Origin of the sequence: Pseudomonas sp. BW7P1 (assembly GCF_024981055.1) — a bacterium.
GTDB lineage: Bacteria > Pseudomonadota > Gammaproteobacteria > Pseudomonadales > Pseudomonadaceae > Aquipseudomonas > Aquipseudomonas bananamidigenes.
In genome coordinates, this window is the sequence record NZ_CP103374.1 from 5,287,023 (window position 1) to 5,332,500 (window position 45,478).

39 protein-coding genes, 2 tRNA genes, 2 rRNA genes and 1 pseudogene (2 of these 44 only partly in view) are annotated in these 45,478 nt (G+C 59.9%); 29 read left to right on the forward strand and 15 right to left on the reverse strand.

Annotation, left to right across the window (positions count from 1 at the left end; genetic code table 11):
* The 8 genes from NWV16_RS23780 to ychF all read left to right on the forward strand — a co-directional run.
* Positions 1 to 1,620, forward strand: the 3' portion of a protein-coding gene (locus tag NWV16_RS23780; RefSeq protein WP_260520990.1) for a tetratricopeptide repeat protein. Its footprint begins 105 nt before the window's first position; 1,620 of the gene's 1,725 nt are visible here — the last part of the coding sequence; its start codon lies beyond the left edge, outside the window; it ends in the stop codon at positions 1,618 to 1,620.
* Positions 1,621 to 1,623: 3 nt separating this feature from the next.
* Entirely contained in the window at positions 1,624 to 2,241 is a 618-nt protein-coding gene (gene lolB / locus NWV16_RS23785; protein WP_260520991.1) for a lipoprotein insertase outer membrane protein LolB, read from the forward strand.
* Between the two features lie 2 nt (positions 2,242 to 2,243).
* Positions 2,244 to 3,095, forward strand: a complete 852-nt coding sequence (ispE, locus tag NWV16_RS23790; protein ID WP_260520992.1) for a 4-(cytidine 5'-diphospho)-2-C-methyl-D-erythritol kinase — start codon at positions 2,244 to 2,246, stop codon at positions 3,093 to 3,095.
* A 37-nt stretch (positions 3,096 to 3,132) separates the two neighbouring features.
* Positions 3,133 to 3,207, forward strand: a tRNA-Gln gene (locus tag NWV16_RS23795).
* 47 nt (positions 3,208 to 3,254) lie between these two features.
* On the forward strand, positions 3,255 to 4,196 hold the full coding sequence (locus tag NWV16_RS23800; RefSeq protein ID WP_003171603.1) for a ribose-phosphate pyrophosphokinase: 942 nt from the start codon (positions 3,255 to 3,257) through the stop codon (positions 4,194 to 4,196).
* Positions 4,197 to 4,336: 140 nt separating this feature from the next.
* Entirely contained in the window at positions 4,337 to 4,933 is a 597-nt protein-coding gene (locus tag NWV16_RS23805) for a 50S ribosomal protein L25/general stress protein Ctc (RefSeq protein ID WP_260520993.1), read from the forward strand.
* 171 nt (positions 4,934 to 5,104) lie between these two features.
* Entirely contained in the window at positions 5,105 to 5,689 is a 585-nt protein-coding gene (gene pth / locus NWV16_RS23810) for an aminoacyl-tRNA hydrolase (protein ID WP_007951726.1), read from the forward strand.
* A 22-nt stretch (positions 5,690 to 5,711) separates the two neighbouring features.
* The gene (gene ychF / locus NWV16_RS23815) at positions 5,712 to 6,812 is read left to right on the forward strand and encodes a redox-regulated ATPase YchF (RefSeq protein WP_085584701.1); all 1,101 of its coding nucleotides are present in this window, start codon (positions 5,712 to 5,714) and stop codon (positions 6,810 to 6,812) included.
* Positions 6,813 to 6,875: 63 nt separating this feature from the next.
* Here the strand turns inward: ychF and NWV16_RS23820 are convergent, their stop codons facing one another.
* Positions 6,876 to 8,087, reverse strand: coding sequence for an MFS transporter (locus NWV16_RS23820; RefSeq protein ID WP_260520994.1), 1,212 nt, complete (start codon positions 8,085 to 8,087; stop codon positions 6,876 to 6,878).
* 333 nt (positions 8,088 to 8,420) lie between these two features.
* On the opposite strand from NWV16_RS23820, the gene NWV16_RS23825 reads away from it, so the two are divergent.
* Positions 8,421 to 10,478 (forward strand): methyl-accepting chemotaxis protein, encoded by a 2,058-nt coding sequence (locus NWV16_RS23825; RefSeq protein ID WP_260520995.1) that lies wholly within the window; start codon positions 8,421 to 8,423, stop codon positions 10,476 to 10,478.
* On the opposite strand, the gene NWV16_RS23830 is transcribed toward NWV16_RS23825, so the two are convergent.
* Entirely contained in the window at positions 10,471 to 11,373 is a 903-nt protein-coding gene (locus tag NWV16_RS23830; protein WP_260520996.1) for a LysR substrate-binding domain-containing protein, read from the reverse strand. The genes NWV16_RS23825 and NWV16_RS23830 overlap by 8 nt on opposite strands.
* A gap of 226 nt (positions 11,374 to 11,599) precedes the next feature.
* Here NWV16_RS23830 and NWV16_RS23835 point away from each other — a divergent pair, with 226 nt between their 5' ends.
* The 9 genes from NWV16_RS23835 (at position 11,600) to NWV16_RS23875 (ending at position 19,588) form a co-directional block, all read left to right on the forward strand.
* A complete protein-coding gene (locus tag NWV16_RS23835; RefSeq protein WP_260520997.1) occupies positions 11,600 to 12,718 on the forward strand; it encodes an ABC transporter ATP-binding protein in 1,119 nt (372 codons plus the stop codon).
* Between the two features lie 15 nt (positions 12,719 to 12,733).
* A complete protein-coding gene (locus NWV16_RS23840) occupies positions 12,734 to 13,654 on the forward strand; it encodes an ABC transporter permease (protein WP_065261191.1) in 921 nt (306 codons plus the stop codon).
* Positions 13,654 to 14,460 carry an ABC transporter permease gene (locus NWV16_RS23845; protein ID WP_065261190.1) on the forward strand — a complete coding sequence of 269 codons (807 nt, stop codon included), beginning with the start codon at positions 13,654 to 13,656 and terminating at the stop codon, positions 14,458 to 14,460. Before NWV16_RS23840 ends, NWV16_RS23845 begins: the two co-directional genes overlap by 1 nt.
* A gap of 27 nt (positions 14,461 to 14,487) precedes the next feature.
* On the forward strand, positions 14,488 to 15,534 hold the full coding sequence (locus NWV16_RS23850) for an extracellular solute-binding protein (protein ID WP_260520998.1): 1,047 nt from the start codon (positions 14,488 to 14,490) through the stop codon (positions 15,532 to 15,534).
* A gap of 61 nt (positions 15,535 to 15,595) precedes the next feature.
* Positions 15,596 to 17,050 carry an amidase gene (locus NWV16_RS23855; RefSeq protein WP_260520999.1) on the forward strand — a complete coding sequence of 485 codons (1,455 nt, stop codon included), beginning with the start codon at positions 15,596 to 15,598 and terminating at the stop codon, positions 17,048 to 17,050.
* A gap of 86 nt (positions 17,051 to 17,136) precedes the next feature.
* Positions 17,137 to 17,213: transfer RNA gene (locus NWV16_RS23860), tRNA-Met, on the forward strand.
* 532 nt (positions 17,214 to 17,745) lie between these two features.
* Positions 17,746 to 18,672 carry an S-type pyocin domain-containing protein gene (locus NWV16_RS23865; RefSeq protein WP_260521000.1) on the forward strand — a complete coding sequence of 309 codons (927 nt, stop codon included), beginning with the start codon at positions 17,746 to 17,748 and terminating at the stop codon, positions 18,670 to 18,672.
* Positions 18,673 to 18,679: 7 nt separating this feature from the next.
* Complete coding sequence (locus tag NWV16_RS23870) at positions 18,680 to 18,955, forward strand: bacteriocin immunity protein (RefSeq protein ID WP_260521001.1); 276 nt, start codon at positions 18,680 to 18,682, stop codon at positions 18,953 to 18,955.
* Positions 18,956 to 19,318: 363 nt separating this feature from the next.
* Positions 19,319 to 19,588 carry a bacteriocin immunity protein gene (locus tag NWV16_RS23875; RefSeq protein ID WP_260521002.1) on the forward strand — a complete coding sequence of 90 codons (270 nt, stop codon included), beginning with the start codon at positions 19,319 to 19,321 and terminating at the stop codon, positions 19,586 to 19,588.
* A gap of 77 nt (positions 19,589 to 19,665) precedes the next feature.
* Here the strand turns inward: NWV16_RS23875 and NWV16_RS23880 are convergent, their stop codons facing one another.
* Positions 19,666 to 20,772, reverse strand: coding sequence for a M14 family metallopeptidase (locus NWV16_RS23880; RefSeq protein WP_260521003.1), 1,107 nt, complete (start codon positions 20,770 to 20,772; stop codon positions 19,666 to 19,668).
* A 155-nt stretch (positions 20,773 to 20,927) separates the two neighbouring features.
* Here NWV16_RS23880 and ggt point away from each other — a divergent pair, with 155 nt between their 5' ends.
* The 3 genes from ggt (at position 20,928) to NWV16_RS23895 (ending at position 23,702) form a co-directional block, all read left to right on the forward strand.
* Positions 20,928 to 22,760, forward strand: coding sequence for a gamma-glutamyltransferase (ggt, locus tag NWV16_RS23885; protein WP_260521004.1), 1,833 nt, complete (start codon positions 20,928 to 20,930; stop codon positions 22,758 to 22,760).
* 264 nt (positions 22,761 to 23,024) lie between these two features.
* A complete protein-coding gene (locus NWV16_RS23890) occupies positions 23,025 to 23,327 on the forward strand; it encodes a type II toxin-antitoxin system HigB family toxin (protein WP_260521005.1) in 303 nt (100 codons plus the stop codon).
* Positions 23,328 to 23,330: 3 nt separating this feature from the next.
* On the forward strand, positions 23,331 to 23,702 hold the full coding sequence (locus NWV16_RS23895) for a type II toxin-antitoxin system HigA family antitoxin (protein ID WP_260521006.1): 372 nt from the start codon (positions 23,331 to 23,333) through the stop codon (positions 23,700 to 23,702).
* 176 nt (positions 23,703 to 23,878) lie between these two features.
* Here the strand turns inward: NWV16_RS23895 and NWV16_RS23900 are convergent, their stop codons facing one another.
* The 4 genes and pseudogenes from NWV16_RS23900 to NWV16_RS23915 all read right to left on the reverse strand — a co-directional run bounded on the left by NWV16_RS23900 (position 23,879) and on the right by NWV16_RS23915 (position 27,311).
* Positions 23,879 to 24,478, reverse strand: coding sequence for a flavin reductase family protein (locus tag NWV16_RS23900; RefSeq protein WP_260521007.1), 600 nt, complete (start codon positions 24,476 to 24,478; stop codon positions 23,879 to 23,881).
* Positions 24,479 to 24,564: 86 nt separating this feature from the next.
* Entirely contained in the window at positions 24,565 to 24,996 is a 432-nt protein-coding gene (locus tag NWV16_RS27925; protein WP_372238665.1) for a methyl-accepting chemotaxis protein, read from the reverse strand.
* 108 nt (positions 24,997 to 25,104) lie between these two features.
* Positions 25,105 to 25,881, reverse strand: a pseudogene (locus NWV16_RS27930) (PAS domain-containing protein); the annotation flags it as partial.
* Positions 25,882 to 25,997: 116 nt separating this feature from the next.
* Positions 25,998 to 27,311, reverse strand: a complete 1,314-nt coding sequence (locus NWV16_RS23915) for an MFS transporter (RefSeq protein ID WP_260521008.1) — start codon at positions 27,309 to 27,311, stop codon at positions 25,998 to 26,000.
* 199 nt (positions 27,312 to 27,510) lie between these two features.
* On the opposite strand from NWV16_RS23915, the gene NWV16_RS23920 reads away from it, so the two are divergent.
* The 4 genes from NWV16_RS23920 (at position 27,511) to NWV16_RS23935 (ending at position 32,778) form a co-directional block, all read left to right on the forward strand.
* The gene (locus tag NWV16_RS23920; RefSeq protein WP_065261181.1) at positions 27,511 to 28,929 is read left to right on the forward strand and encodes a short-chain fatty acid transporter; all 1,419 of its coding nucleotides are present in this window, start codon (positions 27,511 to 27,513) and stop codon (positions 28,927 to 28,929) included.
* A 152-nt stretch (positions 28,930 to 29,081) separates the two neighbouring features.
* Positions 29,082 to 30,782, forward strand: coding sequence for an acid phosphatase (gene acpA, locus NWV16_RS23925; RefSeq protein ID WP_260521009.1), 1,701 nt, complete (start codon positions 29,082 to 29,084; stop codon positions 30,780 to 30,782).
* A gap of 120 nt (positions 30,783 to 30,902) precedes the next feature.
* Positions 30,903 to 32,075 (forward strand): hypothetical protein, encoded by a 1,173-nt coding sequence (locus NWV16_RS23930; RefSeq protein ID WP_260521010.1) that lies wholly within the window; start codon positions 30,903 to 30,905, stop codon positions 32,073 to 32,075.
* Between the two features lie 178 nt (positions 32,076 to 32,253).
* Positions 32,254 to 32,778: an SET domain-containing protein-lysine N-methyltransferase gene (locus tag NWV16_RS23935; protein WP_260521011.1), complete on the forward strand. Its 525-nt coding sequence runs from the start codon at positions 32,254 to 32,256 to the stop codon at positions 32,776 to 32,778.
* 8 nt (positions 32,779 to 32,786) lie between these two features.
* On the opposite strand, the gene can is transcribed toward NWV16_RS23935, so the two are convergent.
* Positions 32,787 to 33,431: a carbonate dehydratase gene (gene can / locus NWV16_RS23940; RefSeq protein WP_065261176.1), complete on the reverse strand. Its 645-nt coding sequence runs from the start codon at positions 33,429 to 33,431 to the stop codon at positions 32,787 to 32,789.
* A 141-nt stretch (positions 33,432 to 33,572) separates the two neighbouring features.
* On the opposite strand from can, the gene NWV16_RS23945 reads away from it, so the two are divergent.
* Positions 33,573 to 33,977, forward strand: a complete 405-nt coding sequence (locus NWV16_RS23945) for a serine kinase/phosphatase (RefSeq protein WP_260521012.1) — start codon at positions 33,573 to 33,575, stop codon at positions 33,975 to 33,977.
* A gap of 45 nt (positions 33,978 to 34,022) precedes the next feature.
* Here NWV16_RS23945 and rimI read toward each other — a convergent pair whose 3' ends face one another.
* Both rimI and NWV16_RS23955 read right to left on the reverse strand, forming a co-directional pair.
* Positions 34,023 to 34,475 carry a ribosomal protein S18-alanine N-acetyltransferase gene (gene rimI, locus NWV16_RS23950; protein WP_065261174.1) on the reverse strand — a complete coding sequence of 151 codons (453 nt, stop codon included), beginning with the start codon at positions 34,473 to 34,475 and terminating at the stop codon, positions 34,023 to 34,025.
* Positions 34,468 to 35,220 (reverse strand): energy transducer TonB, encoded by a 753-nt coding sequence (locus NWV16_RS23955; RefSeq protein ID WP_260523580.1) that lies wholly within the window; start codon positions 35,218 to 35,220, stop codon positions 34,468 to 34,470. The genes rimI and NWV16_RS23955 overlap by 8 nt, the downstream gene beginning before the upstream one ends.
* Positions 35,221 to 35,452: 232 nt before the next feature.
* Here NWV16_RS23955 and mksB point away from each other — a divergent pair, with 232 nt between their 5' ends.
* Genes mksB through mksF form a run of 3 tightly spaced genes read left to right on the forward strand, consistent with a single transcriptional unit; the run spans position 35,453 to position 40,261 of the window.
* Positions 35,453 to 36,733, forward strand: a complete 1,281-nt coding sequence (mksB, locus tag NWV16_RS23960; protein WP_260521013.1) for an Mks condensin complex protein MksB — start codon at positions 35,453 to 35,455, stop codon at positions 36,731 to 36,733.
* Complete coding sequence (mksE, locus tag NWV16_RS23965; RefSeq protein ID WP_260521014.1) at positions 36,723 to 37,424, forward strand: Mks condensin complex protein MksE; 702 nt, start codon at positions 36,723 to 36,725, stop codon at positions 37,422 to 37,424. Before mksB ends, mksE begins: the two co-directional genes overlap by 11 nt.
* On the forward strand, positions 37,421 to 40,261 hold the full coding sequence (mksF, locus tag NWV16_RS23970; RefSeq protein WP_260521015.1) for an Mks condensin complex protein MksF: 2,841 nt from the start codon (positions 37,421 to 37,423) through the stop codon (positions 40,259 to 40,261). The genes mksE and mksF overlap by 4 nt, the downstream gene beginning before the upstream one ends.
* 62 nt (positions 40,262 to 40,323) lie before the next feature.
* Here mksF and NWV16_RS23975 read toward each other — a convergent pair whose 3' ends face one another.
* The 5 genes from NWV16_RS23975 to NWV16_RS23995 all read right to left on the reverse strand — a co-directional run.
* On the reverse strand, positions 40,324 to 42,627 hold the full coding sequence (locus tag NWV16_RS23975) for a PqiB family protein (RefSeq protein WP_260521016.1): 2,304 nt from the start codon (positions 42,625 to 42,627) through the stop codon (positions 40,324 to 40,326).
* A complete protein-coding gene (locus NWV16_RS23980; RefSeq protein ID WP_260521017.1) occupies positions 42,620 to 43,243 on the reverse strand; it encodes a paraquat-inducible protein A in 624 nt (207 codons plus the stop codon). Before NWV16_RS23980 ends, NWV16_RS23975 begins: the two co-directional genes overlap by 8 nt.
* A complete protein-coding gene (locus NWV16_RS23985) occupies positions 43,230 to 43,889 on the reverse strand; it encodes a paraquat-inducible protein A (RefSeq protein WP_260521018.1) in 660 nt (219 codons plus the stop codon). The genes NWV16_RS23980 and NWV16_RS23985 overlap by 14 nt, the downstream gene beginning before the upstream one ends.
* A gap of 149 nt (positions 43,890 to 44,038) precedes the next feature.
* A 5S ribosomal RNA gene (gene rrf / locus NWV16_RS23990) occupies positions 44,039 to 44,154 on the reverse strand.
* Between the two features lie 150 nt (positions 44,155 to 44,304).
* Positions 44,305 to 45,478, reverse strand: a 23S ribosomal RNA gene (locus NWV16_RS23995); it runs 1,717 nt beyond the window's last position.

Sequence of the window (45,478 nt, forward strand, 5' to 3'; positions counted from 1 at the left end):
CCAGCCCCTGAAAAGCCCAAGGTTTACAGCTCGTTCAGCGAGGAAACCGTGTTCAGCCTGCTGAGTGCCGAACTCGCCGGCCAGCGCAATCGTTTCGACATCGCCCTGGACAACTACGTGACCCAGGCCATCAACACCCAGGATCCGGGCGTTTCCGAACGTGCATTCCGTATCGCCGAATACCTGGGCGCAGACCAACCGGCCCTCGATACCGCGCTGATCTGGGCGAAAAACGCCCCCGACGACCTCGAAGCGCAACGCGCCGCCGCCGTGCAACTGGCCCGTGCCGGGCGCTATGACGACTCGATGATCTACATGGAGAAGGTCCTGCAAGGCAAGGGTGACACCCATTTCGACTTCCTCGCCCTGTCGGCCGCCGACACCGATCAGGACACCCGCAACGGCCTGATGAAAAGCTTCGACCGCTTGTTGCAGCGTCACCCGCACAACAATCAGCTGATTTTCGGCAAGGCCCTGTTGATGCAACAGGATGGCGATCTCAAAGGTGCGTTGACCCTGCTTGAGGACAATCCGCCGGACGACGGCGAAATTGCCCCGATCCTGCTGCGCGCGCGCCTGTTGCAAGGGTTGAACCGCGGCGGCGAAGCCCTGCCGCTGCTGCAAAAGAACATCAGGAAGTATCCGGAAGACAAACGCCTGCGCCTGACTTACGCGCGGATGCTGGTGGAACAGGACCGGATGGATGACGCCAAGGTCGAGTTCTCCACTCTGGTCCAGCAATACCCGGAAGACGACGAACTGCGTTACTCGCTGGCGCTGGTCTGCCTGGAAGCCAAGGCCTGGGACGAGGCCAAGGGTTACCTGGAAGACCTGATCGCCCGGGAAAGCCACGTCGACTCGGCCCACTTGAACCTGGGTCGCATCGCCGAAGAACGCAACGACCCGCAGGGTGCACTGATCGAGTACGCCCAGGTCGGCCCCGGCAACGACTATCTGCCGGCGCAACTGCGTCAGGCCGACATCCTGATGAACAACGGCAAGACCGCCGAAGCCCAGAGCAAGCTGGCTGCCGAACGCGATGCGCAACCGGACTACGCCATCCAGTTGTACCTGATCGAAGCCGAGACCCTGTCCGCCAACAATCAGGGCGACAAAGCCTGGAAAACCCTGCAACAGGCGTTGCTGCAGTATCCGGACGACCTGAATCTGCTCTACACCCGAGCCATGCAGGCGGAAAAACGCAATGACCTGGCGCAGATGGAAAAAGACCTGCGCCAGATCATCAAGCGCGATCCGGACAATGCCATGGCGCTCAATGCCCTCGGCTACACGCTGTCGGATCGCACCACCCGCTACGCCGAAGCCAAGGCGCTGATCGAGCAGGCACACCAGATCAACCCGGAAGATCCCGCGGTACTCGACAGCCTTGGCTGGGTGAATTTCCGCATGGGCAACCTGGATGACGCCGAGAAATACCTGCGCCAGGCCCTGGAGCGTTTCCCCGATCACGAAGTCGCCGCTCACCTGGGCGAAGTCCTGTGGGCCAAGGGCAATCAACGCGAAGCGAAACAAATCTGGGGCAAGTTCCTCAAGGATCAGCCCGACAGCACCATCCTGCGCAGCACCATCAAGCGCCTGACCGGATCCGAGACTCTTTAACTCATGTTTTTGCGCCACGTCATCGTTTTCAGCCTCATCGCCCTGCTCGCCGGTTGCGCGGGCTTCGGCGCCCGCGAGTCCGTCGAGGGTCATGGCAGCCCTGTACAATGGGCCGCGAACAAACAGCAACTGAGCGGCCTCGACGGCTGGCAGATCGACGGCAAGATCGGCATCCGCGCCCCGAAAGATTCGGGTAGTGGCACACTGTTCTGGCTGCAACGCCAGGATTACTACGACATTCGCCTGTCCGGCCCGCTGGGTCGGGGCGCGGCGCGGTTGACTGGTCGCCCGGGCAAGGTTTCGCTGGAAGTCGCCAATCAGGGCCGCTATGACGCGCAGTCTCCGGAAGCGCTGCTTGAAGAACAGCTCGGCTGGAAACTGCCGGTATCGAATCTGTCCTGGTGGGTTCGCGGCCTGCCGGCTCCGGCCAGCAAAAGCCGTCTGACGCTCGATGCCGACAGTCGCCTGGCCAGCCTGGATCAGGACGGCTGGCAGGTTGAATATCTCAGTTATGCACAGCAGGACGGCTATTGGCTGCCCGAGCGTATCAAGCTGCACGGCACCGACCTGGACGTGACCCTGGTCATCAAGACCTGGCAACCACGCAAGCTGGGGCAATAAGCATGACCGCTCCACGCCTGACACTGCCTTCACCCGCCAAACTCAACCTGATGCTGCACATTCTGGGTCGCCGTGCAGACGGCTATCACGAATTGCAGACGATTTTTCAGTTTCTTGATTACGGCGACGAAATCACCTTCGCCGTTCGCGACGATGGCGTGATCCGCCTGCACACCGAATTCGACGGCGTCCCCCACGACAGCAACCTGATCGTGCGCGCGGCGAAAAAACTGCAGGAACAATCCGGCTGCGCCCTCGGCATCGACATCTGGATCGACAAGATCCTGCCGATGGGCGGCGGCATCGGCGGCGGCAGCTCGAATGCGGCGACCACCCTCCTCGGCCTCAATCATTTGTGGCAACTGGGCTGGGACGACGATCGGCTGGCAACGCTGGGCCTGAGCCTGGGTGCGGATGTCCCGGTCTTCGTGCGTGGGCACGCCGCTTTCGCCGAAGGTGTCGGCGAGAAACTGACTCCGGTCGAACCCGCCGAACCGTGGTATGTCGTGCTCGTGCCGCAAGTCTCTGTTAGTACGGCAGAAATTTTTTCAGATCCATTGTTGACACGTAACACGCCGCCCATTAAAGTGCGCCCCGTTCCCGAGGGAAACAGTCGAAATGACTGCTTGCCGGTGGTCTCAAGGCGTTATCCAGAAGTACGTAACGCATTGAATTTGCTAGGTAATTTTACCGAAGCAAAACTTACCGGAACTGGAAGTTGTGTGTTTGGGGGCTTCCCAAGCAAAGCTGAAGCTGATAAAGTCTCGGCCCTTCTGACAGAGACCCTTACAGGGTTTGTAGCAAAAGGAAGCAACGTTTCGATGTTGCATCGCAAGCTGCAAAGTCTGCTCTAACGGAATCAAGTGCGCGGCACTTGAAAGCAACAGATACAGGGGCGTCGCCAAGCGGTAAGGCAGCAGGTTTTGATCCTGCCATGCGTTGGTTCGAATCCAGCCGCCCCTGCCATTTTCCTATACTCATCCAGGTATACCCTCAGCCTTCAGGTACTGCGCGTGTCCAAGATGATGGTCTTTACGGGGAATGCTAACCCCGATCTGGCTCGGCGTGTCGTACGTCAGCTGCATATCCCTCTCGGTGACATTTCTGTCGGTAAATTCTCCGACGGCGAAATTACTGCCGAGATCAATGAAAACGTTCGTGGTAAAGACGTCTTCATTATTCAGCCGACTTGCGCTCCGACCAACGATAACCTGATGGAACTGGTAGTGATGGCTGACGCCTTCCGCCGCTCCTCGGCTACTCGTATCACTGCTGTTATTCCTTATTTTGGTTATGCCCGTCAGGATCGCCGTCCGCGTTCCGCACGTGTGGCCATCAGCGCGAAAGTCGTCGCTGACATGCTCACCGTAGTCGGCATCGACCGTGTTCTCACGGTTGATCTGCATGCTGACCAGATTCAGGGCTTCTTCGATATTCCGGTAGATAACATCTACGGCTCCCCGGTTCTGGTGGATGACATCGAAGATCAGCGCTTCGAGAACCTGATGATCGTATCTCCGGACATTGGCGGCGTCGTGCGTGCACGTGCCGTTGCCAAGTCTCTGGGCGTGGATCTCGGTATCATCGACAAACGCCGTGAGAAAGCCAATCACTCTGAAGTGATGCATATCATCGGTGATGTCGAAGGGCGTACCTGCATCCTGGTCGATGACATGGTCGATACCGCCGGCACCCTGTGCCACGCGGCCAAGGCCCTGAAAGAGCATGGCGCAGCCAAGGTCTTCGCCTACTGCACACACCCTGTGCTGTCGGGCCGGGCCATCGAGAATATCGAAAATTCCGTGCTGGACGAGCTGGTGGTCACCAACACCATCCCGCTGTCCGCCGCAGCACAAGCCTGTGCACGTATCCGTCAACTGGATATCGCACCGGTTGTTGCCGAAGCGGTTCGCCGCATCAGCAATGAAGAATCGATCAGCGCGATGTTCCGTTAAGGGCCCTGCCCTTCTCGAAATGTCTCGTTGACGAAAAGCGCCCCGCCCCAACACACATGTTGGGGCGGGGCTTTTTTGCCCGTGCCGCTTTGACGTCGGTCGCAGACGTCACCCGGACACGGCTATTTTGGAGATACAAAATGACTGATTTCATCCTGAACGCCCAAGCGCGTACTGACCTGGGGAAAGGTGCGAGCCGCCGCCTGCGTCACGCCGCCAGCATCCCTGCCGTTGTTTACGGTGGTGACAAGCCTGCTCAATCCCTGACCATCGTGGCCAAGGAAATCGCCAAGCTGTTCGAAAACGAAGCTGCCTTCAGCCACGTTATCGAACTGAACGTCGACGGCACCAAGCAAAACGTCATTGTCAAAGCCATGCAACGCCACCCGGCCAAGCAGTTCATCATGCACGCCGACTTCGTACGCGTTGTTGCCGGCAAGAAACTGACCGCTACCGTACCGGTTCACTTCATCAACGAAGAAGCTCCGGTCAAGAAAGGCGGCGAAATCTCTCACGTCGTGAACGAGATCGAAGTTTCCTGCGAAGCCAAGGATCTGCCTGAGTTCATCGAAGTCGACCTGGCCAAGGCCGAAGTCGGTTCGATCATTCACCTGTCGGACCTGAAAGCGCCTAAAGGCGTTGAATTCGTTGCTCTGGCACACGGCGATGACAAGGCTGTTGCCAACGTCCACGCTCCACGTGTTGCTCCAGAAGCTGCCGAAGGCGCTGCAGAGTAATTCACTCTGTGAAGCCGGAGTGAGCAGGTAACATCGCGGACTGGTACGTAGCGAGAAAGCGGGCGGGAACGCGGAGTTTACATCCATGGTAAATGAGCTTTTTTCGTCCGTTTTCGCCGCACTTCCTGATTGCGGCGATGTTATCCACCACTCCAAGGAAGGGCCCCTATCGTGACTGCCATCAAACTGATCGTTGGCCTGGGAAATCCAGGCGCCGAATACGAACAGACCCGGCATAACGCAGGGGCCCTTTTTGTTGAGCGCATCGCCCACGCACAGAACGTGAATCTCGTGGCCGATCGCAAGTATTTCGGCCTGACCGGGCGTTTTTCGCATCAGGGTCAGGATGTTCGTCTGCTGATTCCCACCACCTACATGAACCGCAGCGGCCAGGCCGTGGCGGCACTCGCCGGTTTCTTCCGCATCAAGCCCGAAGAAATCCTGGTGGCACACGACGAACTCGATCTGCCTCCCGGCGTCGCCAAACTCAAGGTGGGCGGCGGCCATGGCGGTCACAACGGGTTGCGCGACATCATTGCGCAATTGGGCAATCAGAATACGTTCCATCGCCTGCGGCTCGGCATCGGCCACCCGGGCGTCGCCAGTATGGTTTCAAATTTCGTCCTGGGTCGTGCGCCACGCGCCGAACAGGAAAAACTCGATGCCAGCATCGACTTTGCCCTCGGCGTGCTGCCGGATATCCTCGCCGGTGAATGGAACCGCGCGATGAAAAACCTGCACAGCCAGAAGGCCTGACTCCAATCCAAGGGGAAACACCATGGGATTCAATTGCGGCATCGTCGGCCTGCCTAACGTCGGCAAGTCCACCCTGTTCAACGCCTTGACCAAATCCGGTATCGCGGCCGAGAACTTCCCCTTCTGCACCATCGAACCGAACAGCGGTATCGTGCCGATGCCGGATCCGCGCCTGAACGCCCTGGCGGAAATCGTCAATCCGAAGCGCATCCTGCCGACCACCATGGAATTCGTCGACATCGCGGGCCTGGTGGCCGGCGCGTCGAAAGGTGAAGGCCTGGGCAACAAGTTCCTGGCCAACATCCGCGAAACCGACGCCATCGCTCACGTTGTGCGCTGCTTCGAAGACGAGAACGTGATCCACGTTTCCAACAGCGTCGACCCGAAGCGCGACATCGAAATCATCGACCTGGAACTGATCTTCGCCGACCTCGACAGCTGCGAGAAGCAACTGCAGAAAGTCGCACGCAACGCCAAGGGCGGCGACAAGGACGCGGTGGCCCAGAAGGCCCTGCTGGAACAATTGATCCCGCACTTCACCGAAGGCAAGCCTGCACGCAGCCTGATGAAGAACATGAGCGCCGAAGAAAAGGCGATCATCAAGGGCTTCCACCTGCTGACCACCAAACCGGTCATGTATATCGCCAACGTTGCCGAAGACGGTTTCGAGAACAACCCGCACCTGGACGTGGTCAAGGCCATCGCCGAAGAAGAAGGCGCCGTGGTGGTTCCGGTGTGCAACAAGATCGAAGCGGAAATCGCCGAGCTGGACGACGGTGAAGAGAAGGACATGTTCCTCGAGGCCCTGGGGCTGGAAGAGCCTGGACTGAACCGTGTGATCCGCGCCGGCTACGAAATGCTGCACCTGCAGACCTACTTCACCGCCGGTGTCGAAGAAGTCCGCGCCTGGACCGTCCGCGTCGGTGCCACCGCACCACAGGCCGCCGGCGTGATCCACACCGACTTCGAAAAAGGCTTCATCCGCGCCGAAGTGATCGCCTACAACGACTTCATCCAGTACAAGGGCGAAGCGGGCACCAAGGAAGCCGGTAAATGGCGCCTGGAAGGCAAGGACTACATCGTCAAGGACGGCGACGTGATGCACTTCCGCTTCAACGTGTAAAAGCTGCAGCCAGAAAAAAGCCGCGTTCGATACGCGGCTTTTTCATGTCTGAAATTCAGCCCGTCAGGCCTTTTTGGTGCTTGGCAGGAAGATCGCCAACACCCCGAACAACGGCAGGAACGAGCACAGCAAGTACACGTACTCGATACCGTAAATGTCCGCGAAATGCCCCAGCAACGCCGCGCCAATCCCGCCAAAGCCGAACATCAGCCCGAAGAACACCCCGGCAATCATCCCGACATTGCCCGGCACCAGTTCCTGCGCGTACACCACGATCGCCGAAAACGCCGAGGCCAGGATGAAACCGATCACCACGCTCAGAACACTGGTCCAGAACAGGTCGACATGGGGCATCAGCAGCGTGAACGGTGCCACGCCAAGGATCGAGAACCAGATCACCGCCTTGCGGCCGATCTTGTCCCCAATCGGCCCGCCGAAGAACGTGCCCGCCGCCACCGCACCGAGGAACAGGAACAGATGCAACTGGGAGCTTGCCACCGACAGGTCGAACTTCTCGATCAGGTAGAACGTGAAGTAGCTGGTCAGGCTGGCCATGTAGAAATACTTGGAGAACACCAGCAAGCCAAGCACCACCAGCGCACTGACCACCCTGCCCTTTGACAACCCGTGAGTGGCCGCCTGACCGGCCTTGAGCTTGAACAGATTCAAGTGATTGGCGTACCAGCGGCTGATGCGGTACAGCACGAACAGCGCAAACACCGCGAACAACCCGAACCACGCCACGTTGCCCTGCCCGAATGGAATGATGATCGCTGCCGCCAGCAACGGGCCAAATGCCGAGCCGGCGTTACCGCCGACCTGGAAGGTCGATTGCGCCAGGCCGAAACGTCCACCGGAGGCCAGCCGTGCAATACGAGAGGCTTCCGGATGGAAGGTCGAGGAACCGATGCCGATCAATGCAGCGGCAAGCAGAATCAAGGGAAAGCTGCCCACCACCGACATCATCACGATGCCGATCAGCGTACAGACCGAACCGGCCGGCAGCAGCCAGGCTTTCGGATGGCGATCGGTGTGATAACCAACCCATGGCTGCAACAGTGATGCGGTCAGTTGAAAGGTCAGGGTGATCAGGCCGACCTGAGTAAAGCTCAAGCCATAGTTGGCCTTGAGCATCGGATAAATCGACGGCAGCACCGACTGGATCAGGTCGTTGATCAAATGCGCCAGCGCCACCGCGCCGATGATGCGCATCACCAGAGGACTGCTTTGGGGAGGAGCCGGCGTTGCGGCGGTCTGAACGTTGCTGATAGCCATGGGAATTTCCGTACAGCAGGTGGGTGCACACGGGCATGTGCGTCAATGTGCCATTTTTCGGTGCGCCCGCGCCATCCCCTTAGCCAGCTAACGAACTATTCATTCAGTGCGGCGCAAGTGATAGCGCAAAGCCATGGTCTGATTCTTGCCTTGCCTCTCTGCTTGAACGCGGTCCCCTTACAAAGGGGATCGAGAATGGGAAGTTTTGCTACAGAGCCTGCCCACAGAGCGGGCGAGAGTAGACTTTCGAAGCCTTTTAGCAGGGCACTGATCGCGCTCGCGACGAGTGCGATGCACGCCGATGGTGCGTGGTGTCCAGAGGAGTCATGGGGTATGCAGGCTTTCTTGTCACCGGGGATCAAATTGCTGGGGCGGTTTGGCTTCGCGCGTAAGTTCCAGTTGTTGTTTCTGTTGTTCATTCTGCCTCTGACCGGCAGCCTGTTGATGATCGGCCAGGACTATCGCGACAAGCTCAGCCTGATTTCCGGCGAACGTGCCGGCGTGCGACAACTGCTGGCCCTCGATGCGCTCGACAACCTGCTCGCCGCTCAGCGCGACCGTGCCGCCCGCTGGCGTGCCACGGAAACCAACCGCCAACCGACACCCGCGACCCTCGCCGCCATGGCTGCATTCGACGGCGTGCAACCTGCCGTCGCCCAGGCCACGCTGGATCTGGGCAACGCCTTGCACGCCGAAGGGGCGGAAGGAGAAACCCTGGCCCGTTACCAGGCCCTGCAAACCGCGCTCGGCGGACTGGATTCAAAGAGTCTGGGAGGGATCGGCTGGTGGCCGGACGGTTACGATCGCTTTACCAGCGCCCTTGGCGCCCTGCAGGCATTGCGCGAACAGATCGCGATGGACAATCGCTTGATCCTCGCACCGTGGCTGGAGACTTATTTGCTGACACAGATTTCCACTCAACATGCACCAGACCTGATCGAACGGGTCGGCCGGCTGGCGGCGGTCGGTCAGGCATCGGTGGTATCCGGCCAGTTCACCTTGCAAAGCCGCCTGCAACTGCGCGATCTGCGCAGCCGCATCGGCGACGCCCGGGAACAACTGGTGAAAACGGCAAGCCTGCTTGAAACGCGACTGCCAGATGCGCTGCAAGGCTGGGCCGGACAATATCACGACAGCCTCAAGCAGCTGGATACCGGTCTGAAAGTGCTGGATGACGGCATGTTCGGCGGCAGCATTACGCTCAAGCCGGAAGATTTCGAGCGCAACCTGGACACGTTGCTTGGCAACCTTGCCTCGCTGCGCCAGCAATCGCTGGTGGCGCTGGACCAGCGCCTGGATGATTACCATGGCTCGGCGATCCGTCAGTTCATTGTGGTTGCGGCGATCTTCGGTTGCCTGTTGCTCGCGGCACTGTATCTGTTCGTCTGCCTGCAAGCCTCGATCCGCCGCAGCGCCAGCGGCATCAGGCTGCTCGCCGAAGCGCTGCGTGATGGCAATCTGAGCCTCCAGGTGCCCGTCACGGGGCGTGATGAACTGGCCTCGATCAGCACCGCGCTCAACGTGGCCGTGGTGCAATTGCGCACCAGCCTGCTGGGCGTCGATCACGAAACCTCGCAACTGAGCAACGCGGTGCGCAGCCTTAACGATCACTCCAGTGGCGCGCTCAGCGAAGTTGAAGCGCAGCAATTGCAGATCAGCCAGATCGCCGCTGCGGCCACACAGTTGGCGGCCACCTCTCAAGGGGTGGCGCAAAGTTGCGAACAGGCCTCCGGCAGCGCTCAGCAGACCCGACGCATCGCCGCCGACAGCAGCCGGGACAGCCAACGCACCACGGCGAGCATTCAACAGCTCAATCAGCGGCTGAACGAAACCGCAGCGGCTCTGGGCCGGGTCAGCGAGCAGGGGCAACAGATTCAACTGGTGGTCGATACCATTCGTGGCGTTGCCGAGCAGACCAACCTGCTGGCACTGAACGCTGCCATCGAGGCTGCCCGTGCCGGGGAACAGGGACGTGGTTTTGCCGTGGTGGCCGACGAGGTGCGCAGCCTGTCGCAACGCACGCAATCGTCCACCGCGCAGATCGCCGGTACGGTCGACAGTCTGCGTAACACGGTCAACGAAGCCGTGGGCCTGATGGAGGCTGCGTGCGGCCAGGCGCAATCGGATGCGGAAGCGGTCACCGGACTGGGCGAGCGCCTGGGGGAAATCGCCAGCGCCGTGCAGAGCGTCACCGATACCCTCGCGCAAATCGCCACCGCGGTCGAAGAACAGGCGAGCACCGCCGATGAGGTCAGCGGCAATATCCAGCAGGTCGATCAGGCAGCGGTTCGCCTGCTCGAAGGTGCGCGGGCCGTGAACCTCGCCGCGGACACCTTGAGCCAGGGCAGCCGGGCCTTGAGCGACAACACCGCACGTTTCCGGCTCAGTTGATCAGCGCCTCGGGAAAATCCTTCTCCAGTTCGGATTTGAGCCACTGAACGAACCACGCCGCATCCGCCGACAACTCGGCGGACGGCGTCAACACCCGATAGCTTTCCAGCTTCACCTGAGCCTCCACGGCGCGCACCAGTTTGCCGGACTTGAGTTCTTCGCGAACCAGCACCTCATTGGCCAACGCGATGCCCTGCCCGCTCTCGGCCACCGACAGCGCGTGATCGTTGTTGACGTAGAGCAGGTCGGAATTGAGGTGAATATCCAGGTCATGGGCGGCGAACCACAGGTTCCACCACTCGCCGTCATCGACGTGGATCAACTCGTGCCGGACCAGATCGGCCGGGCCACTGAGCGGCTCGATGCTTGCCAGGTATTGCGGGGTACAGATCGGAAACACCCGCGGGCAGATCAACGCTTCACGAGAATCGGCGTACTGCCCGTCGAGGCCGTAGACAATCCCGAGGTCGGCGTTCTTGCCATCCACTTCGGTGAAGGTCGAATTCGGTTCGATGGCGAATTTCAGCCCTGGACGCAGATGCCGCATGGCCTCGATGCGCGGCATCAGCCAGCGCTTGGCGAAACCCGGCACCACCATGATTCGCAGCCAGCGCTCGGCCTCTTTGGGACGCGCCTCCTTGCCGGCCTCGATGATCAACTGCAGGGCTGCGGCGATCTTGCGGTGGTACTTCTCACCGGCGGGCGTCAGGTTGACCCCGCGCGACGTGCGTTCGAACAGCTGAATGCCCAGCCAGTCCTCCAGCAGCTTCACATGCCGGCCAATCGCGGGTTGAGTCACGTGCAAGGCTTTCGAGGCCTCGACATAACTGCCCAGGCGGGCGGCGGCATCGAATGCGCGCACCGCATTGAGCGGCGGCAAGCGGTGGTCGGGCATATTCCTGACACCTGTCGGTATTAAATTAACTAACACCTGCCATGTTTAAATTGAAGTTTCGCCTCGCGCAACCCCTCGCCGATAATCGAGCCACAGCAGAACAACAAAACAGCTGGTTTCACCCCGAACGCAATCTCGATCCTGCCCAGAAAAATAATATCCATGGCCCGACCGATTCGCTGACTGACAGCGCAATCGCCGGCGATGGGGGAATCGGAGGTAACGCATGAATGCCCTGCATTCGCTGCAAACGCTGGCGGTGTCGATCCGCTCGGTACGCAAGGTCTACGGCGATCCCGACAACGGTCCGGTGGCGTTGAAAAACATTGACCTGGATATCCGCGACAACGAATTCTTCACCCTTCTCGGCCCCTCCGGCTGCGGCAAGACCACGCTGCTGCGGATGATTGCCGGGTTCGAGTTTCCGACGCTGGGCGAGATCCTGCTCTACGGCGAAAACATCGCCGAGCGCCCGCCGTTCCAGCGCCCGGTCAACACGGTGTTCCAGCACTACGCATTGTTCCCGCACATGACCATCGCCGAAAACCTGGCCTTCGGCCTTGAATCGCACCCGATGGGCAAGGTCATGAACAAGACGCAGATCGACGAGCGGGTTCGCGAGATGCTGGGCCTGGTGCAGATGGAGCGTTTTGCCAGCCGCAAACCGGCGCAACTCTCCGGCGGTCAGCAGCAGCGCGTCGCCCTCGCCCGCGCTCTGGCGCCACATCCCAAGGTGCTGTTGCTTGACGAACCGCTGTCGGCACTGGATCTCAAGCTGCGCCAGGCCATGCGCGAAGAGCTGAAGAGCATTCAGGCCAGAACCGGCATCACCTTCATCTTCGTCACCCATGACCAGGAAGAAGCGCTGACCATGTCCGACCGCATCGCCGTACTGTCCGAAGGCGAAGTGCAGCAGGTCGGGCGCCCCGAGGACATCTACGAACGGCCGCGCAATCGCTTCGTGGCCGACTTCATCGGCGAAACCAACTTCATCCAGGTCACGGTCACTCGGGTCGAGGATGGCATGGCCTGGTTCGCCGGACCGACCGGACATCCTTTGCCGGCACAACCGTGCAACGACGTGAAACCGGGCACCACTGTGACCCTGTCGGTTCGCCCCGAGCGCCTGCACCTGGTGCCCGCCAACACAGAGACTGCGTTGCCGTGCCGGGTCGAAGCGCAGATCTATCTGGGCACCGACCTGCAATACCAGGTCAGCCTCGGCGACGGTTCGCGCCTCACCGTGCGCACACCCAACTGCGTCGATCAGAGCCTGCGTTTTGCCGTCGGCAGTCAGGCCGGTCTGCTGTTCGACCGGGGAAGCGCCAGCGTCCTGCACGATTGAGCCCGAGGAGTTGCCATGCACGCCTTACCGATAACCCACACGCTTGAACGCCGACGGGCGTTCCAGAGCTTCCTCGGTGTCAGCCCGGCGCTGATCGCCATTGCACTGTTTCTGGTGGTGCCGATCCTGATCGTCATCGGGTACTCGCTAATGGAAGCCAACCCCTATGGCGGGGTCAACAAGGTGTTCAGCAGCGACGCCTACACCTCCCTGCTGTTCGAACGGCAGATGGACGATAGTCTGGCCTTTGCCGACTCCTACTTGATCATCGCCCTGCGCTCGGTCGGGATTGCCGGCCTGACCACCGTCATCACGCTGCTGATCGGTTTTCCGGTGGCGGTATGGCTGGCCATGCAACCGGCGCATCGGCGGGGTCTGTTGATCTTCCTGATCACGGTGCCGTTCTGGGCCAACCTGCTGATCCGCACTTACGCGTGGATTCTGCTGTTGCGCAACACCGGGGTGATCAACAACAGCCTGATGGGCATGGGTGTCATCCATGAGCCGCTGCAGTTGCTGTACACCGATGGCGCCGTGCTGCTGGGGCTGGTTTACACCTATGCGCCCTTCGTGGTTCTGCCGATCTACGCCACGCTGGAAAAGATGGATATCCGTCTGCTCGAGGCCGCTCAGGACCTCTATGCCGGGCGCCTGCGCACCTTGCGCAAAGTGGTGCTGCCGATCGCCAGACCGGGCATTCTCGCCGGTGCCATTCTCACCTTCGTGCCGTGCCTGGGCGCAATGATCGCCCCGGAACTGCTCGGCGGCGGCACGCGGATGATGCTCGGCAACCTGATCTTCCGGCAGTTCAGCGATGCGCGTAACTGGCCGTTCGGCGCGGCATTGTCGCTGGTGCTGATGGCGGCAGTGATGCTGGTACTGACAGTCTATGCCCTGCGCGCCGAACGCCAGCGCATCGCCAAAGGAGGTGCGTGATGACCGGTCTGTTCAAACGCAAGGGCCTGGGCGTACAGGATTTCCCCGGATTCGGCGGTTTCAGTTTCCTGTTCTACCTGTACCTCTACGCGCCGATCGTGGTGCTGGTGGTGTTCTCGTTCAACGCCAACCAGTCGGCCACGGTATGGACCGGGTTCAGCCTCGACTGGTATCGCGCCGCGTTCGCCAATCAGGCATTGCGCCAGGCGGCCGGCAACAGTCTGCTGATCGCGGTGTGCGCGAGCATGGTCGCCACGGCGATTGCCACCCTAGCGGCCCTCGGTACCTCACGGGGCGCGAAGTTCAAGGGCCTGCAACTGTCGATGGGCGCGATCATGCTGCCGCTGGTGCTGCCGGAAATCGTCGTTGGCGTCGCCACGCTCGCGCTGTTCTCCACCATCGGCCTGTCGCTCGGTTACGGCAATCTGATCATCGCCCATACGGTGTTCTGCATTCCGTTTGCCTACCTGCCGATCCGGGCACGGCTGAACGACATGGACCTGTCATTGGAACAAGCCTCGGCCGACCTGTATGCCGGGCCATGGCGAACCTTTCGCAAAGTCACCCTGCCGCTGCTGATGCCGGGGATTTTCTCCGGGCTGATGCTGGCCTTCATCGTCTCGCTGGATAACTTCGTGATCTCGATGATGGTCTCCCAGGCCGGCACCACAACGCTGCCGATCTTCATTTTCGGCCTGTTGCGCATGGGCGTGACACCCGACGTCAACGCCGTGTCGACCCTGATCCTCGGCGTTTCGGTGCTGTTTGTCAGCCTGTCTTACCTGCTGGGCAAAAAGAACGCTTGAACCTTCCAAGAACCGTGGGGAAATAGCATGAGCAAGTGGATAAAAAGCGTCGGCACTTCGTTGTTCCTGACTGTGCCGCTGGTCATGGCCGGAGGTGTTCAGGCCGCCGAGAAACTTAACGTGGTGAGCTGGAGCGGTTATTTTTCACCGGAGATTCTCGCCAAATTCCAGAAGCAGACCGGCATCGAAGTCACCGTCGACTCCTACGACTCCAACGAGACACTGCTGGCCAAACTGAAACAGGGCGGCGCCGGTTACGACGTGGCGATTCCCTCGCACCAGTTCATTCCGATCCTGATCAAGGAAAACCTGCTGGAGCGCTTCGATCCGGTCAAGGAGCCGTACTACGCCGGTGTGGTCGACAACCTGAAAAAACCGAGCTGGGACCCGGAAGGCGCCTATTCGGTACCATTCATCTGGGGCACTACCAGCGTGGTGCTCGACAGTGGCCGCTACAAAGGCCCGGCCGACAGTTACAAGGTGCTTTATGAGCCGCCAGCCGAGCTGCAGGGCCGGATCAACATGTTCGATTCGGTCAGCGACATGGTCGACATGGCCAGCCTGTACCTGAATATTCCGCTGTGCAGCGAAGATCCGAAACAGATGCAGCAGATCCTCACGCTGCTCAAGGCGCAGAAGCCATTCGTCAAAACCTACAGTTCCAAGGCCGGTTCGATCCGCGAGAACCTCGCCTCGGGCGAAATCGATATGTCGATGTTCTGGGGCGGATCGTCGATGCGCGCCCGTGAGATGAAACCGAGCCTGAAGTACCTGTACCCGAAAGAAGGCGTTCTGGCCTGGGTCGACAACATGGTCATCCCTGCCGGCAGCAAGAATCCGGCGAATGCCAAGGCGTTCATCGCGTTTCTCAGCCAGCCGGAAAACTCGGCGATGACCCAGAACTTCCTCAAGCATCAAAGCCCGATCAAAGGCGTCGAACCGTTCCTCGATGCGAACCTCAAGGATGCACCGGAACTGCATATTCCCGAGGGCACCCACGTAGTGTTCAGCAAGACCTGCGGTGAAGGCGCAATCCGTCTGGCGGACCGTCTGTGGACCAACCTGATGCGTTGATTTCTGCCGCCCCGGCACGAAGCCGGGGCGTTTCTCCAGCCGTCTGAAGGGCGCCGTTGTCATGAATTCCAATAACATCAGCGAACTGGTCCTGTTGCAGGCCATCGAGCTCGCCGAACGCATCCGCCTGCGCCAGGTTTCCTGCCGCGAAGTGATGCAGACTTATCTTGCCCATATCGAGCGCTTCAATCCGCCAGTCAACGCATTGATCAGCCTGCAGGCACCGGAAGATCTGCTGGCCCAGGCCGACACACGAGACGCCGAACTGAGCCGGGGCCAATACCGGGGCTGGATGCACGGCCTGCCCCACGCCATCAAGGATCTGTCGCTGACCCGCGGCATCCGCACCACGCTGGGCTCACCGTTGTTCAAGGATTTCATTCCCGAGCGTGACGGCATCATGGTCGAGCGGATCAAGGCCGCCGGCGCGATCATCATCGGCAAGACCAACACCCCGGAGTTCGGCCTCGGGTCGCAGAGCTACAACCCGTTGTTCGGCGCCACCGGCTGCGCCTATGACCCGAGCAAAACCGCCGGTGGCAGCAGCGGTGGCGCGGCGGCGGCGCTGGCGATGCATCTGGTGCCGGTGGCCGACGGCAGCGACATGATGGGCTCGCTGCGCAACCCGGCAGCGTTCAACAACATTTTCGGTTTCCGTCCGTCTCAGGGTCGCGTGCCGTTCGATGACAGCGCCGACCTGTTCTTCGATCAACTCGGCTATGAAGGGCCCATGGCACGCAGCGTGCGCGATGCCGCGATGCTGCTGTCGGTGCAGGCCGGCGGCGATGCGCGGGCACCGCTGTCGATCCGGGAATCCGGTGAGGCCTTTACGGCGCCGCTGGAGCGCGACTTCACCGGTACAAGGATCGGCTGGCTCGGTGACTTCGGCGGGTATCTGCCCATGGAGAACGGCATTCTCGCGTTGTGTGAAAAGACTTTCGCTGACTTTGAAAGCCTGGGTTGCCGGATCGAGCCGGCGCGTCCGGAATTCGCTCCTGAAAAATTGTGGAACAGCTGGCGCACCTTGCGCCACTGGATGGTCGCCGGCTCGCTTGGCGCGGCGTATGCCGATCCACAGAAACGGGCGCTATTGAAACCCGAAGCCTGCTGGGAAGTGGAAAACGGTCTGAAGCTCTCGGCCAGCGAAGTGTTTGCCGCCTCGGTGGTACGCAGTGACTGGTATCGGGCAATCTCCCGCTTGTTCGAGCAGTACGACTATCTGCTGCTGCCCAGCGCGCAGGTCTTCCCGTTCGACAAGTCGCAGCCGTGGCCGACCGCGATCGAGGGCGTGAGCATGGACACTTATCATCGCTGGATGGAGGTGGTGATACCCGGCACCTTGTCCGGCTGCCCGGTGGCCAGCGTCCAGGCCGGCTTCAGTGCCCACGGGTTGCCGACGGGATTGCAGATCATCGGCCGGCATCAGGCAGACTTCGCCGTTCTGCAACTGGCGCACGCGTATGAGCAGGCCAGTCGCTGGTTCCGACGCTGCCCTTCGCCGCTGTTGAACGCCTGATTTTGATAAACGGTTGAAAGCGTAGAAAAAATTTTGAAATTTACGCTTGACGCTTTTCCATTTCAGGGGAATAATGCGCGCCACTTGGCTACATAGCTCAGTTGGTTAGAGCATAGCATTCATAATGCTGGGGTCCGGGGTTCAAGTCCCTGTGTAGCCACCAAGTACCAAAAACGGCTTACCGAAAGGTAGGCCGTTTTTTTATGTCTCGAGAAAAGTGATCCTCCGGGCGAACTGACCAGATTCCGTAGGACCAGGGTGCGAAAGACGTACGAAGAGGATTTTTCGTTCGAGCAAGCACCGGAATCGAATTGATCGCCGTTCAGCCTGACCGACAAGCTCCCCTGTCTCGATCCCAAGACAGGGAATTGTCATGGACCTGGACAAATACCTTTTCGACGATGAATGGCATCGAAAGCGCTGGAATGGCGGTGCCTCGTGGGCCGCCTGGAATCCACCCCAAGAGCCAGAACCCCTCTACGTTCAAACGGATGAATGGCCCACCCCGAAACCCCGCGACGATCTGGTATTTGCCAAATCCTGCACACCGGATAACTGGTGTCGAACGGATGCCGGCACGACACCCCAGCCCGCATCAGAATTTGGCAAGGTCATGGTGGCGGGCGCCATGCGTGTTCCTGCCGCCAGCCATGACGTAGCGAAGGCAATCGGCGCCGATCCTGGCCCTGACGCGCATGGCCGGTGGTGGCATCCTGCAGCAGCGGCTCAACTGGGCCATACGTGCTGCCGGCGGCCCGGCCAGTATGTTCATCCTCGGGATGCTGCCGACCCGAATGGGCGACGGCACGCTCTACACCGACGATCAGTTACGCGCGCTGTCTCGCGCAACCACTCGCGTGCGCTTCCAGTTCCGGCGCGATGCCGAAGGCGTCACGCAGGTTTACGGCATCCACACCGGAGCCTCGGGCGACGACTCGGTGCGTACCGTAAAAGTCCAGTGGAACAGCGACAAGACCGCCATGGAGGCGAAGCTCAACGGAATCACCATTCTGTGGACACCGCAACGCGGGCCGCTGGGAGCGATGCCGCCGCTGGTTTATCCGGAGCACGGCGAGCCACTGAGCACGATCCTCGTCCACCCGATCGCCGCGAACACCGACAGCCAGATAGAAATCCTGCCCGGCGAAGACATCACCGCCGAAGATTGCATTCTGGTGTTTCCGGCGGAGACCGGACTGAAGTCGTTGTATGTGGTGTTTTCGAAACCGGCCAGGTTGATGCCGGGGACGGTGACGGGGGTTGGGGAGGATTCGTCGGGCATATGGCTCTCCGGAGCAAACTCGGGGGTGGGAGTTCCAATTCCAACAGACGTGGCAGACTCACTCAGGGGACTCGAATTCCAAAGCTTCGACTCGTTCCGAGAGGCCTTTTGGAAGGCCGTTTCGGAGTCTGCCGTGGCAGATCAGTTCATAAAACAAAGTGTTGGCCGTATGCGTAAAGGTAAAGCACCCAGGGTGCGCAAAGCCGATAGTGTCGGCGGCAGAAGATCTTACGAGCTTCATCATCTCGAAAAAGTATCCGAGGGTGGCGACGTCTACAACGTTGATAATCTACGAGTAAATACGCCTCGAAACCATATCGATATCCACCGGAACGAATAGGCCAGTCATGAAAGACAATCTACTGAAAAGCAGCATTTCGGAGTACACAGAGACCGAGTTCGTTGCGTTGTTGGAAGAACTCGTTAAAGAAGATGAAGAAGCCGAAGACGATGGTCGGGCTGATTTGTTACTGCTGCACTTCGAGAAAATCAGCGAACACCCGGCCGGATCCGATCTGATCTATTACCCGGAGACAGGCGCGGATAGTTCTCCTCGGGGGGTCACGCAGATTGTGAAAGAATGGCGAGCTGCACAGGGTCTGCCTGGGTTCAAAGGTCAGTAATGACTCAACGCCTTGTCATTGACGAGATAAAAAAGGAAGAGAAGTGAAGATCCATAGTCAATAACCGAAACGACTGTCGATCACCAAGCATTGAAAACGGCATATCGAAAGGCAGCCCTTTTTATGCATCAAGAAAAGCGGCCTCACTCAATGGCCCTACCCGACTCCGTACAAACAGGATGCGAAAGGCGTACAAAGAGGATTTTTCGTCCGAGTAAGCATTTGGATCCTGGTAAGTCGATATGATCGCCGCGCACCTTGATCGAAAAGCTTCCCTGTCTCCACTCTATGGACGCAGGTGACAACCTCAGAGTCCACATCCCCAAAAATCACGTCGAAGTACACCAGGATTGAGGTAACTGCATGAGCGACCCTTTCATCAAAAACAACTTTTCTGATTACACCGAACAAGACTTCGTTGAGTTCATTGACGAGATCAGAAAGGAAGACAAAGCACCGACAGATGACCGTGCAGATATTCTATTGCTGCACTTCAACGAGATCGTTGGGCATCCGAGCAAGATGGACCTTATCTACTACCCTGAGCCAGGTGCTGACACGTCATCCTCTGGCATAGCCCGTACAGTCGCGACATGGCGTGAAGCAAACGGGCTGCCAGGATTCAAGAATTAACCCTCCGGCATCCATAATCAAAACCGCTGCGCACCACCAGGCGGCCAAAGCGGCTTACCGAAAGGCAAGCCGTTTGTTTATCCCTCGCCCGCTAAAGCCCTGAGCCCCTTCGCCCATATCTGCCGCGTGCGCAATCCCACCATCGCCCGCCAGTCCGGATCCGCCGGATAGAACTGCTCCAGCAGGTTCAACTTGATCGCCCGCCCGGTCGCATCCAGCGGATCGCCGTGCAGATGCAGCCAGTGATCGTCGCGCAAGTAACGATGTACGTCCGGCCCCGGGTAAGTCCCGCACTCGATCACAAACGGCATCAACTGCACACCCGGCAGCGCATCGAGCAGCGCCTGCGAGGTGTATCCGGTGGCGGTCGCCGCAACACCGGTTTCGCTCAAGGTTTCGGCAGCGGTGTGCAGGGTATAGAGCCATGGGCCATAGATCGATTGCGCTTTGGTCAACGCCGGATACGGCCCCCGGGTGATCGTCAGCAGCATCGGATGGCCGTACTCGCCGGCGCCGGTGTGCAGGTCGAAACACATCACGGTTTCAGCACCGGCCAGGTGGTTCTCGATGATCTGATGCAACGTGCGATTCGACCAGCTCGGCGCGATGCCACCGAAGAACAGACCATCGGGATGGGTGTGCTGACCACCCTCGACAATCGACATCACCGCCGGCCAGCCGTGCTCGGCCATTTGCGCAGCGAGCAAGGCATCGGCGCGCTGCCGCTCGGGACCGTTCAAATCGGTGCAGGCGTAAATCTCGTGCAGCGCGGCGTAGGCCTGGTTGTCCGGCAGGGGCTGGCTGAAATCCAGATGATTGCGATTGAGGTCAATGTTGTCTTCGTTGACCCGTCGCAGCCATGCAGTGCCCCACGGGTTGATCAAGTGAATCATCACCACCGCCACACCTTTCGGTAAAGAACCGGGCGTGAACTGCTTCAACCAGTCGATCTGACACTCAGAACCGTAATAACCCTCCACCCCGTGAGTGCCACTGAGCGCCACCAGACGCCGCTTGGCTTGCGGATCCCCCAGCACCGCCACATCGGTGCTCAACGGTTCACCAAACGGCCCGCAACGCGGATGTGCGTAGGCGCTGAGCGTCGCACCGGCCGTGTTGGCGGCGGCAAGAAACTGTTCGCGCTGCTGGCGGTAGCTGGAGTGACTCGGAAACTCGCTGTGCATGCTGGCCTCTTGTTGATTGTTCTGGCTTCTTGCTTGCGTATGACCCTACAGAAAAGTCGCCAGGGCATGAAGGACAAACATACCGACGGTTTGCGTCCTGCACGGTCGGCCGATACAGTCCGTCAGACTTTTATCCCACGGACGGAGAGCCCCGCGTGTTTCCAGCCCTGCCCCTGAGCCGCTTTCGCCTGCCGGCACTGACCCTGATCGTCAGCGCCCTCACCCTCGCCGCCTGCAACGCTCCACCCTCTTCGACCCTGCCGCTGGCACCGGAAGCCGCCTCCGGTTACCGCACAGGTCTGCAAGCCAGTCACGCCGATAAACATATGGCTGCTGCGGCGAACCCACTGGCTGCCGAGGCCGGTCGCGAGATGTTGCGTAAAGGTGGATCGGCCATCGATGCCGCCATTGCGATGCAAGCCGTGCTGACCCTGGTCGAACCGCAATCCTCCGGGATCGGCGGCGGCGCGATGATCGTGCTGTGGGATGGCAAGCAAGTGCGTACCTATGACGGCCGCGAAACCGCACCGGCCGGTGCCACCGAAAAGCTGTTCCTCCAGGCTGATGGAAAACCGATGCCGTTCCCGCAGGCACAGATTGGCGGACGTTCAGTCGGCACGCCGGGTGTGCTGCGCGCACTGGAACTGGCCCACAAACAACATGGCCGGCTGCCATGGGCCACGTTGTTCGAGCCTGCGATCAAACTCGCCGAGCAGGGTTTTGCGATTTCTCCGCGACTGCATTCGTTGCTGGAATCCGACCCGGTGATCCGCCACTCGCCGGACATGGCCGCGTACTTCCTCAACAGCGACGGCAGCGTCAAAGCCGTCGGCACACGACTGCAAAATCCTGCCTTGGCCGCCGTGCTCAGACGTATCGCCAAGGAAGGTGCAGACGCACTTTACAAAGGGCCGATCGCCGAAGAGATCGTGGCCAAAGTGCAGGGCCACAACAACCCCGGCAGCCTGTCGCTTAACGACCTTCAGCACTATCAGGCCAAGGAGCGCGCACCGCTGTGTACCGATTACAAACGCTGGCAGGTTTGCGGGATGCCGCCACCCTCTTCAGGCGGGATTGCCGTGGCGCAGATCCTCGGCACCCTGCAGGCGCTGGAAACCCGCGACCCGCGTCTGTCACTGACACCACTCAAACCCGTGAAGACCGATAAACCGGCCGGCCTCGAACCGGCACCGCAAGCTGTCCACCTGATCGCCGAAGCCGAGCGCCTGGCGTATGCCGACCGCGCGCAATATGTTGCCGATACCGACTTCGTACCGGTGCCGGTCAAAGGGCTGGTCGACCCGGGTTATCTGGCCAGCCGCGCCAGCCTGATCGGCGACCGCAGCATGAACACCGCGAAGCCCGGTACACCTCCGGGAGTGCAGGTTGCCTACGCACCGGACCGCTCGCCGCTGCGCATTTCCACCTCGCAAGTGGTCGCCGTGGATGATTTCGGTGGTGCGGTGTCGATGACCACCACCATCGAAGCAGCATTCGGCTCGCATCTGATGGTGCAGGGCTTCTTGCTCAACAACCAGATGACCGACTTCTCGTTCATCCCTGAAGAGAACGGACAGAAAGTCGCCAACCGCGTGGAGCCCGGCAAACGTCCACGCTCGTCGATGGCACCGACCCTGATCTTCGATCGTGACAGCGGCGAGTTCGTCGCCACCGTCGGCTCTCCGGGCGGCTCGCAGATCATCGAATACGTGGCCAAGACCACCGTCGGCCTGCTCGACTGGAACCTCGACCCGCAAAGCGCGATCAGCCTGCCCAACTTCGGCAGCCGCAACGGGCCGACAGAACTGGAACAAGGTCAGTTCACCCCTACGCTGATCCAGGCACTCAAGGACAAGGGTCACACGGTCAACGAAATCGACATGACCAGCGGCACCCAGGCCATCGTGCGGGTCAAGGATGCGCAGGGGAAATCAACACTGGCCGGTGGAGCGGATCCACGGCGTGAAGGGGTGGCGTTGGGGGACTGAAATCGCTTCCGCCAACTGAAAAAGGCTTACCGAGAGGTAAGCCTTTTTTGTATGTCCATGAATACGTTTCGGCTAAATCACATTGCCTTTTCCTACACCGGAAAAATGCTGTCCGGGATAGAGTCTTCACCCAGTGAATTCACTCACGCCCCCTTTCCCCCCACTGCCGACAGCATCGGTAAAAGTCATCAATTGACACCAACCATTTGTCCAGAATCCACCGACAGAGTTGCAGCAGTCCCACTGCGGGACTAGGATCACGCCATGAGAATCATCGCCATCAGTCAGCTAAAAGTCTTTTGGGAACAATATCCGGAAGCAGAGCAGCCATTGCTGGCATGGATAGACGAAGCAAGAAAGGCAAGCTGGAAAACACCTGTGGATATCAAGTCACAGTTTGCTTGCGCCAGCATCCTGAAAAGCCGAAGAGTTGTATTCAATATCAAAGGCAATACCTATCGCCTTATTGTTGCCGTGGCGTACCGCTTCGGTGCGGTGTACATAAAATTTGTCGGCACTCACAAACAGTACGACGCAATCGAAGCTGATACCGTCGAAATGGAGTAACCCATGAACATACGTCCGATTCATACCGAAGAAGACTACCGTGCGGCGCTCAAAGACGTGTCCGCTCTTTTCGAGAATGAACCAGAACCCGGCACGCCGGAAGGTGATTACTTCGACATCATGATCACCCTTATCGAGGCCTATGAGGCCAGGCACTTCCCACTCGATCTGCCCAATCCTATTGATGCCATAAGGTTTCGGATGGAACAGTCCGGGCTGTCGGCAGCCGATCTCGTCCCTGCCATCGGCCGGACAAACCGCGTTTATGAGGTGCTGAACGGCAAACGCGCCCTGACGCTTCCCATGATCTGGAAGCTTCACGAGTTGTTCGGCATTCCGGCGGAAAGTCTGATCAAACCCATGAAATCGATCTGATAGAAAACTCTCCCACTGCGGCATCTCAACTTGTAATGCCCACACTGAACTCCCATGCCATACAAAAAAGGCTTACCGAGAGGTAAGCCTTTTTTGTATGGCCAATGGTCCATGTCTGCTACGGAGCATGCGCCAGATGGATCAGACAGTCCCCCCGACCTTGCAACAGCCAGCCATCAGACCGAAAGCGTCTTGCCATCCACCGGATTGCCAATCGTCAGGAAATGCCCACCGGCCACATGGTGCAAAGTGCGCAAACCGTCATGCCCTTCAAAATGCCAACGTCCATCGCTGAACACCCGCGAATCAGCCTGCGCCGCGATCACCTCGGCCAGGAACAGATCGTACTGTTCATGATTGCGCGGCTCAGGCAGCAACCGGCATTCGAGCCACGCCACGCAACCGTCCAGCATCGGTGCCTCGACCTGCTCGCCAGCGAAGGTCTGCAAGCCATAGGCCTGGAACTTGTCCTGCCCTTGATCACGCTTGATTTCCAGACCCGACGTCGAACCCACGGTTTGCACGATGTCAGCCTGATTCACGCACGGTACGTTAAGAACGAAGGTGCCCGAGGCCTCGAGCAGTTGCCGGGTCCAGGTGGACTTGTCCAGCACCACCGCGACTTTCGGCGGTTCGAAATCCAGCGGCATGGCCCAGGCCGCAGCCATGATGTTGCGCTGCCCGTCGTGAGCGGCACTGACCAGCACGGTGGGCCCGTGATTGAGCAAACGGTAGGCTTTGTTCAGGGGAACCGGGCGACGAAAGGATTCGCTCATGGGATCTGCTCCGGGAAAAGAGCCGATTGTAGCGGGATAAAAACGGCGAAGGGATTGCCCTGGACAATCCCTTCGACTGGCAGATATCAGCTCGACAACTGGTTGGCGAACTGGCCGACCGCGTCCACCACCTTCTGTGCGCCATCCTGGATCTCGACGATCACCGTGCCCGCTTCCGCCGCCAGCGCCAGCCCTTGCTCGGCCTGGAGCTTGCCATCGGTCATCAGCGCCACGGCGTTGCGCGCCATGTCCTGGTTCTGACGGACCACACCCACGATTTCCTCGGTGGCCTGGCTGGTGCGCGAGGCCAGTTGCCGCACTTCGTCGGCCACCACCGCAAAACCGCGCCCCTGCTCGCCTGCCCGTGCGGCTTCAATGGCTGCGTTGAGCGCCAGCAGGTTGGTCTGTTCGGCAATGCCGCTGATGGTCTTGACGATGGTGCCGATCACCTGCGACTGCTCGTTCAGCGCCTCGATGCCTTCGCCGGCAGTCTGCATGTGCCGCGACAGGTCGCGCATTACATTGACCGCCTCGGTGACTACGCGAGTCCCGCGCTGGGCGGTACTGTCGGTCTGCAAGGAGGTGCTGTAGGCAATGTTGGCAGCCTCGGCGACCGCTTGCTCCTGATTGACCTGATCGGTGATCACGGTGGCGAACTTCACCACTTTGTAGAGGTTTTCGTTGGCGTCGAGCACCGGGTTGTAGGAAGCCTCCAACCAGACTTCCCGCCCATGACTGTCGATTCGCTTGAAACGGCCGGCCACGAATTCGCCGTTGTTCAAGCGACGCCAGAAATTCTGATACTCGGCGCTGTTGGCCTCGCCCGGTTCGCAGAACATGCGGTGATGTTTGCCTTTGATCTGCGCCAGGCTGTAACCCATGCCCTGGAGAAACCGGTCGTTGGCGTTCAGCACGGTGCCATTGAGATCGAATTCGATGACGGCCGTCGAGCGCACCAGTGCGCCTATCAGGTTTTCGTGCTCGCGGGAGGCTTCGATGGTGCGGGTCAGATCGCTGGAGAAAATCGAGAAATGCTTGATGCGTCCGTCCGACGAGCGAATCGGCTGAGCAATCGAACGCAACCATGCTTCCTCGCCATTGCCACGCAACAGACGCACGGCGCCGGCAAAGTGCTCACCCCGGCTCAGTGCGGCCCGAAAGCGGTGATGAAACTCGTCGGATTTGACATGGGCCGGCACGATGTCTTCGAGGGCACGGCCGATCAGGTCGTGGCCCTTGTAGAGCATTTCGTTGAGGAAGTTCTGATTGACCGATTGAATCCGCCCGTCGGGCTCAAGGGTCAGTACCAGCATCTCGCTTTCCAGACTCTCCTTCACTTGCAGAAGGCTGGAGAGTTCTTCACGAAGAGCCGCCAGCTCTTGCTTGAGGCGTTTGTTGAACATGGGAAAGCACCGATGGACTGGATGGAAAGCGGGTTACAGCCTAACCATCGGCCTTGGAAATCTTTTCTGAAGTGCGTTCGGGCCTTGTCCTACAAAAATAGTTACGGCTCGAAAAGTCAGGCGGTTCCAGCCACCTGACAATGCCCTGCACGCGGCATGCGCGAGCCGAAATACGCCGCACTGCCGACGCCCACGGCCCCCATCACCGCGCAGAACATTACGCAGATCCATGGGCTCCACGGCATCAGACCGATCAACAGCAATGGTGTGACGCTGGCCCACGCGGCATAGGCAATGTTGTAGGTGAAGGAAATGCCCGACACGCGAATCCGTGCCGGAAACAGGCTGACCATGACGGACGGCACCGCACCGACCACTCCACAGCTCAATCCGGCGATGGCGTAGGCGAGGCCGACCCAATCCCCGCCGCTGATCAGACAGCTGTAAAGCACGCCGATCCCCAGCGGCAGCAGCAGGCTGTACAGCATCACCGTGCGCCAGGCGCCGATGCGGTCTACCAGGCGTCCGGCTATCACGCAGCCTATGTTCAGGAAAACGATACCCAGCGCACTCAGGGCAAACGTGTGGCCGGCGGTCATGCCGAAGGTTTTTTGCATCATGGTCGGGGTGATGACCACGAACACCACCACCGCTGAAGTCAGCACGCAGGTCAGGATCATGGCCGGCAGCATCGCCAGGCGATGCTCGCGCAACACCGTGCGTAACGGCAATTCGAGCCTGGCCTCACGCTGCGCTTCCATGGCCATGAACACCGGAGTCTCGCTCAGCCAGCGCCGCAGCCACACACCGATCACACCGAACACGCCACCCAGCAGGAACGGATAGCGCCACGCGTAATCGAGCACTTCGGCAGGCGTGAAGACTTGCGCCAGGAGGGTCGCGGTCAATGCGCCGATCAGATAACCGAAGGTCAGCCCGGCCTGGAGAAAGCCCAACGCATAACCGCGATGCCCGACCGGTGCGTGCTCGGCCACGAACACCCAGGCGCTCGGCACCTCGCCGCCGACCGCCGCCCCCTGCAAAATCCGCAGCGCCAGCAGCAACAGCGGTGCGAAATAGCCGATCTGTGCGTAAGTCGGCATGATCCCGATCAGCAGGCACGGCAGCGCCATCATCAGGATGCTCAGGCTGAAGACCTTCTTGCGCCCCAGGCGATCGGCGAAATGCGCCATCAGGATTCCACCCAGCGGACGCGCCAGATAGCCGGTGACAAAGATCCCGAAACTTTGCAGCAGGCGCAGCCACTCAGGCATCTGCGGCGGGAAAAACAGCTGGCTGAGGGTCAGGGCGAAGAATACGAAAATGATGAAATCGTAGATCTCCAGCGCCCCGCCCAGGGCCGCAAGGCCAAGGGTCTTGTAGTCGGAACGGCTGAACGGCGCCGGTCGGGCAGTGGAATGGGCAGTCATGGCAAAGCACTCTGGCAGGCAAAAAACCAAGGCGCCCATGGTCTACGCAAATGCCTCGATGGACAACCCGTTAGACCAAAGTCTGATTCAGCGAAACACGGTCACAAAAATCCGCCGGTTGATTTACTGTTGGCACCTGTCCAGACGGGCTGGCCAAGCCCCGAAGACCACAATAAACATAAAAATCCGAGGTACTCCCGTGGCCGTTGATATCGAAGATAGCCGCTCTGCGCGCTTTGCCTTGCGCTGCTCCAGTTTTGCCGAACGCTGGTTTCCCGACTCCTGGGTGTTCGCCGCGCTCGCCGTGATCATCGTGGCGCTGGCCACCCTGGCCATGGGCGCCAGACCCACCGATGCCGCCATGGCCTTCGGTGACGGCTTCTGGAGCCTGATCCCCTTCACCATGCAGATGGCCTTCGTGGTAATCGGCGGTTATGTCGTCGCCAGTTCACCGCCCGCCGTAAAGCTGATCGATCGTCTGGCGCGAATCCCGAAGAACGGCCGCTCTGCCGTGGCCTGGGTCGCGCTGATTTCGATGGTTGCATCGTTGCTGAACTGGGGCCTGTCGCTGGTGTTCGGCGGCTTGCTGGTACGCGCCCTCGCCCGCCGCAGCGATCTGAAAATGGATTACCGCGCCGCCGGAGCCGCGGCTTATCTGGGCCTTGGTGCGGTGTGGGCACTGGGTCTGTCGTCGTCCGCCGCACAATTGCAGGCCAACCCCGCCAGCCTGCCACCGTCGATCCTGTCGATCACTGGCGTGATTCCGTTCACCCAGACGATTTTCCTCTGGCAATCGGGGGTGATGCTACTGGCACTGGTGGTGATCTCGATCATCATCGCCTACGCCACCGCGCCCGGCCCGAATTCGGCGCGCGACGCCCAGGCCTGCGGCATCGACCCGGCCTTCAACCTGCCGCCGCTGCAACCGCGCACCCGCCCGGGCGAATGGCTGGAGCACAGCCCGCTGCTGATCATCGTGCTGGTGCTGCTCGCGGCCGGATGGCTGTTCCACGAGTTCTCGACCAAACCGGCGATCACCGCGATTTCCGGGCTCAACACCTACAACTTCCTGTTCATCATGCTTGGCGCACTGCTGCACTGGCGTCCGCGCAGCTTCCTCGACGCGGTGGCGCGAGCGGTGCCGACCACCACTGGCGTGCTGATCCAGTTCCCGTTGTACGGCTCGATCGCGGCGCTGATGACCACGGTCAAGGGCACTGATGCCCAGACGCTTGCTCACCATATCTCGACCTTTTTCGTCAGCATCGCGTCCCACGATACCTATGCGCTGCTGATGGGCGTGTACTCGGCGATTCTCGGTTTCTTCATTCCGTCCGGGGGCGGCAAGTGGATCATCGAGGCGCCGTACGTGATGCAGGTGGCCACCGACCTGAAATACCACCTGGGCTGGGCCGTGCAGATCTACAACGCCGCCGAAGCGCTGCCGAACCTGATCAACCCGTTTTACATGCTGCCGCTGTTGGGGGTGCTGGGACTCAAGGCACGGGACCTGATCGGCTTCTCCTTCGTGCAACTGCTGGTGCACACGCCGTTGGTACTGCTGTTGCTGTGGGCGCTGGGGACGACGCTGGCGTATACGCCGCCGGTGATGCCATGAGGCGAAATCCTCTCCAGGCGTGATTCTCATGAGGGAGCGTACTGGCTCCCTCATTTGTTTCTACGCCTTGGAAATGTCACCCAACCGTCACATTCCCTTGCTAGCGTCCGCCCGAAACATACTGAAACAATTAAGCATAAACGGACTTCTACATGCACGACGACACCGACGGTAAAGATCCCTCCTCACCAGAATCCGACAAGCCCACCGACACCAGCCGCCGCCGTTTTCTCGGCGGTGTCGCGGTGTTGGGTGTGGGCGCCACGTTGGCCGGATGCGGGAATGCCGCTGATCAGCCGGGCAAACCCGACGAGCGTCCGCTCTCGCCTGCCGAGCTGGACAAGGCTCTGCGCGAACAGGTGAAGACCGTCGTGGTGATCTACGCCGAAAACCGTAGTTTCAATAACCTGTTCGGTGATTTCCCCGGTGTGGAGAAGCCGTTGTCGGCACTCAGGCCCGAGAAATACCAGCAGCGCGACCGCGACGGCAGTCTGCTGAAGACCCTGCCGCCGGCCTGGGGCGGTGTATTGCAGATCGGCCCGCAGACACTCGATGGCGTGACCTATCCCAAGGGCGTGCAATTTCAGGAAAACCTGCCGAACGCACCTTTCGCTCTGAAAGGCCCGAATGCCGAGGACCTGCCTTTAGGCCTGGTCACGCGGGATCTGTGGCACGTGTTCTATCAGAATCAGATGCAGATCAACGGCGGCAAGAACGACGGTTTCGTCGCCTGGGCCGACTCCGGCGGCCTGACCATGGGGCACTATGCCCAGAGCCGCTATTCCCTGCGGCTGTGGGACGTGGCTCGAGAGTTCGTACTGTGCGACAACTTCTTTCAGGGAGCATTCGGCGGTTCGTTTCTCAACCATCAATACCTGATCAGCGCCACCGCGCCGTTCTACCCGGACGTCGCCAACTCGGTCGCCAGAAGCCAGATCGCCGCGCTGCAAAGCGATGACCCGGCCGACCCGCGCCTCAAGCCTCTGGAACAATCGCCGGCCAGCGCCATGACAGGGCCGCCGCAGTTCGGCCCGAGCGCGCTGACCCCGGACGGGTACGGCGTCAACACCCTCGCTCCGCCCTATTGGCCGACGTGGATCCGCGACCCGGAACGCCCGGCCTATTCCAAGGCCGATCTGCCAAACGTCCTGGTGCCCCAGACCCACGAACACATCGGTGACAAGCTGTCGAAGAAGAACATCGACTGGGCGTGGTATGCCGGTGCCTGGCAGGCGACGCTGGATCAGTTCAAGGACTCCGGCGGGATTCCGAAAATCCCCAACTTCCAGTATCACCATCAGCCGTTCAATTACTTCCAGCAACAGGGCCCGGAGCATCCCGAAGAGCGCAGCAAGCGTCTGCGCGACGCCGGTCTGGGTGACGAGTCCGGTACCAACAAATTCTTCGCCGATGCCGAAGCCGGCAAACTGCCTGCCGTGACGTTCTACAAACCCCAGGGCAATCTGAACATGCATGCCGGTTATGCCGACGTGGCCTCCGGAGATCGGCACATCGTCCGTGCGTTGAAAGTGCTGCGGGAAAGTCCGCAGTGGAAAAACATGGTGGCCATCGTGACTGTCGATGAAAACGGCGGCTGGTGGGACCATGTCGCGCCACCCAAGGGCGACCGCTGGGGGCCGGGGTCCCGGGTGCCGGCGCTGGTCGTGTCACCGTTTGCCCGCAAGGGCACGGTGGATCACACGGTCTATGACACCGCATCGATCCTGCGTCTGATTACCCGGGTCTTCCAGCTGGAGACATTGGCAGGTATCAAACAACGCGACGATGCGATGATCGGCCGGGGGCAGAAGCCAATGGGGGACTTGACCAACGCCCTGCAGTTCAAGGCCTGAGGGCGAGCCCGGCGACCCGGCTCAAAAAACCGTGGCTGACGGCTTCTCGCCATCACGCGGCTGATCCAATATGTGGCGCACCCGAACAACGGGGAACCCCACGCTGAAAAGGATCTGAGCATGTTCAAACTCGCAGGACTCACCCTCGCTGCGCTCACGTTGAGCGCAGCCGCCCACGCCGATGTCGACCTGAAACTGGGCAGCACCGAACGCGTCACCCGCCTCTTCGCTTATCCCAACAATTGCAACGTGATCTGCTTTCGCAACTGGACGCTTGAGCAGACCGTCGCCCACTACCTGAGCCAGAGCGTGCAGCGCGATGGCTACACCGGCGCCAAGGTGCTGGTGAAGAACGACAATGATCAGATCCATGCCGAGATCAGCGGTGTACCGAAAGATTACGACAAACCGCTGACCGCGCTGCTGGATGCCGGCGATCTGGCCTATGCCGGCGCCAGCAAACTCAACGCCGACGGCAAATGGGCGTACAGCTGGTATCTGTTCCTGCCGCTGGGCATGGCGCTGGAAAACCGTAAAAGCGTCGAACTGCTGCACTTCCCGCCGGATTACTCACTGACCCAGGCTCAGGACTACCTGCGCTCCAACACCACCGATCGCTGGGCCGCGCTGTTGACCGACAACGGTATCCCGGCCAACCAGACGCCGGCCTACCAAACCATTGTCGACATCGCGCCCATTGCCGCGCCTGCCAGCGCCGGCAGCGATCTTGAGGGCGTCTACGGCTACTTCAAGGACTACCAGACCACCATGGTCAAACAGGTCAGCGTCAGCGCCAGCGGCGCCACCCTGCCGATGGTGGCCTTCGGAGCACCGGTGCGTAACTGGATCAAACAGCAATACGGACCGACCGTGAACGTGCTCGGCCTGGCAACCATCACTCCAAGCGCCGGTGTGAACGTGCCGGTACTGGGCTCCAACCACCCAAGCTATATCTGGTACGCCGCCGACCCCAAGAGCTACACCGGCGACGACGCCCAGGCCAAGGCCGATGCGGCCGGTCTGAAGGTGATGGGCCAGGACCTGAGCGCCGCTTGCTGGCAGGCGGGGATGGGCAGCAAACCGGGCACCGATCCGAAAAACCTGCTGAACAGCTGCACCCAGACCTGGCAGGTGACACAGAAGGTCAAGACGTGTGAATTGTTCTACACCTCGATCCGCAACCTGACCGCCGAACAGGCCGCTGCCAAGTGCGCCACCACGCCGATCAAGGCCCAGTTGCAACAGCTTCAGAGTCCGTTGCCGGACACCGCAGAGCCTGCTCCGCATATTTGATGTGCAATACCGCCTCCCCGTGTCAGCCTTGGCTGACGCGGGGAGGCGTCTTTAACGCCTGTCAGATATGACAGTAGATCTGCTATTTCATATAAGCGAATATTGGATCCAATGTGCTGCGAGGGACGAAAGGAGTTCGCCCCGCAGAAGTAGCAGCACCTGGCTGACAGGGAATGTTATGAATACGCACGTGCTTTACCCGCGTTCATCAAGCAATGCCGAGGGGATCTACCCTTTCGTGGCGCTTCCAGTGCGCCTCGGATTCCCTGCGCACGCCGACTTCGAAGTGATTCACGATGGCAGAGGAAAACCTTGTGCAATCGTCGCGCGCCGGGAATTTCTGCGCATCACCCGCATGTGCAGGATCTCGGGCCAGTTGCTGCCCTATCGCGGCCGTCAGACCCGGCAATTGCAGGCCGGTATCCATATTTACGATCCACGTTTCTGCGGGTTGATCGAACACTCCTGCGACCCGAACGTGTTCATCGACATGAGCGAATTGTGGCTGTGGGCCCTGCGGGACATTCAGCCGGGCGAGCGATTGACGATGGATTTCACCGCCACCGAAGACAAACTGCTCAAGCAGTTCGCCTGCGGTTGCGGATCAGCTCATTGTCGCGGCTGGATCACCGGTTACGACGAACCGCCCAGCCTTGAAGGCCAGCACTATTTAAAGAACTGGCTCCGCCAAGGCGTGCGCTGACTGGCGGTTTACGGCGCGCCGACCGGGCGCAAGCGGTACTGCGGCGGCAGTTGCTCGAAACCGCTGATGGTCGTGTTCAGGCTTTTCCAGCGACCGTCCTTGATCCCGTAAATGCAGCCATGGACCGACAGGCTCTGCCCGCGATGCCAGGCATTCTGGATGATGCTGGTGTGGGCGACGTTGGCCACTTGCTGGATCACGTTGAGCTCGCACAGTCGGTCGACCTGCTCTTCTTCGGTCGGCAGTCTGGCGAGTTCTTCTCGCTTTTCGTAATACAGATCACGGATCGACCGCAGCCAGCCATCGATCAGGCCGAACTGGCGATCCTGCATCGACGCCCGCACACCGCCGCAACCGTAGTGGCCGGTGACCAGAATGTGTTTGACCTTGAGCACGTCCACGGCGTACTGGATCACCGACAGACAGTTGAGGTCGGTGTGCAGTACCACGTTGGCCACGTTGCGGTGCACGAACAGATCGCCCGGCAGCATGCCGACGATTTCATTGGCCGGAACCCGCGCATCGGAGCAGCCGATCCACAGGTATTCAGGCGTCTGTTGACGGGCCAGTTTGGCGAAGAAATCCGGGTCTTCCTTGGTGATTGCGTCAGCCCAACGCTCGTTGTTATCAATCAGGTCTTGTAAGTCATGCATGCTGTAAGGCCTCAAGAAAGATGCGCTGGTTTGACAGACGACCGTCCGTCGGGGTCACGAAAGGATCGCAAGTGATTTCGTTGGAATTCTCGTGAACCCGGTGAGTCCACCTCAGTAAGGCCCACAGTATGAGGATTTGCCATGACTGATTCACGACGCCCCTTCGACGCGGTACAACCGGAGCCCGTCGATGACAACGAAGACCGCATGGGGTCGGTGCATGAGCTGGATTTCGACGACGAACAACCCAGCGCGAAGATCGGCGATGAACTGCCGGATCGCGAGCGCGAACGACGCATCCCCCGTGAACGGGTGCGTGAAGCCGGCATGACCGGCGCCTCGGTGGCAGATCACGAGCCGACCGACGATGACCTGAGTCCGGAAACCCTGATTCGCGAAGACGGTGCGCGCGATGCGGATGAGCCGGGGGCTGGCAATCAGGCGGATTGGGACTTGAGCATTGTCGATGAGGAAAACATTGGCGGCGCAGATGGCCTGGATGAAGCGGAACTGGCGCGGCGCGATCCGATTGACGGCAAACGCTGAAGGATCCTCGGAAGCTGCCTCGGGTGAAGCAGCTTCTACGACCGGTCACTCAACCAGGGTGCAGGCCATGACCACCGCGTCTTCACGTCCACCCACCGCCGGGTAGTAATCGCGGCGGCGGCCGATTTCATTGAAACCGTAGCGCTCGTACAAGCGAAACGCCGATGCGTTGCTGTCGCGCACTTCCAGGAAACACTCGCGGGCATCCGCGGCATAGGCACGGGACATCAGGAACTGGAGCAAAGTCAGCCCAAGCCCTCGTCCCTGGTTTTCCGGTTTGACCGTAATGTTCAACAAGTGCGCCTCATCCAAGATGATCTGTACCACGCCGTGGCCGACCTGTTGCTCGCCTTCGAACATCAGCCAGATCTGGTATTTGCCCAGCCCGTCGAGAAAAATCCCGCGAGTCCAGGGATGGCTGTAGGCCGCATATTCGATTTTCAGCACAGCGTCCAGATCGGCTTCGACCATCGGACGGAAGGTTACAGCATCACTCATTCGCTTCTTTCCAGCGCGCCATCAGCCGACGCATGGCTTGCCACACCGCGGCTTTGCGCTGTGGCTCTTCCATCAACAATTCCAGTCCCGGCACGGCCCAGGCCAGGCCAAGACCTTCGATCTGCCATTCACTGTTGAACGCCTCGGCGTCCTTCTCACCGGCAAAGCGCACCGCCGGCAGACCGATCAACCAGAGGCAGGCACACGGTGACGTCTCCATTTGCACCGAAAGGAAACCCTGGACGAAATCCCGGGCCGCCTCCGGACCCTGATCCATGGTGCCGCGCACCAGCAGCGGCCAACGCACCGGGTCGCCGACGATCTGCGGCGCATCCGGCAGACCGGCGGCCCGCAGCATGTCCTTGAGCAGCAGATAGGCAGGATCCCGGCTCTGGAACGATTCGCCTGTGGGCAACTCCACCAGCAACAGGCAACGACCGGCGCGTAGCAACTGCAGGGCGAATCTGGGCGGCGGCACCGGTGCAGGACGCACGACCACCGGCGTCTCCTCGGCCTCGTCCACCGATTTGGCGGCGGGACGGCCGCTGGCAGGTGTCGGTCGCGGGACCTCGATCTTCGGCCGCTCGGCCACACGTGCGACCGGCTGCACTGGCGCGTCGGCCTCGTGGGCCGGCGCCACGGGCAGTGAAACCTCGGGCTCCGGCTCCGCAGGCTCCAGCAGCTCGGGCCGCGACGGTGCGGCGAAGGGCAATTCGGTGCGCGGCAGCCAGTTGACCACCTGCATGGCGTTCAAATAGGCGCGGCGGCGGGACTCGATTAGCAAGGGTCGGCCACTTGTGGATAACTGAAGTGCGCTGATTCTACCGCCCTTCGCTCAAGATCGCTTGCGCTTGATCGATAGTCTTGACCACCGCTCTTCACCTCAGAAAAAGCGACAGCCCGTCCCGAGAGTGAATCGCATCGCCCGTGATGCAGTACAATCGCGGCTTTTAATCGCCAACCAGCCGGCCATTCCGATGATCGAACCCAAGCGCGTCTTGCGCGCCCTCGCTGAACACTGGGCACTTCTGGAGCCACTGTGCGAGCACTTCGACCAGGGCACCCTGAGCCTCAACGAACTGCGCACGCAACTGGCCGCCCAACAACTGGAAAGCACGCCACAGGACATCACCAGCCTTCTCGACGTGTGGATTCGCCTCGACATTCTGGTCCCCGTGGCGAAAAGCCCGAACCGTTTCGAACTCAACGCGCAGATCCACGACTTCCTCGCCTACCTGCGTCGGGAGCACCGTCTGGGCCTGTGTCTGGAGATCGAGGCCTACCTGCGTCACCTCGAACGTCTGGCCGGTTATATCCAGGATGCGTTCGACGTCCGCGACGGCAATGATCTGGCGCGCCAGTTGCGCCTGCTCGACATGCGCGTGCGCGACGTCCTGAAGAAGCTCGACAACGACGAACAGGCGCTGGTAGCCGTGGCCGAACGGGCCAAGACCAGCGACCGGCAGATCCCCCTGCGCCAGCGATACGCCGAAGTACTGGCGACCTGGGACGAATACGTCGAACCCATGATCGATCTGGTGAACGCCGACGGCGCCTTCGAACAAGGCGTGCGCAAGGTCGAAACCGTGCTGTTGAAAATGCTCAGCGAACAGCAGCGCCTCGGCCATCTGGTCGATGACGACATGCTGCTGCGCACCCACGCGCGCATCCTCGAAATGCAGACCAGCGCCCAGTTGACCCTGCGTCACGCCCGGGAACTGCTGCTGCCGCTGCGTGAAGAAGCACGTCGGCACAACGCCGTGACCCGTGGCGCGGCGCTTGCTCTGGCAGCGATCCGCCGTAAAGGCATCGACGCCGTGCCGCAAGCCGCGATGCCGCTGTTCACCCGACCGCAAAGCACCTTCCTCGGCAGCGCCAGTCAGGTTGAAGCCTACGTCTACGCTCTGGCCCGATTCGAGCCGAAACCGGCACGCTTCCCCAAGGCGCACAAATCGCAAAAGACCGGCGATGCCCCGCGCGCGCCGCGCACCGTTCGGGAAATGGTCGACCGCTGCGAAGAGTCCCTGCCGATGCCGGATCTGATGACCTGGCTGCTGGATCAGGAACCGGATGGCGCCACCGACGAATTGCTTTACTGGTTCTCGCGCCTGTCGCGGGAAAAACGCTTCAAGCGCGAGCGTCTGGAACGCCGCGAATACCACACACACGAGCACCGGGTCAGCCTGCGCTCCTTCGCCCTGCTCTCGGCCCGCGACCCTGCCGCCGAGGATTCTGCGAGCACTCCACATGCATCTTGATCTTTCCGAACTGTCTCAACTCGCGCCGATCTTCCGCGAGCTGTTCAAGGGTTACCACGTCAGCCGTCGCGACCCCGAACTGTATGCACAACTGTCCAACTTCCAGGACCAGTACCGCACGCTGTTCAAGGCCCTGGGTTTCGAACTGGTCTGCGACACCCGTGGCTTCTATTACTTCGTACCGGACATGGCCGCAGCGGCGGTGAACAAGACGGCTCAGCGTCTGGCACTGTTCACCTTCATCCTGGTCGAGCACCTGGCCGACCAGGGGCGCGACCCGATTGCCGTGCTGGACGGCGGCAGCCTGGGCCGCGACGAACTGCCTTCGCTGCTGGAAAAATACCGCGACCTGTTCATCCAGGCCGAAGTGCAGACCGTTGATGAGCTGGAAGAAAAAATCATGCGCCGCATGACCCAGCTCGGTTTCGCCGGGGAAGAAAACGGCGTGTACCGTTTCCTGCCGCCGATGCACCGTTTCCTCGACGTGTGCCTGTCGGTGCAGCAGGACCGTGATCTGGCGGCCAGCGTCCACAGCGTTCTGCCGCTGCCGGCACCGGTACTGATCGACGAAGAGGCCGAGGCCCGACTGCGGGAAACCGACGATCCGCTCGATTTATCGGAATTTGAAGAAGAAAGCGAAGAAGAGGCACTGGCCCGCGCCATTGCCGAAGAACAGGAGTCCGATGCATGAGCCAGGAACGCTACGGCATCCGCCGCTTTGCCCTTTTGAACACGGCCGGCTACAGCCTCGGTCTGTTTCCGCTGGAAGAGCCGCTGTCGGTCTACGGCGCGAACAACCTCGGCAAATCCGCCTCGATCAACGCCTTGCAGTTCCCGATCCTGGCGCGCATGTCGGACATGAGTTTCGGCAAATACAGCCTGGAACAGTCCCGGCGCTTCTACTTTGCTTCCGACACCAGTTATATCCTCGTTGAAGTGAACCTGCCCCACGGTCCACATGTGATCGGCGTGGTCGGTCGCGGCCCGGGCGGCGGTTTCGGCCATCAGTTCTTTGCCTATGCCGGCCAGCTCGATCTGGCGCATTACCAGAAAAACGATACCTGCCTGCGTCAGAAAGAACTCTTCAGCAACCTTGAGAAGGAAGGTCTGAAGGCCTACGAGCTCAAGCCGGATGAACTGCGGCGTCTGCTGGTCGGTGGCCATACGTCGATCCCGCTGGACCTGACGCTGATCCCGCTGCGCTCCACCAGTGAGCAGAGCTTGAAGACTTTCCGCGCGCTGTTCATCAACCTGCTGCACATGCGCGAAATCACTGCGGCCAAACTCAAGCAGCTGTTCCTCGATGCCTTCGAACATAGCCTGCGTTCCGGCAGCGTCGATTACATCGCCGCGTGCGAAGAAGCCTTCCGCGATGTGCGTCGCATGGAACAGGACTACAACTCGCTGGTGGCCGCCGGTCCGCTGGTCGAAGCCCTGGCCAACGGGGTGAAACATCGCGACGTGCTACGCGGCAAGCTGCATCGTCTGTCGCCACTGCTCGACTCGTTGCTCGGCACCTGGTCGGATTACGCCACGGCGCGCAAGGAAGAGCTGACGATTCAGGCCGAACACTACCGTCGCGAGCAGGACGATCTGCAAAACGACCAGCGCGGCAGCACCCAGGAACTGATGCGACTGGAACGGGAAATATCCGGCATTCAGCGCTGGCTCGGTGAGTTGTCGGTGCTGAAGAACCGCTTTGCCCTGATCGATGACGTCAAGGTGCTGGAGCAGCAACTGCTCGCCGCCAAGGACGCCCACGACGAACTGGCCGGTGCGCTGGCGCAGTCCCGTCAATTCAGCGCAGAAGATCTCGAAGAGCGACTTCGCGATCTGGAAAAACGCTTGAAGTCGGTGAAACAGCAACTCGATCATGCAGACAACAACAGCTATGCCCGTCTGCGCGAAGAGTTCTCGCAACAGGACGTCGAACGCCTGATGCGCCTGTTCAACAGCGCGCTGTTCAGCCTGCCGCTGGGCGAGCACGGCATCACCCTCGATGACGATGGCGAATGGGTCAAATCGGTCGAACTGATCCTCGACGGCTTCAAGGGCGAGCGTTTCGAAGTGCCGGGCCTGTCGATCGACATTTCGCACATCGAGCCGCCGGCACTCCAAGCACTGGCTGACCGTGCAGCACTGCGCGATCAGAAAGAACGACTGGAGAAAGAGCTCAAGCAGCTCAAGACCCAGCAAGCCGTGGCCGCTGACCGTGCCGCGAGCAAGACCCAGACCGAAGCGCTGTACCAGCAGGTGCTGGACGCGCAGAAAGCCCTGGAAGATTTCCGTCGCACCCAGACCCTGAGCGCCGAAGAAGGCGACAAGCTCGAGCAACTGGCGCAGATGGAAGCGGCGCAGGACGAGCTCAAGCGTTCCAGCGATGCGTTCACCGAGCGCGTCCAGCAACTGTCGGCCAAGCTGCAACTGGTCGGCCGGCAGATCGCCGACATGGAAGCCAAACAACGCACCCTCGACGATGCCCTGCGTCGCCGTCAGCTGCTGCCGGCGGATCTGCCGTTCGGTACGCCGTTCATGGATCCGGTCGACGATTCCATGGACAACCTGTTGCCGCTGCTCAATGACTATCAGGACAGCTGGCAAGGGCTGTTGCGTGCCGATGGCCAGATCGAAGCGCTGTACGCGCAGGTGCGGCTCAAAGGCGTGGCCAAGTTCGACAGTGAAGATGACATGGAGCGCCGACTGTCGCTGCTGATCAATGCCTATGCCCACCGGACCGATGAAGCCCTGACCCTGGGCAAGGCGCGTCGTGCTGCGGTCACCGATATCGCCCGGACCCTGCGCAACATCCGCAGCGACTACGACAGCCTCGAGCACCAACTGGCGCTGTTCAACCGCGAGATCAACAAGCGTCAGGTGTCCAACCTGCAGAGTTTCCGCATTGTTCTGGCCCCGAACAAGGAAGCCCTCAAGCACATCGACCAGATCATCCACAGCGCCGGTCAGTACGAAGAAGGCGAAACCCTGTCGGTGTTCGATCTGAGCCAGAGTGCAGAACAGGACAACAAGAACGAAGAAGCCAAGGAATACCTGGCGCGGCTGGTGGCGGCAAACCACAACCAGCTCGGCCTCAAGGACTTGTTCGAACTGGCGTTCGAGATCACCAAGGTCAACGGCCATCCGGTGATTCACACCGATATCGATGGCGCGGCGTCCAACGGCACCACGATGACCATCAAGGCGCTGACCAACATGTACTTGTTACTGCACTTGATGGACCGCGATCTCGCCGGTCGTGTACGTCTGCCGTACTACCTCGATGAGGCAGCCGACATCGATGAGAGAAATCAGGCCGCTTTGCTGGAAACCAGCCTGCAGCTGGGCTTCGTGCCGATTCTGGCGAGTGTGAAGCCGCAGGTCTGCGCCAGTGTCGCCATCGACCTGGAGGGCGGCAGCGGCCCGGCCGGCATCTACATCGACGAAGCGGACTGGAAATACATCCGTCGCCACGATGTGGTGAAAGCCACCCTCAATGTCGAGGCGGACGAGCCGGAGCTGGATGAGGTTTAACCGGCGAGTATGAAAAAGGGCCGTGATCCGATGGATCACGGCCCTTTTTCTTTGGCTCGGAATTACTTGTCGAGGGAAATCTTCGGCGCCCAGGTCAGCCATTCGTCTTCGAACTTGTCGAACAGCGGGAAAGTCTGCTCGGGCCGTGCCGGATTACCCATGCGTTCACCGTCCGGTGTGGCGAAAGCGATCCCCCCCTGAATCACCGTTTCCAGCGACTCAGTGCGCACCGTCATCCCCTTGAACAGACCGATATCGAAACCGACGCCGCTGGTGTTCCAGAAGCGACTGCCGCTGCGCACCAGCGGTGCGTACTTCGGTTCGATCAGGATGTGTATCAGTACGCGGTCGGCGGTCTGCCCGAGTTCGTAACCGGTGACTTTACCCACAGTGATCTCGCGATAAGTCACCGGTACGCCCGGCTTCAGCGAACCGCGACGGGCTGCGCTCAGTACCAGACTCAAGCCGGCCTCTTGCTTGGCCAGCTCGGGTGGATTGGCCAACGCCACGAAGTTCTTCTGCGGGCCGAGGCTCTTCGCCGCCGGCTGGACTTCGATGTACTGACCCGTGACCAGAGTTTCCAGATTCGAGGTCTTGATCAACCCCAGCTCCGGCTTGACCACCCAGAACTGGCTGCCGACCCGGGCAATCTTCTCCGGTACTTCCGTGATGCGCGCGGTGAGGATCACCGATTGCAGGTCATCTGTCAGGTCCACACTTTCAATTTTGCCGACATCCAGCCCTTTGAAGCGCACCGGCGTGCCACTGCGCAAGCCATCGGCACGATCCACCTTGATGGTCACCACCTCACCTTTCTGGTTGGCCTCGTCATGGTTGGCGAACAGACGGAAACGCGGAATGCGCTTTTGCAACGGCGCCTTGGCTTGCGGCGTCTCGAAGGCGATACCGCCGGCCATCAGGGTCTGCAAGGACTCGCTCTTGACCTGAATGCCCCCCGTCAGACCACCGGTCAGCGTAATGCCGCTGACGTTCCAGAAACGGGTGGAGGCGTTGACCAGGTTCTCGTACTCCTTCTCGATATGGACGCCGATCACCAATTGTTTGCGAGTCTTTGAGAACTGATAGCTCTGTACCGAACCGACCTTGACCTGTTTGTAGAGAATCGGACTGCCGACCTCGATCGAACCGAGGCTGTCGGTGAACAGCACCAGATGCAGGCCCGGCGCCTTCAGATCCAGCGGCGGCGCTTTCGGCCGGGCCTCGAACTCGCGTTGCGGCGCACCGCCCTTGTCGCCCGGGCGCACGGCGATGTAGTTACCTTTGACCAACGCTTCCAGACCGGTGATGCCGGCCAGGGAAATCGACGGTTTGACCACCCAGAACTGGGTGCCGGTGACCAGATACTCTTCTGCCAATGGATCAAGGGTCAGTTCGGCGGTGGCGCTGGACAGATCCGGATCGATCTTCAGTGCCTTGAGGTTACCGACCTGAATGCCCTTGTACATCACCGGCGTACGCCCGGCTTGCAGGCCTTCGAAATCGCTGAGTTTGACCTTCACGCGGATACCGGCGGCGGCCGCATCGAAATCTTCGTAAAGGCGAAACGGCAGGCTCGGATCGGTTGGCGGGCTGTCCTTGCGGTTCTCCGGTGTGGCGAAGGCGATGCCGCCGGCGACAATGCTGGCCAGGGACTCACTGCGTACTTTCACCCCGCTCAGGTTGGCGTCAATGCTGATGCCGCTGGCGTTCCAGAATCGCGTATGTTTGCGCACCAGTTTGGCGTAGGTCGGCTCGATGAACACCTTGAGCTCGACGGTGCTCTGATCTTCCGACAGTACGTAACTCTTGATCTGACCGACCTGGATCTGTTTGTAGAACACCGGGCTGCCACGGTTCAGCGAACCGAGGCGATCAGCCTTGATCGTCAGGTGCAGGCCGGGTTTGGAGTCCGACAATGGCGGCTCCTCGGCCAGGGCCTTGAACTTGCGGGTCGGCTCGCCCTCACCCGGGCTGATCGCGACATAGTTGCCCGACACCAGGGTTTCCAGGCCGGTAATACCCGCCAGGGTTACGCTCGGTTTGACCAGCCAGAAGCGGGTACTGGTCTTCAGGTATTGATCGACATCCTTGTTCATCTCGATGGTGGCGATTACACCTTTGGTACCACCTTCGTCGTCGAGCTTGAGGGATTTTACCTTGCCAACCGACATCCCCTTGTAGACCACTTCGGTCTTGTTGGCCTGAATGCCTTCACCACTTTCGAAGCGCACCTGAATTTCGATGCCGGTTTCGTTGTAGGCACGCCATCCCAGCCAGCCGCCGATGATCAAGGCGATCAACGGCAGTACCCAAATGGCAGACCAGTTCGAGGCCGGTCGGGTTTTCGCTACAGGCAAATCAGTCATGGTCGGCGTCCGACTCCGTGTTATCCCAAATCAGTCGGGGATCGAATGTGACAGCGGCAAGCATCGTCAGAATCACCACACTGGCGAAAGCGATGGCGCCAAGATTGGCTTCGACACTGGCAAGCCGGCCGAAGTTGACGACCGCCACCAGAATGGCAATCACGAAAATATCCAGCATCGACCAGCGGCCGATGAATTCGATGAAACGGTACATCCAGATCCGCTGGCGGGCGGATAACGGCTGGCGGCGCTGCACAGAAAACAGCAGCAACGCGATACCTACCAGTTTGAAGGTCGGCACGAGGATACTGGCGATGAATACAACGGCCGCGATCGGGATCATGCCGTGCTGCACCAGCTGGATCACCCCGGACATGATTGTGCTGGGATCACCTTGTCCCAACGAGCTGACCGTCATGATCGGTAAAACATTGGCCGGGATATAGACGATGGCAGCCGTAATCAACAGCGCCCAGGTGCGGGCCAGACTGTTTGGGCGGCGGGCATGGACCCATGCACCACAACGGGTGCAGGTTTGCTCATGGCTGTCCGGTTCCTGCCTGTTCAATTCGTGACATTCGGTGCAAATCAGAATGCCCGCATCAATCGCCCGCATGGGCATCTTCTCCTGATAAAGCCTGCCAGATCTGATGGGGTGACATCACCACTTCCAGCCAGACCTGAACCAACAACAAACCGATGAAACAGGCCAGACCGAGACCGATGGTGATGGCTGCCATGTCTGCCAGTTTGACGATCGCCACCAGGACGCCCATGAGGTAGACCTCAAGCATGCCCCAGTCTCTGAGGTGGTGATAAATGCGGTAGAGCAACAAGCCATAGCTACGACCGATGTTGAAACGAATCGTCAGCAACACGCACAACTGACACAGCAGTTTCAGCAGTGGAATCAGCATGCTGCACAGAAATACGACGACTGATACACCGCGCATATCGGTATTGAACAGGCCGACAACACCGCTCCAGACAGTGTCCTGCGACGATTGCCCGAGGACATTGAGCTGCATGATGGGTAAAAAGTTCGCCGGCACGTAGAGCAACAGTGCGGCGATGACCAGGGCAAGACTGCGCTGCACCACGTTATGGCGGTGGGCATACAGTTCGTAACCGCAGCGTGGGCAGAGTGCTTTCTCACCGTGGGCAAGCTTGGGCTTGCGCATCAGCAGATCGCACTCATGGCAGGCCACCAAGTCATCCAGCGGTAAATCTGACAGCCCGGGGGCGTCAACCGAATCTGACATAACGGCTCTGGCTCCGAAAAAGATGGAGGATATTCTAGTGTTCTGATTCGAAAATAACTGTGCAAATTTGTTCGATCCAGCGGACAAAAACTTTCCTGCGAACAAAACAAAACCCCGACTGCTTTCGCAATCGGGGTTTCGGAATTTAATCTTGACGATGACCTACTCTCACATGGGGAAACCCCACACTACCATCGGCGATGCATCGTTTCACTTCTGAGTTCGGGATGGGATCAGGTGGTTCCAATGCTCTATGGTCGTCAAGAAATTCTGTGTGCCGAGTCGTGACCAGAGGGCCTCGCTTCAGCAAATCGGGTATGTGACAGCCATCGGTGTTTGTGAACTCGAACTTTCGGTTCGTTTCGTCTTCACACACCGCAATCTGGCTTTTAAGCGCAAATTGCTTGGGTGTTATATGGTCAAGCCTCACGGGCAATTAGTATTGGTTAGCTCAACGCCTCACAGCGCTTACACACCCAACCTATCAACGTCGTAGTCTTCGACGGCCCTTCAGGGAACTCAAGGTTCCAGTGAGATCTCATCTTGAGGCAAGTTTCCCGCTTAGATGCTTTCAGCGGTTATCTTTTCCGAACATAGCTACCCGGCAATGCCACTGGCGTGACAACCGGAACACCAGAGGTTCGTCCACTCCGGTCCTCTCGTACTAGGAGCAGCCCCTCTCAAATCTCAAACGTCCACGGCAGATAGGGACCGAACTGTCTCACGACGTTCTAAACCCAGCTCGCGTACCACTTTAAATGGCGAACAGCCATACCCTTGGGACCGGCTTCAGCCCCAGGATGTGATGAGCCGACATCGAGGTGCCAAACACCGCCGTCGATATGAACTCTTGGGCGGTATCAGCCTGTTATCCCCGGAGTACCTTTTATCCGTTGAGCGATGGCCCTTCCATACAGAACCACCGGATCACTAAGACCTACTTTCGTACCTGCTCGACGTGTCTGTCTCGCAGTCAAGCGCGCTTTTGCCTTTATACTCTGCGACCGATTTCCGACCGGTCTGAGCGCACCTTCGTACTCCTCCGTTACTCTTTAGGAGGAGACCGCCCCAGTCAAACTACCCACCATACACTGTCCTCGATCCGGATAACGGACCTGAGTTAGAACCTCAAAGTTGCCAGGGTGGTATTTCAAGGATGGCTCCACGCAAACTGGCGTTCACGCTTCAAAGCCTCCCACCTATCCTACACAAGCAAATTCAAAGTCCAGTGCAAAGCTATAGTAAAGGTTCACGGGGTCTTTCCGTCTAGCCGCGGATACACTGCATCTTCACAGCGATTTCAATTTCACTGAGTCTCGGGTGGAGACAGCGCCGCCATCGTTACGCCATTCGTGCAGGTCGGAACTTACCCGACAAGGAATTTCGCTACCTTAGGACCGTTATAGTTACGGCCGCCGTTTACCGGGGCTTCGATCAAGAGCTTCGCGTTAGCTAACCCCATCAATTAACCTTCCGGCACCGGGCAGGCGTCACACCCTATACGTCCACTTTCGTGTTTGCAGAGTGCTGTGTTTTTAATAAACAGTCGCAGCGGCCTGGTATCTTCGACCGGCATGGGCTTACGGAGC

Coding starts and splice junctions, on each gene's coding strand:
- lolB (WP_260520991.1), top strand. CDS start 1,624: ATGTTTTTGCGCCACGTCATCGTTTTCAGCCTCATCGCCCTGCTCGCC.
- ispE (WP_260520992.1), top strand. CDS start 2,244: ATGACCGCTCCACGCCTGACACTGCCTTCACCCGCCAAACTCAACCTG.
- NWV16_RS23805 (WP_260520993.1), top strand. CDS start 4,337: ATGACTGATTTCATCCTGAACGCCCAAGCGCGTACTGACCTGGGGAAA.
- ychF (WP_085584701.1), top strand. CDS start 5,712: ATGGGATTCAATTGCGGCATCGTCGGCCTGCCTAACGTCGGCAAGTCC.
- NWV16_RS23820 (WP_260520994.1), bottom strand. CDS start 8,087: ATGGCTATCAGCAACGTTCAGACCGCCGCAACGCCGGCTCCTCCCCAA.
- NWV16_RS23825 (WP_260520995.1), top strand. CDS start 8,421: ATGCAGGCTTTCTTGTCACCGGGGATCAAATTGCTGGGGCGGTTTGGC.
- NWV16_RS23830 (WP_260520996.1), bottom strand. CDS start 11,373: ATGCCCGACCACCGCTTGCCGCCGCTCAATGCGGTGCGCGCATTCGAT.
- NWV16_RS23835 (WP_260520997.1), top strand. CDS start 11,600: ATGAATGCCCTGCATTCGCTGCAAACGCTGGCGGTGTCGATCCGCTCG.
- NWV16_RS23840 (WP_065261191.1), top strand. CDS start 12,734: ATGCACGCCTTACCGATAACCCACACGCTTGAACGCCGACGGGCGTTC.
- NWV16_RS23845 (WP_065261190.1), top strand. CDS start 13,654: ATGACCGGTCTGTTCAAACGCAAGGGCCTGGGCGTACAGGATTTCCCC.
- NWV16_RS23850 (WP_260520998.1), top strand. CDS start 14,488: ATGAGCAAGTGGATAAAAAGCGTCGGCACTTCGTTGTTCCTGACTGTG.
- NWV16_RS23855 (WP_260520999.1), top strand. CDS start 15,596: ATGAATTCCAATAACATCAGCGAACTGGTCCTGTTGCAGGCCATCGAG.
- NWV16_RS23865 (WP_260521000.1), top strand. CDS start 17,746: ATGGCCGGTGGTGGCATCCTGCAGCAGCGGCTCAACTGGGCCATACGT.
- NWV16_RS23870 (WP_260521001.1), top strand. CDS start 18,680: ATGAAAGACAATCTACTGAAAAGCAGCATTTCGGAGTACACAGAGACC.
- NWV16_RS23875 (WP_260521002.1), top strand. CDS start 19,319: ATGAGCGACCCTTTCATCAAAAACAACTTTTCTGATTACACCGAACAA.
- NWV16_RS23880 (WP_260521003.1), bottom strand. CDS start 20,772: ATGCACAGCGAGTTTCCGAGTCACTCCAGCTACCGCCAGCAGCGCGAA.
- NWV16_RS23890 (WP_260521005.1), top strand. CDS start 23,025: ATGAGAATCATCGCCATCAGTCAGCTAAAAGTCTTTTGGGAACAATAT.
- NWV16_RS23895 (WP_260521006.1), top strand. CDS start 23,331: ATGAACATACGTCCGATTCATACCGAAGAAGACTACCGTGCGGCGCTC.
- NWV16_RS23900 (WP_260521007.1), bottom strand. CDS start 24,478: ATGAGCGAATCCTTTCGTCGCCCGGTTCCCCTGAACAAAGCCTACCGT.
- NWV16_RS27925 (WP_372238665.1), bottom strand. CDS start 24,996: ATGCGCGACCTGTCGCGGCACATGCAGACTGCCGGCGAAGGCATCGAG.
- NWV16_RS23915 (WP_260521008.1), bottom strand. CDS start 27,311: ATGACTGCCCATTCCACTGCCCGACCGGCGCCGTTCAGCCGTTCCGAC.
- acpA (WP_260521009.1), top strand. CDS start 29,082: ATGCACGACGACACCGACGGTAAAGATCCCTCCTCACCAGAATCCGAC.
- NWV16_RS23930 (WP_260521010.1), top strand. CDS start 30,903: ATGTTCAAACTCGCAGGACTCACCCTCGCTGCGCTCACGTTGAGCGCA.
- NWV16_RS23935 (WP_260521011.1), top strand. CDS start 32,254: ATGAATACGCACGTGCTTTACCCGCGTTCATCAAGCAATGCCGAGGGG.
- can (WP_065261176.1), bottom strand. CDS start 33,431: ATGCATGACTTACAAGACCTGATTGATAACAACGAGCGTTGGGCTGAC.
- NWV16_RS23945 (WP_260521012.1), top strand. CDS start 33,573: ATGACTGATTCACGACGCCCCTTCGACGCGGTACAACCGGAGCCCGTC.
- rimI (WP_065261174.1), bottom strand. CDS start 34,475: ATGAGTGATGCTGTAACCTTCCGTCCGATGGTCGAAGCCGATCTGGAC.
- NWV16_RS23955 (WP_260523580.1), bottom strand. CDS start 35,220: ATGCAGGTGGTCAACTGGCTGCCGCGCACCGAATTGCCCTTCGCCGCA.
- mksB (WP_260521013.1), top strand. CDS start 35,453: ATGATCGAACCCAAGCGCGTCTTGCGCGCCCTCGCTGAACACTGGGCA.
- mksE (WP_260521014.1), top strand. CDS start 36,723: ATGCATCTTGATCTTTCCGAACTGTCTCAACTCGCGCCGATCTTCCGC.
- mksF (WP_260521015.1), top strand. CDS start 37,421: ATGAGCCAGGAACGCTACGGCATCCGCCGCTTTGCCCTTTTGAACACG.
- NWV16_RS23975 (WP_260521016.1), bottom strand. CDS start 42,627: ATGACTGATTTGCCTGTAGCGAAAACCCGACCGGCCTCGAACTGGTCT.
- NWV16_RS23980 (WP_260521017.1), bottom strand. CDS start 43,243: ATGCGGGCGATTGATGCGGGCATTCTGATTTGCACCGAATGTCACGAA.
- NWV16_RS23985 (WP_260521018.1), bottom strand. CDS start 43,889: ATGTCAGATTCGGTTGACGCCCCCGGGCTGTCAGATTTACCGCTGGAT.